Here is a 56301-nt window from a genome sequence, read left to right as displayed (position 1 = left end):
AGCCTGGACCCGGAGCACGGCGCGCTGCCGTCGCTGCTCACCATGATCAATCCCGGCGCGGTGCACCTGGCCGCCGCCGGCATGCTCGCCTACGGCGTGCTGCACATCGTCGAAGCCTGGGGCCTGTGGCGCGCCAAGGCCTGGGCATCGATGCTCGGCTGCGTTTCTGCCGCGATCTATCTGCCGTTCGACATCTACGCGATCGTGCGCCATCCCGGCTGGGCGTCCTGGGCGGTCCTGGCGATCAATCTGGCCGTGGTCGGCATCCTGGCCCGCGACCTGGTCCGGCGCCGGCGGCGTCCTGCCCTCTGAGCGTCTGCGCGCAGGCGCCCGCACCGGTTTGCCAATCCGCATAGCGCTGCGTAGCCTCCTGGGGAACGACTCCCGGGGACTGTGCCGATGCGTCTGCTGCCCGCCCTGTTGCTGTGCGGCGCCCTCGCCGGCTGCCGACACGCCGCCCTGCCCGAGACCGCACTGTCCGACACCACCGCGACCTCGCCTGCGCCGGCCACGTTCGCCCATGCCGAAGCCGACATCGCCACGCTGCAGGCGCAGATGGCGCGCGGCACGCTCGACAGCGCCGGCCTGACCGCGGCCTACCTGCAGCGGATCGACGCGCTGGACCGGCGAGGACCGGCGCTACACGCGCTCATCGAGCGCAATCCGCAGGCGCTGGACGAAGCGCGGCAACTGGACGCCGAACGCCGCGCCGGGCATCTGCGCGGCCCGCTGCACGGCATCCCGCTGGTGCTCAAGGACAACATCGATGCGCGGCCGATGGCCAACTCGGCCGGCTCGCTGGCGCTGGCCGAGTTCCATCCGCCGCACGACGCCTTCCTGGTGCAGCGCCTGCGCCAGGCCGGCGCGGTGATCCTGGGCAAGAGCAACCTCAGCGAGTGGGCCAACTTCCGCTCCAGCAAATCCAGTTCGGGTTGGAGCGCGCGCGGCGGGCAGACGCGCAATCCGTACGTGCTGGACCGCAATCCCTGCGGCTCCAGCGCCGGCACCGGCGTGGCGGTGTCGGCGAACCTGGCCGCGGCCGGCATCGGCACCGAGACCGACGGCAGCATCGTCTGCCCGGCCGCGGTGAACGGCCTGGTCGGACTGAAACCGACCGTCGGCCTGGTCAGCCGCGACGGCATCATCCCGATCTCCGCCAGCCAGGACACGGCCGGACCGATGACCCGCAGCGTCGCCGACGCCGCGACGCTGCTGAGCGTGCTGGCCGCGCCCGACACGGCCGATCCGGCCACCGCCGCGGCACCGCGCCCCTCCGGCTACGACTACCGCATGCACCTGCGCGGCGACGCGCTGCGCGGTGCGCGCATCGGCCTGCTGCCCTCGCCGCTGACGCAGAGCGCGGATATCGCCGCGGCGCAGGCGCGCGCGGTCGCCACGCTGCGCGCGGCCGGCGCCACCGTGGTCGCTGCGCGGATCCCTGGCGCCGGGCAATGGGACGCCGCCGAACTGCGCGTGTTGCTGACCGAATTCAAGGCCGGGCTGGAGCGCTATCTCGCCACGCGCGCAGCGCCGCTGCGCACCCTGGCGCAGCTGATCGCGTTCAACCGCGCGCATGCCGACACCGAGCTGGCGCACTTCGATCAGGCCTTGTTCGAACAGGCGCAGGCCACCCGCGGCCTCGACGACCCGGCCTACCTGGCGGCGCGTGCGCAAGCCAAACGCCTCGCTGGCCCCGATGGCATCGACGCCGCCCTGCGCGCGCAGCGGCTGGATGCGCTGATCGCCCCGAGCACCGGCCGCGCCTGGAAGACCGACCCGCTCCATGGCGACGATTTTCCCGGCGCCAGCTATGGCGCAGCGGCGGTCGCCGGCTATCCCAGCCTGACCGTGCCGATGGGCGCCAGCGACGGCCTGCCGCTGGGATTGGTGTTCCTCGGCAGTGCCTGGAGCGAACCGCGGCTGATCGAACTCGGCTACGCCTACGAACAGCGCAGCCGTGCGCGCACGCCGCCGATGTTCTTGCCGACGCTGCCGCAGGCTAAGCAACATCCGTAAAGCGGGTAGCACCGCAACGGGCGCCAACAACAGAAGGCCTGTAGGAGCGGCTTCAGCCGCGACCGGAACTTTCCGAAGGTGCCTGTCGCGGCTGAAGCCGCTCCTACAACGGCCTGCGGATAGCCGGGTGGGTGCACTGCGGGAGCGGCTGCAGCCACGACAACTTCCGAAGCCGGAAGGCCCGCCGCTACGCTCGTCGCGACTGAAGTCGCTCCCACAAGGGCATCCGCAGCCCAGTCGCGCCACGAGCTCTTTTGTGGGAGGGACTTCAGTCCCGACTGCATGACCGTTCGGGCAATGCACCACTTCGCCGGTCGCGGCTGACAATGGCTCCTGCAGGTTGCGTTGCCTGGTGCATTGCCTGCGAGCGATGCGCCCGCAGCAACGCACGGGCGCGGCAGGCGCCTGCCGCAGCACGACGATACGGCACAAACGCAGCGCTATGCCGTATCCGGCCGCGGCGCGTCCGGATCCTGCACCCCTGTCACCGCCGGTGCGCCATCCTCGGCGCCGGGCGAGCGCATCGCCGCCGAGTCGCTGGTGGTCGATGGCGGCCGCGGTGCCGCGCGCGCGGTGTCCGAAGCGATCTCCGCACGCATCCTCGGCAAGGCATACGGATGTTCGCGGGTCAGGAAATCGATCATCCGCTCGCGCACGATGCAGCGCAGGTCGAACGCATCGCCGGAGTTGCGCGCACTGACCAGCAGGCGCACCTGGATCGTGCTCTCGCTGGTCTCGGTCACCTGGGTCACGCAGACGCGGCCATCCCACAGCGGCTCGCTCTTGCAGATCCGCTCCAGCTCGGCGCGCAGCTGCGGCATCGGCGTGCGGTAGTCCAGCCACAGGAACGCGGTGCCGAGCAGGTCGGCGCTGCTGCGCGTCCAGTTCTGGAACGGGTTCTCGATGAACCAGGTCAACGGCACCACCATGCGCCGCTCGTCCCAGATCCGCACCACCACGTAGGAACTGCCGATCTCCTCGATACGGCCCCACTCGCCTTCGACGATGACCACGTCGTCGAGCCGGATCGGCTGGGTCAAGGCGATCTGCAGGCCGGCGATCAGGTTGCCGAACACCGGCTTGGCGGCGATGCCGGCGACCAGGCCGATGATGCCGGCCGAGGCCAGCAGCGTGGTGCCGATCTGCCGCACTGCCGGGAAGGTCAGCAGCACCACCGAGGTGCCGAGCAGGATGATCGTGCCCATCGCCACGCGCGCCAGCACCCGGGTCTGGGTCTGGATGCGGCGCGCGGCCAGATTGTCGGCCACTTCGATCGGATAACTGCGCAGGATCGCCGCTTCCAGCGCGGCGGCGCCGCGTACCAGCAGCCAGGTCACGCAGCCGATCATGCCGATGTGCAGCAGGTGCTGCAGGTCGGTCAGCGCGCGCGGCTCCAGCGGCGTGGATTCCAGCGCGAAACTGAGCATCAGCATCGGCAGCAGGAACGCCATCGGCACGCTGAGCACGCGCACGATGCGCGCGCGCCGGTAGTCGCGACCGCGCATGCGCTGCGCGATGCGCAGCAACAGCCACCAGGCGAGGAAGCCGAGCACCACCGCGGCGCCGATCGGCAGCGTGTAATTGCGCCACAGGATCCATTGGAGATCCAGGTTCAAGATGCGCTCCTTGAAGGGGGGAGGAGGCGCGACAGTGTGGCAAAGCGGGTATGAGCGCGATGTCGAGCGGCGCGATGCGCGCGCCAGCCGCGCGCCCGGCGCAGGCAACGCGTGGGTTGCGTGCGCCGGGCGTCGGCGCGGCCTCAGTCCGTCGTCAGCGGCACGATACGCCCGTTCTGCTTGCGCACGATCGCCAGCGCGATCTCCAGCGACTGCTCGTAGTTCAGGCGCGGATCCACGCTGGAGCGGTAGGCCCGCTCCAGGTCGCGCTCGGTCAGTTCGCGCGCGCCGCCGGTGCATTCGGTGACGTCTTCGCCAGTCAGTTCCAGGTGCACGCCGCCCAGCCGCGTGCCGGCTGCGGCATGGATGTCGAACGACTGCTCCACCTCGCCCAGCACGTTGGCGTAGCGCCGCGTCTTGTAGCCGTTGCTGGTGCTCTCGGTATTGCCGTGCATCGCATCGCATACCCACAGCACGCGGCGGCCGTCGCGCTTCACCGCGTCCAGCAGCGGCGGTAGCTTCTGCGCGATCTGCGCCGCGCCCATGCGGTGGATGAAGGTCAGCCGGCCCGGTTCGTCCTCGGGATTGAGCACGTCGATCAGGCGCAGCAACTGGTCCGGCTGCGCCGACGGCCCGACCTTGATCGCGATCGGGTTGCGGATGCCGCGGAAATATTGCACGTGCGCGCCGTCCAGCGCCGCGGTGCGCATGCCGATCCACGGATAGTGCGTGCTGAGGTTGAACCAGCCCCACTGCCGCGGCACCTCGCGGGTCAGCGCTTCCTCGTACGGCAGCAGCAGCGCTTCGTGCGAGGTGTAGAAATCGACCCGGTTGAGGTTGTACAGCTGCGCGCCGGACAGCGTCTCCATGAAGCGCACCGCATCGCCGATCGAGGACACCATCTTCTGGTAGTCCTCGGCCAGCGGCGAATAGCCGACCCAGCTCAGGTTCCAGTACTCGGGATGGTGCAGGTCGGCGAAGCCGCCATCGATCAGCGCACGCACGAAGTTCATCGTCATCGCCGAACGCGAGTGCGCGGTGATCATCCGCCGCGGATCGGGCACGCGCGCCTGCGCGGTGAACTCCGGGCCGTTGACCACGTCGCCGCGGTAGCTGGGCAGGGTCACCCCATCGCGCGTTTCGGTATCGGCCGAGCGCGGCTTGGCGTACTGGCCGGCGTAACGCCCCACCCGCACCACCGGCAGGCGCAGGCCGTGCACCAGCACCAGGCTCATCTGCAGCAGCACCTTGAGCCGGTTGGAGATCGTGCCGGACTCGCAATCGCTGAAGTTCTCCGCGCAATCGCCGCCCTGCAGCAGGAAACGCTTGCCTTCCTGCGCCTCGGCCAGCTGCTTCTTCAGCGCGAAGATCTCCCATGAAGTGACCAGCGGCGGCAGGCGGCGCAATTCGCCCAGCGTCGCCTCCAGCGCCTGCGCGTCCGGATACACCGGCATCTGCAGCGCGGGTTTGCCGCGCCAACTGGCAGGCGCCCAGGACGGCTGGGTGGATTCGGGCGCGGCGGCGGGGACGGACAGATTCATGAAAGGACTCCTTGGCAACCTGCGATGTTCGCAGAGCCTGGCCGCGACGCAAAGCACTACGTGACGCGCGCGCAGCCGTGGCCGCAACCGACGCCGGGACATGAACGCCAGGCAAAGCACGCAAGCCAGCCATGACTTCCGACCTACGCCAGCGCCGCCGCGAAAGTAGAATGTTATTACATTACAGATTTGCATCCCTTCCATTCCAGGTCTCGCCTACGCCATGACGCCCCGCCCCCTTTCCGCCGCCATCGCCCTCGTCCTGCTGGCCGCCCCCGGCTTCGCACTCGCCGCCGATGCCGCCAGCGCCGATGCCGGCGCCCAGCGCACCACCGACCTGGATGCGGTCACCGTCACCGCCAAGCTGGAGGCGGCACGCAACGCGCTGTCGCCGGACATCGGCAGCAGCCAGTACGCGATCACCGCCGAGGACATCGAGCGCTTGCCGCTGGGCGCCTCCACCCCGCTCAACCAGGTACTGCTGCAGGCCCCGGGCGTGGTCCAGGATTCCTACGGCGGCATCCACGTGCGCGGCGACCACGCCAATTTGCAGTACCGCATCAACGGCGTGCTGATCCCCGAATCCATTTCCGGTTTCGGCCAGAGCCTGGACCCGCGCACGATCAAGAGCATCAAGCTGCTCGACGGCGCGCTGCCGGCGCAGTTCGGCGAGCGCACCGCGGCGGTGGTGGACATCACCACCAAGAGCGGCGTGGAACTGGGCAACGGCGGCAGCGTCGGCATCACCGCTGGCTCCTACGGCACGCTCAATCCGAACGCCTCCTGGTGGGGCAGCAGCGGCCGCTGGAGCTGGTTCGTCACCGGCGACTACGAGCAGAACAAGCTCGGTCTGGAGAATCCGGTCGACAGCCGCAATCCCGAGCACGACAAGACCCACCAGGGCAAAGGCTTCGCAGACCTCAGCTACCTGATCGACGAGAACACCCGGCTCAGCCTGCTGGTCGGCTACGCCAACAACCGCTTCCAGATCCCGAACAATCCCGGGCAAACGCCGGCGTTCGATTACCTGGGCACGACCGACTTCGACTCGTCCAGGCTCGACGAGAACCAGCGCGAGAACACCCGCTTCGGCACCCTGGTGCTGCAGGGTTCGCTCGGCGCCACCAGCTATCAGCTGTCGGCCGGGCAGCGCTACAGCAGCGTCGCGTTCTCGCCCGACATCGCCGGCGACCTGATCTTCAACGGCGTTGCCTCGCAGGTGGACCGCAGCAACCGCGCCAACACCGTGCAGGCCGACTTCTCCACCCCGCTCGGCGACGCGCACACCTTGCGCTACGGCGTGTACGGCAACTTCGAGCATGCCGTCGCCAGCAACAACTCCTACGTGTTCCCGGCCGATGCCGACGGCAACCAGAGCGGCAACGCGCCGATCTTCATCCCCGACGCCAGCCGCTTCCACGCCAGCACCTACGCGCTGTACCTGCAGGACGAATGGAAGATCGGCGACGACTGGACCGTGAACTACGGCGTGCGCGGCGACCGCTACAAGGCGTTCGGCACCACCGAAGGCCAGCTCAGCCCGCGCCTGGGCGTGGTCTGGCAGGCCAGCGCCGACACCATCGTGCACGCCGGCTATGCGCGCTACTTCACCCCGCCGGCCAGCGAACTGATCTCCACCAGCGACATCGCCCTGTACGACGGCACCACCAACCAGCAGTCCACCGCCGGCGGCGCGACCACGCCGCTGAGCGAGCGAAGCGACTACTACGACATGGGCATTTCGCAGGTGGTCAACGAGCACCTGACCCTGGGCCTGGACACCTACTACCGCAAGGCCGACCGCCTGCAGGACGAAGGCCAGTTCGGCGCCGCCTACATCTATTCCACGTTCAATTACCGCTACGGCCGCATCCGCGGCGCCGAGTTCAGCGCCGACTACGACAACGGCCCGGTCACCGCCTACTTCAACGTCGCCTACAGCAAGGCGATGGGCAAGCGGGTCATGACCAGCCTGTACAACTTCGATCCGGACGCGCTGGCCTACGCCTACGACAACTGGATCCACCTGGACCACGACCAGAAGTTCACCTCGTCCGGCGGCATCAGCTACGCGATCGACGACGCCAGCCGGATCGGCGCCAACTACCTGTTCGGCAGCGGTCTGCGCACCGATACCGACACCGTGCCCAATGGCGGCGAGCTGCCGTCGTACTTCCAGTTGAACCTCAGCGCCGGCCACGACTTCGCGCTCGGCGCGCATCCGCTGCACGCGCAGGTGGCGGTGCTCAATGTGCTCGATCGCGCCTACCAGCTGCGCGACGGCGGCGGCATCGGCGTGTTCGCCCCGCAATGGGCGCCGCGCCGCGGCGTCTACCTGAGCCTGCAGCAGGATTTCTGAGGCCGCTACGCAGCCAGGCCGCGCCCGCGACGGGCCGGCCTGGATGCATGGATGGGGTGCACAGCGCAGCGATCGTTCACAGCGGCTGCACCACCGCTGCCCGCGGATTCACGCCATCCGTTTACCGCCTACAGCAACCATGTAGGAGCGGCTTCAGCCGCGACAGGGTCTTACCGATGGCGCCTGTCGCGACTGAAGTCGCTCCTACAAGGGCGGCTCGCTCCCGGCCGACGGCAAGGCGCGTAGCGCCCGAATCTCAGTGCAGCGAACGCCGCCGTGCCTTGAACCCGGCATACAGCGCGTACAGCGCCAGCGCCACGAAGCAGATCAGACACCACATCGGCATCGACAGGCCGAGAAAGCGCCAGTCGATGTTGCCGCAGTCGCCGGTCCCGGTCAGCACCCGGCGCAGCACCTCGAACGGCCCCAGCGTCTCGCGCAGGAAGCTCAGCGGCGGACCGCAGGAGGCCATCGGATCGGGAAACAGCTGCACCGACACGTGCTTGGTGGAGATGCCGGCGCCGATGGCCGCGGCCAGAAACGTCAGCACGCCATACACCTTGCGCCCACCGCTGCGTGCCGGCCCGTGCAAGGCGCCGAGCAGGAACAGCAGGCCCAGCGCGGCGAACGCGATGCGCTGGAAGATGCACAGCGGACAGGGCTCGATCCCGAGCTGCAGCTGCACGTAGATCGCATAGCCCAACAGCCCGGCACAGATCAGAAAGCCGAACAGGAACTGCGCGCGGAAACTCCAGCGTAACGGGTTCATCGGGTCGGGCTCACATGAACGGTCCACGCATTATCCGCCATCGCCCGCCTCGCCACCATGTGCCGTGCGTCCTTGGGTGCAGCGAACGCGGCGGCCGGTGCGCGGCGCAAACCGCCGCCCCCAGACGCAAAAAAGCCCGGACATGCCGGGCTTCTTGCTGACGCGGTGCGGACCGGAGTTACTCGGCTACTTCTTCGGCGATCGCGGTCGGGCGATCGACCAGCTCCACGTACGCCATCGGCGCGTTGTCGCCGGCGCGGAAGCCGCACTTCAGGATGCGCAGGTAGCCACCCGGACGCGACTGGTAACGCGGACCCAGCTCGACGAACAGCTTGCCCACCGCTTCCTTGTCGCGCAGGCGAGAGAAGGCCAGACGGCGGTTGGCAACCCCATCGATCTTGGCGATGGTGATCAGCGGCTCGGCGACGCGACGCAGTTCCTTGGCCTTCGGCAAGGTGGTCTTGATCAGCTCGTGCTTGAACAGCGAGGCCGCCATATTGGAAAACATCGCCTTGCGATGGGCGCTGGTGCGGTTGAACTTGCGGCCGGATTTCTGGTGACGCATGGTCTTGATTCCTATGGAAAGTTGAAACTGCTGGAGATCGCTGTCGCCGTCCTGGCGTTGAACAATGGACTGCGGATGGTCCGAGCCGGCCGTCCTTGACCGGACAACGCCGCGGGCTTAGCGACCCGTCGACGTAATGGTGCGTTTGATGCTGCGCGAGTCGCCGCAAGGGCGCCCGTGCGTGCGCGGACAGGCAGCGTCCGTGGCCGATGCCAGTGCGGCATCGGCCAGGTACGCGTGCTTAGCCGAGCATGCCGTGCTGGGCGACGCCGGCCGGCGGCCAGTTCTCCAGCTTCATGCCGAGCGACAGGCCACGCTGGGCCAGCACTTCCTTGATCTCGGTCAGCGACTTCTTGCCGAGGTTCGGGGTCTTGAGCAGTTCCACTTCGGTCTTCTGGATCAGATCGCCGATGTAGTAGATGCTCTCGGCCTTCAGGCAGTTGGCCGAACGCACGGTCAGTTCCAGATCGTCGATCGGACGCAGCAGCACCGGATCCACGCCGTTGCTGGCCGGCTTGGCCGCGCCACGGTCGCGATGGGTGAAGTCGCCGAACACCGACAGCTGATCGCTGAGGATGTCGGCGGCGGTGCGCACGGCTTCCTCGGCATCGATCGTGCCGTTGGTCTCGATGTCCAGGACCAGCTTGTCCAGGTCGGTGCGCTGCTCGACGCGCGCCGATTCGACCGCGTAGGCGACGCGACGCACCGGCGAGAACGACGCATCCAGGATCAGGCGACCGATGGTGCGGGTTTCCTCGTCCGGACGGCGACGCGCGGCGGCCGGCTGGTAGCCGAAGCCACGCTCGATCTTCAGACGCATGTTGATCGCCATATCCTTGGTCAGGTGGCAGATCACGTGGTCGTTGTTGAGGATCTCGACGTTGTGGTCGGTCTTGATGTCGGCGGCAGTGACCGTGCCCGGACCCTGCTTGGACAGCGACAGCGTGGCGCTGTCACCCGTATGTATGCGGATGGCCACGTCCTTGAGGTTGAGCAGGACATCCAGCACGTCCTCCTGCAGCCCTTCGACCGTGGTGTACTCGTGCAGCACGCCGTCGATCTCGACTTCGGTGATCGCGAAGCCGGGGATCGAGGACAACAGCACGCGACGCAGGGCATTGCCCAGCGTATGCCCATACCCGCGCTCCAAGGGCTCGATTACGACCTTGGCGCGGTTGTCGGTAAGGCGTTCGATCTGCGGCCCACGGGGGCGCAGAACCTGGTTGGCGGTAACCGTCATGTTGCGGGTTCTCCTGACGAGCCTCCGTTGCCGGAGGCTCTCCAATGTGATTACTTCGAATACAACTCGACGATCAGCGCTTCGTTGATGTCAGCAGGCAGGTCCGCACGATCCGGCACGGCCTTGAAGATGCCGCTGAACTTCTTCGAATCGACCTCGACCCAGGACGGGTTCAGGTCGTGCGTTTCGGCAACGGTCAGCGCTTCCTGCACGCGAAGCTGCTTCTGCGCCTTCTCCGACAGGGTGATCGCGTCGCCGGCCTTGACCTGGTACGAGGCCAGGTTCACCGACTTGCCGTTGACCATCACGCCACGGTGCGACACCAGCTGGCGCGCGGCCGGACGGGTGACGGCGAAGCCCATGCGATAGACGACGTTGTCCAGGCGGGTTTCCAGCAGCTGCAGGAGGTTCTCGCCGGTGTTGCCCTTCTTGGTCGAGGCCTTCTTGTAGTAGTTGCGGAACTGACGCTCCAGCAGACCGTAGATACGCTTGACCTTCTGCTTTTCGCGCAGCTGGGTGGCGTAGTCGGACAGCTTGCCCTTGCGGGCGGTCGCGCCGTGCTGGCCGGGCTTTTGCTCCAGCTTGCACTTGGAGTCCAGCGCACGCGCCGGGCTCTTGAGGGAAAGATCGGCGCCTTCACGGCGCGCGAGCTTACAGGTAGGACCGATATAACGAGCCATTTCTTATCGCTCCTTTAGACGCGACGCTTCTTCGGCGGACGGCACCCGTTGTGCGGGATAGGCGTCACGTCGATGATGTTGGTGATCTTGTATCCGACGTTGTTCAACGAACGGACGGCGGACTCGCGACCCGGACCCGGGCCCTTGATGCGCACTTCCAGCGACTTCACGCCGTAGTCGAGCGCAGCGCGCCCGGCCTTCTCGGCGGCAACCTGCGCCGCGAACGGCGTGGACTTGCGCGAACCGCGGAAACCGGCGCCACCGGAGGTCGCCCAGGACAATGCATTGCCCTGACGGTCGGTGATGGTCACGATGGTGTTGTTGAACGAAGCGTGGACGTGGGCGACGCCGTCGGTGACGACGCGCTTGATCTTCTTCTTGGTCTTTGTTGCTGCGGGCTTAGCCATGTCTGTCCCTTACTTCCTGATCGCCTTGCGCGGGCCCTTGCGGGTGCGGGCGTTGGTGCGGGTGCGCTGACCACGCAGCGGCAGGCCACGACGATGACGCAGGCCGCGGTAGCAGCCCAGGTCCATCAGTCGCTTGATGGCGATGCCCACTTCGCGACGCAGGTCGCCTTCGACGATGTACTTGCCGACTTCGAGGCGCAGGCGCTCGATTTCCGGTTCGGACAGGTCACGGATCTTGGTGCTCGAGGTCACGCCTGCGGCTTCGCAGACCTTCTTCGAACGGGTACGGCCGATGCCGAAAATGCTTTGCAACCCGACCCAGACGTGCTTCTGGGCTGGCAGGTTGACGCCTGCAATACGCGCCATGACGCGGTTCTCCAACTGAGTGATGGCCCGACGGCGCACTACAGCGCCATCCGGCAGGATGGATCAAAAAGTGAACTTGTAAGTCTAGCAAGGTCTCGGGTTACATGGAAGCCCGTGGAACCTTTCGGTTCCGCAAGCCCGGCATGGGGAGTGTGCCCATGCTCCGGCGCCGGACGTCGTTGGCCGAGGTGAGGATCCACCTCGGCCGCCCGCGCTACTCCAGCGCAGGACCACCACGTCGCACCCACGCACGAGACCGCTGCATGGGCCGCCCTTCAAGTCGGAAGACTGCGCCCGGGAACCGAGGCGTCTTCGCGGAAGGAAGTCAAATTATAGCAATCAACCGCGGGCGAAACCGCCGCCGCGCGAGCCACCCTTGAGGTTGGCCTTCTTCAACAGGCTTTCGTACTGGTGCGACATCAGGTGCGCCTGGATCTGCGCGATGAAGTCCATCACCACCACGACCGCGATCAGCAGCGAGGTGCCGCCGAAATGGAACGAGGTGCCGAGCTGCGTGCGCATGATTTCCGGCAGCAGGCACACGATCACCAGGTACAGCGAGCCAGCGGCGGTCAGCCGGGTCAGCACGCCGTCGACGTAATCGGCCGTGGCCTTGCCCGGACGGATGCCCGGAATCAGCGCGCCGGACTTCTTCAGGTTATCCGCGGTTTCCTGCGAATTGAACACCAGAGCGGTATAGAAGAACGCGAAACCGATAATCAACGCGGCGAACACGATCATGTGCACCGGCTCGCCCGGCCCGAGGGCATTGGCGATGCGCTGCAGCACGCTGCCGAAGGTGCTGTTGGACGCGGCCTGCCCCGACCACATCGACAGCGTCGCCGGGAAGGCGAGGATGCTCGAGGCGAAGATCGGCGGAATCACGCCCGCCATGTTCAGCTTCAGCGGCAGGAACGAGGTCTGGTTCATGTACGCGTTGCGGCCGCCCTGGCGCCGCGCGTAGTTCACCGTGATGCGCCGCTGCCCGCGCTCGACGAACACCACGAACAGGGTGAAGGCGAGAATGGTCAACACGATCAGCAACAGCGAGATGAAACTCATGTTGCCGTCGCGGTAGGCTTCCACGGTTTGGATCGACGCCGCCGGCAGGCCGGCGACGATGCCGGCAAAGATGATCAGCGACACGCCGTTGCCGATGCCGCGCTCGGTGACCTGCTCGCCGACCCACATCAGGAAGATGGTGCCGGCGGTCAGCGCGATCACCGCGGTGAGCACGAAGCCCATGCCCGGCGCATACACGACCGGCGCACCGCCCGGTGCCGTCTGGTTCTGCAGCGCCAGCGCGATACTGCCGCCCTGCACCACCGCCAGCAACACCGCGCCGATGCGCGAATATTGGGTGATCTTGCGCCGGCCGGACTCGCCCTCCTTCTGCATCGCCTTCAGCGACGGGAAGATGTGCGTGGCCAGCTGGATCACGATCGATGCCGAGATGTACGGCATCACGTTCAGCGCGAAGATGCTGAAACGGTGCAGGGCGCCGCCCGAGAACATGTTGAACATGTCCACGATGCCGCCGCCCTGCGCCTGCATCAGCGCAAGCATGGCTTCGGGATTGACGCCCGGCACCGGCACGTAGCAGCCGATGCGGTAGACGATCAACGCGCCGAGAACGAACAACAGGCGCTGGCGAAGTTCCGTGAACTTGCCAAGCCCGCCGCCGAGGTTACCCATGCCAGCCTGCGCCATCTGCGTGTTACTCCTGCACGCTGCCGCCGGCAGCTTCGATTGCCGCCTTGGCACCAGCGGTCGCGGCGATTCCCTTGAGCACGAACTTCTTGCTCAGCTCGCCCTTGAGGACGACCTTGGCCTTCTTCGCGGTGCTCGGGACCAGCTTGGCAGCGCGCAGCGCGGCGAAATCGATCTCGCCTTCCGGCAGGTTGTCGAGCTGGTAGGACAGCACTTCGGCAGTGTCCTTGGCCATCTTGGAACGGAAGCCTATCTTCGGCAGACGGCGCTGCATGGGGGTCTGGCCGCCTTCGAAGCCGGCCTTGATCTTGCCGCCGCCCTTGCGCGCGAACGAACCCTTGTGGCCGCGCCCGCAGGTCTTGCCCAGGCCCGAACCGATGCCGCGACCGACGCGGGTACGCTCGGTACGCGCGCCTTCGGCGGGCTTCAGATCATTCAGATGCAAAGTCATGGTCGCTTACTCCTCAACCTGGACGAGGTAGTGAACCTTGTTGATCAGGCCCCGCACCTGCGGGCTGTCCTTCAGTTCACGCACATCGTTGAGCTTGTTCAGGCCCAGCGCGCGCACCGACAGGCGGTGACGCGACTGGGTACCACGAAGGCCGCGCACCAGGCGCACCTTCACCGTCTTGTTGGACGCATTAGCCATGAGTGAGTTCCTCCACCTTCTTGCCGCGCTTGGCCGCGATGCGCGACGGCGACTGCATGTCTTCCAGGCCGCGCAGCGTGGCGCGCACCAGATTGATCGGGTTGCGCGAACCGACGGCCTTGGCCAGCACGTTCTTGACCCCGACCGCTTCCAGCACGGCGCGCATCGCGCCGCCGGCGATGACGCCGGTACCTTCCGACGCCGGCATCATGAACACGCGCGCCGCGCCGTGGCCGGACTTCACCGCGTGCCACAGGGTGCCGTTGTTCAGATCGATGTTGAGCATGCCCTTGCGCGCATATTCCATCGACTTCTGGATCGCGACCGGCACTTCGCGCGCCTTGCCGTAACCGAAGCCGATCTTGCCGTTGCCGTCGCCGACCACGGTCAGCGCGGTGAAGGTGAACTGGCGACCGCCCTTGACCGTCTTGCTGACGCGGTTGACCGCGACCAGCTTTTCGATCATGCCGTCGTCGACTTTCTCTTCGCGGTTGCGGTCGCGATCACGACCCCGCGGTGCACGCTGTTCTTCAGCCATTGTGTATTCCTTGGTAGTTGAAAGATTTACGGCTTGCATGCCGCTTGTAGTTGTTGACTGGAACCGTGTTCCCCGGACGCGCGCACAAGGCGCGCCAAGGTCCGATGCGGCCCGCATCGGCAGGTCGGGCGCGGCGTGGACGCCGCACCCGCAAGGATCAGAACTGCAGGCCGCCTTCGCGCGCGGCGTCGGCCAGCGCCTTGATGCGGCCGTGGTAGCGGTAGCCCGAGCGGTCGAAGGCGACCTTCTCGATGCCCGCAGCCTTGGCGCGCTCGGCGATCAGCTTGCCGACCTTGACGGCCGCCTCGCTGTTCTTGCCGCTCTTCAGGCCGTCCTTGACGTCGGCCTGCAGGGTGTTCGCCGCAGCGATCACCTTGGAGCCGTCGGCAGTGAAGACCTGCGCGTACAGGTGCTGGCCGGTGCGCAGCACCGACAGGCGCGCGACGCCGAGTTCGCGGATGTGCGCACGGGTCGACTTGGCGCGGCGCAGGCGGGCGATGTTCTTGTTGATGGTCATGTCTATGTCCTACGGAAGCTGAAGGAAAACAGGCTTTTGCGTTGAAGACTCCGGCCATGGATGGCAGGGCTCGTCGCAGAAGAGCCTGCGTTATGCCTTCTTGGCTTCCTTGCGAATGATGGCTTCACCGGCGTACTTCACACCCTTGCCCTTGTAGGGCTCCGGCGGACGGAAACCGCGGATCTTGGCGGCGACTTCGCCGACGCGCTGCTTGTCGGCGCCCTGCACCACGATCTCGGTCTGAGTCGGGGTGGCCAGGGTGATGCCTTCCGGCGCCGTGAACAGGACGGGGTGCGAGAAACCGAGCGCCAGGCTCAGGTCCTTGCCCTGCATCGTGGCACGGTAACCGACACCGACCAGCTCGAGCTTGCGCTCGAAGCCTTCGGACACGCCGTGCACCATGTTCGCCAGGATCGCGCGGACGGTGCCGGTGATGGCGATCTGCGACGGGTCGTTGGCCGACAGCGTGGCGACACCGTCTTCCTGCTTGATTTCGACGCCAGCGGGCTTGATCAACGACAGGGTGCCCTTCGGGCCCTTGACGCTCACCAGCTCGGGCTGGACATTCAGTTCGACGCCCTTCGGGAGGGAAATCGGCTTCTTGGCTACGCGGGACATTTACTTACTCCTTCCCTTAGGCCACGAAGCACAGGACTTCGCCACCGACGCCGGCCTGACGGGCCTGCGCATCGGTCATGATGCCCTTGGACGTGGAAATGATGGCAACGCCCAGGCCGCCGAGAACCTTCGGCAGTTCGGCCTTACCGCGATACTGACGCAGACCCGAACGGGACACGCGCTTGAGCGTATCGATGACCGGACGGCCCTCGAAATACTTCAGCACGATTTCCAGTTCGGACTTGTTGTTCTCGATCGGGTTGACGCGCAGGTCGCCGATGTAGCCTTCGGCCTTCAGCACTTCTGCGATCGCAACCTTGATCTTGGAGGACGGCATTTTCACCGTCGGCTTGCCAACCGCGGCCGCATTCTTGATGCGGACCAGCAGGTCGGCGATGGGATCAGTCATGCTCATGGTGTCTACCTTTGAGTGCACCGATATCCGCTTTCGCGAAAATCTTGTGATGTGTAACTGTGGAATGACGCGGTGATGTGAAGCGTGGGGCGTCCTGGAGAAGGCCAGGGCCTGTTTGCCGCAACCCAACCTGCCAGGCGCAGGCAAGGAGCGGGATTATACGACAAAAAGTCCGACTTGCGTCGGACTCGTTGACTGAACAGCACGCGGGCGGGCGACCGCCCTGCCCCGGGCTCCGCGAACGGAGCCGGGACAGCCGGCTGTTACCAGCTGGCCTTGCGCAGGCCCGGCACGTCGCCGTTCATCGTCGCCTTGCGCAGCATGTTGCGGCCGAGGCCGAACTTGCGGTACACGGCGCGCGGACGACCGGACAGCTCGCAACGGGTGCGATGACGGCACGGCGAGGAATCGCGCGGCAGCTTCTGCAGCTTGACCACCGCCTCGGCCTTCTCGTCGTACGACGAGCTGTCGGCGGAGATGATCTTCTTCAGCGCGTCGCGCTTGTCGGCGAACTTCTTCGCCAGCTTCTTCCGCTTGATGTCGCGGTTGACCATGGAGGTCTTTGCCATTTCGATGCCTTTTCGAATTAGAAAGTCCGGCCATGGATGGCCGGGCTCTTGATCAGGAACGATCGTTAATTGCGGAACGGGAACTTGAACGCTTCGAGCAGCGCCTTCGCTTCGGCGTCGGTCTTGGCGGTGGTGGTGATGGCGATATCCATACCGCGGATCGCATCGACGGCGTCGAAGTCGATTTCCGGGAAGATGATCTGTTCCTTCACGCCCATGTTGAAGTTGCCGCGACCGTCGAACGAACGACCGGACACACCACGGAAGTCGCGCACGCGCGGCAGCGAGATGTTGATCAGGCGGTCCAGGAACTCGTACATCTTGGAGCGACGCAGCGTGGTCTTGCAGCCGATCGGCCAACCATCGCGGATCTTGAACGACGCCACCGAGATACGCGACTTGGTGACCACCGGCTTCTGGCCGGAAACCTTGGCCATGTCGGCCACGGCGTTTTCCAGGATCTTCTTGTTCGTCGCCGCCTCGCCCACGCCCATGTTCAGGGTGACCTTGACCAGCTTCGGCACTTGCATCGGATTGGTGTAACCGAACTTCTTCATCAGAGCCGGTACCACTTCTTCCTTGTAGATCTTTTCGAGACGGGAATTCATTGTGTCATTCCTCAGGCGTCGAGCGCCTCACCGCTGGAGCGGAACACACGCAGTTTGCGTCCATCCTCCAGCACCTTGAAGCCAACGCGCTCGCCCTTGCCCGTTGCCGGGTTGACGATCGCCACGTTGGAGATATGGATCGACGCTTCACGCTCGACCACGCCGCCGGCAACGCCTGCCTGCGGGTTCGGCTTGGTGTGGCGCTTGACGATGTTCGCGTTGGAGACGATCACGCGATCGCCGTCGACGCGGACGATTTCGCCCTGCTTGCCCTTGTCCTTGCCGGTAGTGACGACGACCTGGTCGCCCTTCTTGATACGGTTAGCCATGTGTATGTCCTCCGCTCACAGCACTTCAGGAGCGAGCGAGACGATCTTCATGAACTTCTCGGAACGCAGCTCGCGGGTAACAGGCCCGAAAATGCGTGTGCCGATCGGCTCCTGCTTGTTGTTGAGCAATACCGCAGCGTTGCCGTCGAAGCGGATCAGCGAACCGTCGGGACGACGCACACCCTTGCGGGTACGCACCACGACGGCGTCGTAGACCTCGCCCTTCTTGACCTTGCCGCGCGGGATCGCGTCCTTGACGGTGACCTTGATGATGTCGCCAATGCGCGCGTAGCGGCGCTTGGAGCCGCCGAGCACTTTGATGCACATCACTTCCTTGGCACCGGAGTTATCGGCGACATCGAGGTAGCTCTGCATCTGGATCATGATTCAGATCTCCCTTAGTCGGCCGAACGGGTGACGATTTCAACCACCCGCCAGTTCTTGGTCTTGGACAGCGGCGCAATCTCGGTCACGCGCACGACATCGCCTTCGTTGCAGGCATTGTCGGCGTCGTGGGCGTGGAGCTTGGACGAGCGCTTGATGTACTTGCCGTACAGCGGGTGCTTGACCTGGCGTTCCACCAGCACGGTGACCGTCTTGTCCATCTTGTTGCTGACGACGCGGCCTTCGACCGTGCGCAGCGTCTTGCTTTCGTTAGTGTCGCTCATGGCGGCCATCCTTACTTCGTGCTGCCGATCAGGTGCTTCACGCGAGCAATCTCGCGGCGCACCCGGCGGGTTTCGTGGGTCTTCGGCAGCTGCCCGGTGACCTGCTGCATGCGCAGGGCGAACTGCTCCTTGCGCAGATCGGTCAGATGGGCCTTCAAATCGTCAGCCGACTTCTCGCGGAGTTGTTTGATGTCCATCAGCGTACCGTCCGGGTCACGAAGGTGGTGGTCACCGAAAGCTTGGCAGCGGCCAGGCGGAACGCCTCGCGCGCGATATCTTCGCCGACGCCTTCGATTTCATAGATCATGCGACCGGGCTGGATCTGGGCGACCCAGTACTCGACGTTGCCCTTACCGGAGCCCATTCGCACTTCGATCGGCTTCTTGGTGATCGGCTTGTCCGGGAACACGCGGATCCACATCTTGCCGCAGCGCTTGACGTAGCGGCTGATCGAGCGGCGCGCCGCTTCGATCTGGCGCGCGGTCAGCTGACCGTGCGCGGTGGCCTTCAGACCGTACTCGCCGAAGCTGACGGCGTTGCCGCTCCATGCCAGGCCGTCGTTACGGCCCTTGTGCATCTTGCGGTATTTGGTTCGCTTGGGTTGCAACATTGCCGTTACCTCGCTTCACGAGCCGGACGCGACGGACGGTCACCGCGGTCGCCGCGATCGTTACGATCGTTGCGCGGGGAATCGTCCTGCTTTTCCTGGCCAACCTGGGAGAAATCGAAGATCTCGCCCTTGTAGATCCACACCTTGATGCCGATGATGCCGTAGGTGGTCTTGGCTTCAGCGAAGCCATAGTCGATGTCGGCACGCAGCGTATGCAGCGGCACGCGGCCCTCGCGGTACCACTCGGAACGGGCGATTTCCGCACCGTTCAAGCGGCCGGCGACGTTGACCTTGATGCCCAGGGCACCCAGGCGCATCGCGTTGCCGACCGAGCGCTTCATCGCGCGGCGGAACATGATGCGACGCTCCAGCTGCTGCGCGATCGACTCGGCGACCAGCTGCGCATCCAGCTCCGGCTTGCGCACTTCGGTGACGTTGATGTGGGCGGGGACGCCCATCATCTCGCTCACTTCCTTGCGCAGCTTCTCGATGTCCTCACCGCGCTTGCCGATCACCACGCCCGGACGGGCGGTGTGGATCGTCACGCGTGCGGTCTTGGCCGGACGCTCGATCAGGATCTTGCTGATGCCCGCCTGCGCCAACTTCTTGCGCAGCATTTCACGGACCTTGAGGTCGGCTGCCAGGTAACCGGCGAACTCGCCCTTGTTGGCGTACCACTTGGAATTCCAGTCCTTGGAGACACCCAGGCGGATTCCAATCGGATGAACTTTATGACCCATCGTCTTTTCCTTTCCGCTTACTTGGCGGCGCCCACAACCACAGTGATGTGGCTGGTGCGCTTGAGGATGCGGGTACCGCGGCCTTTCGCCCGCGCCATGAAACGCTTCAGGGTCGGACCTTCATCAACCATGATGGTCTTGACCTTCAGCTCGTCGACATCCGCGCCCTGGTTGTTCTCGGCATTGGCGATCGCCGACTCCACCACCTTCTTGATCAGGTGGGCAGCCTTCTTATCCGAGAACTTCAGCAGGTTGACCGCCCGCTCGGCGGAAAGACCGCGCACCTGGTCGGCGACCAGGCGGGCCTTCTGCGGGGAGATGCGCGCAGTGCGCAGGATTGCTTTCGCTTCCATCGTCATCTCTCCTTACCGGCTCGACTTCTTGTCGCCACCGTGACCCTTGAAGGTCCGGGTGACGGCAAATTCGCCGAGCTTGTGGCCGACCATGTTCTCGTTGACCAGCACCGGAACGTGGTTCTTGCCGTTGTGCACGGCGATGGTGAAACCCACCATCTCCGGCAGGATCATCGAGCGACGCGACCAGGTCTTGATCGGACGCTTGCTGCCGGCCGCGGCCTCCACCTTCTTGACGAGGTGGTGATCGACGAACGGGCCTTTCTTGAGTGAACGTGCCATGGTCGATTAGCCCCTACGATCGCGGACGATGAATTGTTCGGTGCGCTTGTTATGGCGCGTCTTGTAACCCTTGGTCGGCACACCCCACGGGGTGACCGGATGCGGATTACCCTGACCGGCCTTCGCCTCGCCACCACCGTGCGGGTGATCGACGGGGTTCATGGCCGCACCGCGAACGGTCGGACGCACGCCGCGCCAGCGCTTGGCGCCTGCCTTGCCCAGCTTCTCGAGGTTGTGCTCGTCGTTGCCGACTTCACCGATGGTGGCGCGGCACTCGACCGGCACCTTGCGCATTTCGCCGGAGCGAAGACGCAGGGTGGCGTAGATGCCTTCACGCGCGACCAGCTGCACCGCGGCGCCGGCAGCGCGCGCGATCTGCGCGCCCTTGCCAGGCTTCAGCTCGATGCCGTGCACCGTCGTACCGACCGGGATGTTGCGCAGCGGCAGCGTGTTGCCGGTCTTGATCGGCGCGTCCGAACCGGCGATCACCTGGTCGCCGGCTTTCAGGCCCTTCGGCGCGATGATGTAGCGGCGCTCGCCGTCGGCATAGCACAGCAGGGCGATATGGGCGGTGCGGTTCGGATCGTATTCGATCCGCTCCACGCGCGCCGGAATGCCTTCCTTGTTGCGCTTGAAGTCGATGATGCGGTAATGCTGCTTGTGGCCACCGCCGACGTGACGGGTGGTGATGCGGCCGTGGTGGTTACGCCCACCGGAATTGCTCTGAGGCTCCAGCAAGGGGGCGTGCGGGGCGCCCTTGTGCAGATCAGGCGTGACCACGCGCACGGCCGAACGACGGCCGGGAGAAGTGGGTTTGAATTTCATCAATGGCATGGGATGGACCTCAGGCCTTGGCCGTTACGTCGATGGACTGGCCTTCGGCCAGACGCACGTACGCCTTGCGCCAATCGCCGCGACGACCGCTGCGCGAACGGAAGGACTTGTTCTTGCCCTTGACGTTCAACACGTTGACCGACTCGACCTTGACGTCGAACAACTGCTCGACCGCGGCCTTGACATCGGCCTTGGTGGCTTCGCTCGAGATCTCGAAGACGTACTGATTGGAGAGTTCCTGCAGGCGCGCGGTCTTTTCGGAGACACGCGGGGCACGCAGCACGCTGAAGATTTTTTCGTTGCTGCTCATGCCAGCCACTCCTCGACCTTCTTGACCGCATCGGCGGTGATCACGACCGTATCGGCCCCGACCAGCGACACCGGATCCAGGCCCTGCACGTCGCGCACTTCCACGTAGGGAAGGTTGCGGGCGGACAGGTACAGATGCTCGGATGCCTCTTCGGTCACGATCAGCGGGCGCTTGCCCACGTCCAGACCCTTCAGCTTCTCGATCAGATCCTTGGTCTTGCTGGCCTGGACGTCGAACGCCTCGACGACCATCAGGCGACCCTGGCGGTTGAGCTCCGAAAGAATCGCGCAGATCGCGGCGCGATACATCTTGCGGTTCACCTTCTGCTCGAAGCTGCGCGGCTTGGCCGCGAAGGTCACGCCGCCGCCGACGAAGATCGGAGCGGTCAGCGCGCCGTGGCGTGCGCCACCGCCCTTCTGCTTCTTCGACTTCTTGGTGGTGCCGCTGACTTCCGAACGCGTCTTCTGCGCCTTGGTGCCGGCGCGGCCGGCGTTGCGATAGGCGACGACGACCTGGTGGACCAGATCCTCGCTGAAATCGCGACCGAACACGGCGTCGGAGACCGAGACCTTGTTATTGCTACCCGTGATAACGAGCTCCATCGTCATCTCTCCTTATGCCTTGCTAGCCGGACGCACGATCACGTCGCCACCGGCAGCGCCAGGCACAGCGCCGCGAATGGCGATGAGGCCACGCTCGACGTCGACCTTGATCACTTCCAGATTCTGCGTGCTCTGCTGCACCGCGCCCATGTGGCCGGACATCTTCTTGCCCGGGAAAACGCGACCCGGGGTCTGGCGCTGACCCAGCGAACCCGGCGCGCGATGCGACAGCGAGTTACCGTGGGTAGCATCGCCCATGCGGAAGTTGTACCGCTTGATCGTGCCCTGGAAACCCTTGCCCTTGGTGACGCCCTGGACGTCGACCTTCTGGCCGACCTCGAAGATGTCCGCCTTGATCTCGCCGCCGATGGCGTAATCGCCCAGCTGCGCATCTGCAACGCGGAACTCCCACAGGCCGCGGCCGGCTTCGACCTTCGCCTTGGCGTAGTGGCCGGAGGCAGGCTTGTTGACCAGCGCGGCGCGACGGGCGCCCACGGTGATCTGCACGGCGCTGTAGCCGTCGCTTTCGACGGTCTTGAGCTGGGTGATGCGATTCGGGGTCGCTTCGATCAGGGTCACCGGAATGGAGCGGCCGTCTTCGGTGAAGACGCGACTCATGCCGGCCTTGCGGCCCACGAAGCCCAACGAATATTTCTTCGTCATGGTCGTAGTCCTCAGGTCAACTTGATCTGGACATCGACGCCCGCCGCGAGCTCGAGCTTCATCAGCGCGTCCACGGTCTTGTCGTTAGGGCCGATGATGTCGAGCACGCGCTTGTGCGTGCGGGTCTCGTACTGGTCGCGCGCGTCCTTGTCGACGTGCGGAGAAACGAGAATGGTGTAGCGTTCGATCTTGGTCGGCAGCGGGATCGGGCCGCGCACTTGCGCGCCGGTCCGCTTAGCCGTCTCAACGATCTCGCTGGCCGAACGGTCGATCAGACGATGATCGAACGCCTTCAGCCGAATCCGGATCTTCTGATCCGCTTTCTGACCGGTCTTTTGCTCCGCCATGGCGGTGGGTTCCTTCGTTAAAAGAGCGACGGGCAAGGCCTCTGGGATACCTGCCCCGATTATTTCCTGACGTCGTATACCGCCGAGCATCCAGCTGGCGAGGGCCATTCCTCCGCCCAAAAACTGAGGCAGACCAGTTACCCGGCCTGCCCAGACGGAAAAGTATAATGCGCAGATAAAACAAAATCAACAGCGCAAGGCCGTTGAATGTTTCATGCAGCGCGACCTTCCCGGTCTGGCGAACACGAGGGGCGTCCTGCCTCTCTTTTCGCGGTGTATCCGGCACCCTACCCAGGAATGCCGAGCCGCGCATTATAGCGACTGTTTCACTCGCCCGCAACATCGCACGGCAACAATTTTACCGATCGCGGCCCCGCCCTTGCCCGCAACGAAAAAGGGCCGGCTTGCGCCGACCCTCTTCGAACCGCGGCGACCGACGTCGCCGCAGCGGGCATTACTTGATGATCTTGGCCACCACGCCGGCGCCGACGGTCCGGCCGCCTTCGCGGATCGCGAAACGCAGGCCTTCGTCCATCGCCACCGGGTTGATCAGCGTGACCACCATCTTCACGTTGTCGCCCGGCATCACCATCTCCACCCCTTCCGGCAGCTGGCAAGCGCCGGTGATGTCGGTGGTGCGGAAGTAGAACTGCGGACGGTAGCCATTGAAGTACGGCGTGTGACGGCCGCCCTCGTCCTTCGACAGCACGTAGACTTCGGCTTCGAACTCGGTGTGCGGCTTGATCGAACCCGGCTTGCACAGCACCTGGCCGCGCTCCACGTCGTCACGCTTGGTGCCGCGCAGCAGCAGACCGGCGTTGTCGCCCGCCTGACCCTGGTCCAGCAGCTTGCGGAACATTTCCACGCCGGTGACCGTGGTCTTCTGCGTGGCGCGGATGCCGACGATTTCGATTTCGTCGCCCACCTTGATCACGCCGCGCTCGATACGACCGGTCACCACGGTGCCGCGGCCGGAGATCGAGAACACGTCTTCCACCGGCATCAGGAACGGCTTGTCCACGTCGCGCTGCGGCTCCGGGATGAACGTATCCAGCGCTTCCACCAGCTTCAGGATCGACGGCACGCCGATCTCGCTCTGGTCGCCTTCCAGCGCCAGACGCGCCGAACCGTGGATGATCGGGGTGTCGTCGCCCGGGAAGTCGTACTTGCTCAGCAGCTCGCGCACTTCCATCTCGACCAGCTCGAGCAGCTCGGCGTCGTCGACCATGTCGGCCTTGTTCAGGAACACCACGATGTGCGGCACGCCGACCTGGCGCGACAGCAGGATGTGCTCGCGGGTCTGCGGCATCGGGCCGTCCGCCGCCGAACACACCAGGATCGCGCCGTCCATCTGCGCCGCACCGGTGATCATGTTCTTCACGTAGTCGGCGTGGCCCGGGCAATCGACGTGCGCGTAGTGGCGGTTCGGCGATTCGTATTCCACGTGCGCGGTCGAGATCGTGATGCCGCGCGCCTTCTCTTCCGGCGCCGCGTCGATCGCGTCATAGGCCTTGAATTCGCCGCCAAAGCGCTCTGCGCCGATCTTGGTCAGCGCTGCGGTCAGCGTGGTCTTGCCGTGGTCGACGTGACCGATGGTGCCGACGTTGACGTGCGGCTTGGTGCGCTCGAACTTACCCTTGGCCATGTGTAGTTACCTTGTAATTCGTAATTGGGGACAAGGGAGGCGGGATGCGGGACTGGCTATGCCCGCATCCCGAATCCCGTCTCGCTAATGTCAGCTTTTCTTGATGACCGACTCGGCGATGTTGGTCGGCGCTTCGGCGTAATGGTCGAACTCCATCGAGAACGTGGCGCGACCCTGCGACATCGAGCGCAGCGTGGTGGCGTAGCCGAACATTTCGCCCAGCGGCACCATCGCGTTGATCACCTTGCCGGACGGACTGTCGTCCTGGCCCTGCAGGATGCCACGACGACGGCTGACGTCGCCCATCACGTCGCCCAGGTAATCTTCCGGGGTCACCACCTCGACCTTCATGATCGGCTCCAGCAGCACCGGGCTGGCCTTGTTGAAGCCTTCCTTGAAGCCCATCGAGCCGGCGATCTTGAACGCCATTTCCGAGGAGTCGACGTCGTGGTATGAACCGTCGATCAGGCGGACCTTGATGTCCACGATCGGGTAGCCGGCCATCACGCCGTTGGCCACCGCTTCCTGGATGCCCTTGTCCACCGCCGGGATGTATTCCTTCGGCACCACACCGCCGACGATCGCATTCTCGAAGGTGTAGCCCAGGCCACGCTCCTGCGGCTCGATCTCGAGCACGACATGGCCGTACTGGCCCTTGCCGCCGGACTGGCGCACGAACTTGCCTTCCTGCTTGACCGCCTTGCGGATGGTCTCGCGGTAGGCCACCTGCGGCTTGCCGACGTTGGCTTCGACGTTGAACTCGCGCTTCATGCGGTCGACCATGATTTCCAGGTGCAACTCGCCCATGCCACGGATGATGGTCTGGCCGGATTCTTCGTCGGTGTTGACGCGGAACGAGGGATCTTCCTGAGCCAGACGGCTCAGCGCGACGCCCATCTTTTCCTGGTCCGACTTGGTCTTCGGCTCCACCGCCATCGAGATCACCGGCTCCGGGAACACCATGCGCTCCAGGATGATGATGTGGTCCTGCGCGCACAGCGTGTCGCCGGTGGTGACGTCCTTCAGGCCCACCGCCGCGGCGATGTCGCCCGCGCGCACTTCCTTGATCTCTTCGCGATTGTTGGAGTGCATCTGCAGGATGCGACCCACACGCTCCTTGCGCGACTTGACCGGGTTGTACACCTGGTCGCCGGAGTTCAGCGTGCCGGAGTAGACACGGAAGAAGGTCAGCGAGCCCACGAACGGGTCGGTCATGATCTTGAACGCCAGCGCCGAGAACGGCGCGGTGTCGGTGGCCGGACGGCTGTCTTCCTTGTCGTCCTCGTCGATGCCCTTGACCGGCGGACGGTCGCTGGGCGACGGCAGCAGCTGGATCACGCCGTCGAGCATCGCCTGCACGCCCTTGTTCTTGAACGCGGTGCCGCAGTACACCGGCACCACTTCCACCTTCAGGGTGCGCTCGCGCAGGCCGCTGACGATTTCCTCTTCGGACAGCTCGCCCTCGTTGAGGTACTTGTCCATCAGCTCTTCGTTGGCTTCGGCCGCGGCCTCGACCATGAACGCGCGCGCCTCGACGGCCTTGTCGGCCAGGCTGGCGGGGATCTCGCGGTATTCGAACACGGTGCCCTGCGAGGCGGTATCCCAATGGACCGCCTTCATCTTGAGCAGGTCGACCACGCCCTCGAAGCCGTCTTCGGCACCGATCGGCACCTGCATCGGCACCGGGTAGGCACCCAGGCGCGACTTCAGCTGCTCGACCACCTTGTCGAAGTTGGCACCGGTACGGTCCATCTTGTTGACGAAGGCAAGACGCGGCACCGCGTACTTATTGGCCTGGCGCCACACGGTCTCGGACTGCGGCTGCACGCCGCCGACCGCGCACAGCACGAACACCGCGCCGTCGAGCACGCGCAGCGAACGCTCGACTTCGATGGTGAAGTCGACGTGCCCGGGGGTGTCGATGATGTTGAAGCGGTGCTGCGGCAGCGACTTGTCCATGCCGCTCCAGAACGCAGTGGTCGCGGCGGAGGTGATGGTGATGCCACGCTCCTGCTCCTGCTCCATCCAGTCCATCGTCGCGGCACCGTCATGCACCTCGCCGATCTTGTGGCTGACGCCGGTGTAGAACAGGATGCGTTCGGAGGTGGTGGTCTTGCCGGCATCGATGTGGGCCATGATGCCGAAGTTGCGGTAACGCTCGATGGGAGTGTTGCGGGCCACAGGAGCCTCTCAGAATTCTTGGATTGCGGATGGCCGAACGCCGCCTTGCGGCGGCCTTCGGATTTGTGCAGCGCTCGACGACGCCGCTAGCAGCACATGCAGATTGTGCTGACGGGCCCTGTTTCCAAGGCCCGGAAGGTCACCAGCGGTAATGCGCGAACGCCTTGTTCGCTTCCGCCATGCGGTGGGTTTCTTCACGCTTCTTGATGGCGCCACCCCGGTTTTCCGAGGCGTCGACCAGCTCGGCCGCGAGCTTGCGCGGCATCGAGTTCTCGCCGCGCTTGCGCGCCGAGTCGATCAGCCAGCGCATGGCCAGCGCCATGCGGCGGGAGGAACGCACCTCGACCGGCACCTGGTACGTGGCACCGCCCACACGACGTGACTTGACTTCGACCGCCGGAGCGACGTTGTCCAGCGCCTTCTGCACCAGCTCGACCGCATTCGGGTTTTTCTCGCCGATGACGTCCATTGCGCCATAGACGATCTTTTCGGCGACCGACTTCTTGCCGCTCAGCATCACCATGTTGATGAAACGGGCGATGGTTTCGCTGCCGTGCTTGGGATCCGGCAGGACGGTGCGCTGCGGAGTAGAACCTTTACGAGACATTTGTGTGCTTTCCCTTAGCTCTTCGGACGCTTGGCGCCGTACTTGGAACGACCCTGGCGACGCTTGGCGACGCCGGCGGCATCGAGCGAACCGCGCACGGTGTGGTAGCGCACGCCCGGCAGATCCTTGACGCGACCGCCGCGGACCAGGACCACGGAGTGCTCCTGCAGGTTGTGGCCTTCGCCGCCGATGTAGCTGATGATCTCTTCCTGGTTCGTCAGGCGCACCTTGGCGACCTTACGCAGGGCCGAGTTCGGCTTCTTCGGGGTGGTGGTGTACACGCGCGTGCAGACGCCACGGCGCTGCGGGCACTTGTCCAGCGCCGGAGAGGCGCTCTTGTAGGTGGGCGCCTGCCGCGGCTTGCGGACCAGCTGGTTGATCGTCGCCATCAGTGGATTCTTCTGATTGAGGCCGGGGGCCTGGATACGTGAAAACGAAGGCAGGCCGAAGGACGGCCTGCCGAGACAGGAAAGTATAGCGGGCAAGTAAAAGCGCCGTCAACTCAACGAAAACTTAACTTGCTGCCCATCCCGGGCCGGAACACGGGGCGCATCCGTTGCGCCCCATTTCGCTTGCAACGACCGGCCCCGCGCACGCGGCCGATCTGGCTCACTCTTCGCTGCTGGCCGCCGCCGCTGGGGCTTCGACCGCCGGCTCGGCGTTGCCGCCGGACAGGGTCTGCATTTCCGACTCGGTCAGGCCGCTGGAGTTGCGACGGCGCAGGCTGTGGTAGGCCAGGCCGGTACCGGCCGGGATCAGGCGGCCGACGATCACGTTTTCCTTCAGGCCGCGCAGCGTGTCGCTGGTGCCGCGGACCGCCGCCTCGGTGAGCACGCGGGTGGTCTCCTGGAACGAGGCCGCCGAGATGAACGACTCGGTGGCCAGCGAGGCCTTGGTGATGCCCAGCAGCACCGGGTCGTACTTGGCCGGCAGCTCGTTGCGGGCGCCCAGGCGGGCGTTTTCCTCGATGACGCGCTGGCGCTCGGCCTGCTCGCCGTTGAGGAACTTGCTGTTGCCCTGGTCGGTGATCTCGACCTTGCGCAGCATCTGCCGGGTGATGACCTCGATGTGCTTGTCGTTGATCTTCACGCCCTGCAGGCGGTACACGTCCTGGATTTCCTTGACCAGGTACGCGGCCAGCGGCTCCACGCCTAGCAGGCGCAGGATGTCCTGCGGGCTCGGCTCGCCGTCCACCACGGTCTCGCCCTTGGCCACGTGCTCGCCTTCGAACACGATGATCTGGCGGTACTTCGGGATCAACTCTTCGTGTTCCGAACCATCGGTGTCCTTGATGATCAGGCGCTGCTTGCCCTTGGTGTCCTTGCCGAAGCTGATGATGCCCGAACGCTCGGCCAGGATCGCCGGATCCTTCGGCTTGCGCGCTTCGAACAGATCGGCCACGCGCGGCAGACCACCGGTGATGTCGCGGGTCTTGGACGCTTCCTGCGGGATCTTGGCGACCACGTCGCCCACGCCCACCGCCGCACCGTCCTGCAGGTTGACGATCGAGCGCGGCGGCAGCAGGTACTGCGCCGGCAGATCGGTGCCCGGGATGGTCAGGTCGTTGCCCTTGCCGTCGACGATGCGCACGATCGGGCGCAGGTCCTTGGCCTGGGCGCCGCGGCGCTTCGGATCGGTGATCTCGCGCGAGGCCAGGCCGGTCAGGTCGTCGGTCTTCTCGATGACGGTGACGCCGTCGATGAAGTCGATGAAGCGGATGAAACCGGCCACTTCCGACACGATCGGGTGGTTATGCGGATCCCAGTTGGCCACCGACTGGCCGGCCTTGACCGCGTCGCCGTCCTTCGCGGTGATCGTGGCGCCGTAGGCCAGCTTGTAGCGCTCGCGCTCGCGGCCGTGGCCATCGAGCACCGACAGTTCGCCCGAACGCGACACCGCCACCAGCGAACCGCTGGCGTGCTCGACCGACTTGAGGTTGTTGAACTTGATCGAACCGGTGGTCTTGACCGTGATGTTGTCCACCGCCGCCGCACGCGATGCCGCGCCGCCGATGTGGAAGGTCCGCATGGTCAGCTGGGTACCCGGCTCGCCGATCGACTGCGCGGCGATAACGCCGACCGCTTCGCCGATGTTGACCAGGTGACCGCGCGCCAGGTCGCGGCCGTAGCAGCGGGCGCACACGCCGAACGAGGAGGCGCAGGTGATCGTGGAGCGCACCTTCAGCGTCTGCACGCCGGCCTCTTCCAGCTTGGCCACCCACTGCTCGTCGAGCAGGGTGTTGCGGGTGACGATCGGATCCTCGTCGTTGCCCGGCAGGAACACGTCCTCGGCCACCACGCGGCCGAGCACGCGGTCGCGCAATGGCTCGACCACGTCGCCGCCTTCCACGATCGGGGTCATGGTCAACCCTTCGGTGGTGCCGCAATCGGGCTCGGTGATCACCACGTCCTGCGCCACGTCGACCAGGCGACGGGTCAGGTAACCGGAGTTGGCGGTCTTCAGCGCGGTATCGGCCAGACCCTTACGCGCGCCGTGGGTGGAGTTGAAGTACTCCTGCACGTTCAGGCCTTCGCGGAAGTTGGCCTTGATCGGGGTCTCGATGATCGAGCCATCCGGACGCGCCATCAGGCCGCGCATGCCGGCCAGCTGACGGATCTGCGCCTGGCTACCACGCGCACCGGAGTCGGCCATGATGTACAGCGAGTTCATCGACTTCTGATCGATGATCTCGCCCTTGGCATTGGTGACCTTCTCGGTACCGATGGTGTCCATCATCGCCTTGGCGATGCGCTCGTTGGTGCGCGACCAGATGTCCACGACCTTGTTGTAGCGCTCGCCGGCGGTGACCAGGCCGGACTGGTACTGCTCCTGGATTTCCAGCACTTCGGCTTCGGCTTCGGTCAGGATGCCCTTCTTCTCGTCCGGGATCAGCATGTCGTCGATGCCGATCGACACGCCGGCGCGGGTCGCGTAGGCGAAGCCGGTGTACATCAGCTTGTCGGCGAACACGACGCTGTCCTTCAGGCCCAGCTGGCGGTAGCTGGAGTTGATCAGGCGGCTGATGTTCTTCTTGGTCAGCTCGGTGTTGGCCAGCGCGAACGGCAGGCCTTCCGGCAGGATTTCGGCCAGCAGCGCACGCCCGATCGTGGTGTCCACGATCGAGGTCTTCTTGCTGCGGCTGCCATCCTCGTCGATCACCGTCTCGGTGATGCGGACCTTGACCTTGGCGTGCAGTTCGACCGCACGGTTGTCGTAGGCGCGCTTCACTTCGGCGATGTTGGCGAACACCATGCCCTCGCCCTTCTTGTTCTCCAGGGCGCGGCTCATGTAATACAGGCCCAGCACCACGTCCTGCGACGGCACGATGATCGGCTCGCCGTTGGCCGGCGACAGGATGTTGTTGGTGGACATCATCAGCGCGCGCGCTTCCAGCTGCGCTTCCAGCGACAGCGGTACGTGCACCGCCATCTGGTCGCCGTCGAAGTCGGCGTTGAACGCAGTACACACCAGCGGATGCAGCTGGATCGCCTTGCCTTCGATCAGCACCGGCTCGAACGCCTGGATGCCCAGGCGGTGCAGGGTCGGCGCACGGTTCAGCAGCACCGGATGCTCGCGGATGACCTCTTCCAGGATGTCCCACACTTCGGCTTCTTCGCGCTCGACCAGCTTCTTGGCGGCCTTGATGGTGGTGGCCAGGCCGCGACGCTGCAGCTTGGCGAACACGAACGGCTTGAACAGCTCCAGCGCCATCTTCTTCGGCAGGCCGCACTCGTGCAGACGCAGGGTCGGGCCGACCACGATGACCGAACGACCGGAGTAGTCCACGCGCTTGCCGAGCAGGTTCTGGCGGAACCGGCCCTGCTTGCCCTTGATCATGTCGGCCAGCGACTTCAGCGGGCGCTTGTTGGTGCCGGTGATGGCACGGCCGCGGCGGCCGTTGTCCAGCAGCGCATCCACCGATTCCTGCAGCATGCGCTTTTCGTTGCGCACGATGATGTCCGGCGCATTGAGCTCGAGCAGGCGACGCAGGCGGTTGTTACGGTTGATGACGCGGCGGTACAGGTCGTTCAGATCGGAGGTCGCGAAGCGGCCGCCGTCCAGCGGCACCAGCGGACGCAGGTCCGGCGGCAGCACCGGCAGCACGGTCATCACCATCCACTCCGGACGGTTGCCCGACTCGAGGAAGGCTTCGACCAGCTTGATGCGCTTGGTCAGACGCTTGAGCTTGGTTTCCGAGCCGGTGCCGGCGATTTCCTCGCGCAGGCGGGTCATTTCCGACTGCAGGTCGATCGTGCGCAGCAGTTCGTACACCGCCTCGGCGCCCATCGCGGCGTCGAAGTCGTCGCCGTGCTCCTGGCGCGCGGTCAGGAACTGCTCTTCGGTCAGCAGCTGGCGGCGCTCCAGGGCGGTCAGGCCCGGCTCGGTCACCACGTAGGCTTCGAAGTACAGCACGCGCTCGATGTCGCGCAGGGTCATGTCCAGCATCAGGCCGATGCGCGAGGGCAGCGACTTCAGGAACCAGATATGCGCGACCGGCGAGGCCAGGTCGATGTGGCCCATGCGCTCGCGGCGCACCTTGGCCAGGGTCACTTCGGTGCCGCACTTCTCGCAGACCACGCCACGGTGCTTCATGCGCTTGTACTTGCCGCACAGGCACTCGTAGTCCTTGATCGGGCCGAAGATGGCGGCGCAGAACAGGCCGTCGCGCTCGGGCTTGAAGGTCCGGTAATTGATCGTTTCCGGCTTCTTCACTTCGCCGAAGGACCACGAACGGATCAGGTCCGGCGAGGCCAACGCGATCTTGATCGCGTCGAAGTCCAGCGTCTGGCGCTGCTGGTTGAAGAGGTTGAGCAGGTCTTTCATTGGGTATCTCCGGGTCGGAGGAATTTCGTATCGAGGACGGGGCTAGAGGCTGTTTGCGGGACGCGGGACGCGGGACGCGGGACGCGGAAAGCAAGAGCGGTGGCGCTTCTCGCTTTTCCGAGTCCCGAGTCCCGGTACCCGAGTCCCGACACGATCAGTCTTCCAATTCCATGTTGATGGCCAGCGAGCGGATTTCCTTCACCAGCACGTTGAAGGATTCCGGCATGCCCGCGACCATCTCGTGCTCGCCGTCGACGATGTTCTTGTACATCTGGTTGCGGCCCTGCACGTCGTCGGACTTCACCGTCAGCATTTCCTGCAGGGTGTAGGCCGCGCCGTAGGCTTCCAGCGCCCAGACTTCCATTTCGCCGAAGCGCTGGCCGCCGAACTGCGCCTTGCCGCCGAGCGGCTGCTGGGTGACGAGCGAGTACGGGCCGGTGGAGCGCGCGTGCATCTTGTCGTCGACCAGGTGGTTCAGCTTCAGCATGTGCATGTAGCCGACCGTGGTGTGGCGATCGAACGCCTCGCCGGTGCGGCCGTCGTACAGCTGGGTCTGGCCGCTGATCGGCAGGTCGGCGAGTTCGAGCATGTGCTTGATCTCCGCTTCGGTGGCGCCGTCGAACACCGGGGTGGCCATCGGCACGCCGTCGGTCAGGTTCTTCGACAGGGCCAGCAGCTCTGCGTCGCTGAACTGATCCAGGTCCACACGGTCCTCGCCCAGCTTCTGGTCGTGGTTGTAGATCTGGGTCAGGAACTTGCGCAGGTCGGCGACCTTGGTCTGCGCCTCGAGCATGTTCTGGATCTTGCGACCCAGGCCCTTGGCGGCCCAGCCCAGATGCACTTCCAGCACCTGGCCGATGTTCATGCGCGACGGCACGCCGAGCGGGTTCAGCACGATGTCCACGGTCTCACCGTTGGCCATGTACGGCATGTCCTCGATCGGCTGGATCATCGACACGACACCCTTGTTGCCGTGGCGACCGGCCATCTTGTCGCCGGGCTGGATGCGGCGCTTCACCGCCAGGAACACCTTGACCATCTTCAGCACGCCCGGGGCGAGGTCATCGCCGGCGGTGATCTTGCCGCGCTTGTCGGCGAAGCGACGCTCGAATTCCTTCTCATGCGCCTGGATCTGCTTCTGCGCGCGCTCGATCGCGTCGGACGGTTCCTCGTCCTTCATCCGCAGCGCGAACCAGTCGGACTTCTTCAGCCCGTCCAGATACGCGTCGGTGATGGTATCGCCCTTCTTCAGGTTCGGACCGCCGTTGGCGACCTTGCCGATCAGCTGGGCGCGCAGACGCGCATAGATCGCGCTTTCCAGGATGCGGAACTGGTCGTCGAAGTCCTTCTTGACCCGCTTGATCTCGTTTTCCTCGATCTGGCGGGCGCGCTTGTCCTTCTCGATGCCGTCGCGGGTGAACACCTGCACGTCGATGACGGTGCCGTCCATGCCCGGCGGCACGCGCAGCGAGCTGTCCTTCACGTCCGAGGCCTTTTCGCCGAAGATCGCGCGCAGGAGCTTCTCTTCCGGGGTCAGCTGGCTCTCGCCCTTCGGCGTGACCTTGCCGACCATGATGTCGCCGGCGCGCACTTCGGCGCCGATGTACACCACGCCCGACTCGTCCAGGCGGTTCAGCGCCTGCTCGGACACGTTCGGGATGTCGGCGGAGATTTCCTCCGGCCCCAGCTTGGTGTCGCGCGCCACGCAGGTCAGCTCTTCGATGTGGATCGTGGTGTAGCGATCCTCTTCCACCACGCGCTCGGAGAGCAGGATGGAGTCTTCGAAGTTGTAGCCGTTCCACGGCATGAACGCGATCAGCATGTTCTGGCCCAGGGCCAGCTCGCCGATGTCGGTCGAGGGGCCGTCGGCCAGCACGTCGCCGCGCGCGATCACGTCGCCCACATTGACCAGCGGACGCTGGTTGATGCAGGTGTTCTGGTTGGAGCGCGTGTACTTGATCAGGTTGTAGATGTCCACGCCGGCATCGGTGCCGCCGCCGATCTCTTCCTCGTTGACCTTGACCACGATGCGCGCCGCGTCGATCTGCTCGATCACACCGCCACGCTTGGCGTTCACGGTCACGCCCGAGTCGCGCGCCACCGCCCGCTCGATGCCGGTACCGACCAGCGGCTTCTGCGCACGCAGCGTCGGCACGGCCTGGCGCTGCATGTTGGCGCCCATCAGTGCGCGGTTGGCGTCATCGTGCTCCAGGAACGGTACCAGCGCCGCCGCGATGGACACGGTCTGCATCGGCGACACGTCCATGAAGTGCACTTCGGCCGGCGGCTTCAGCAGCGACTCGCCCTGGTAGCGGCACGGCACGAACTGCTCGGTCAGGCGGCTCTTGGAATCGTGCAGCGCGTTGGCCTGCGCGATCACGTACTCGTTCTCTTCGATCGCCGACAGGTATTCGACATCGTCGGTGATCTGGCCGTCCACGACCTTCCGGTACGGCGTCTCCAGGAAGCCGTACTGGTTGGTGCGGGCATACACCGCCAGCGAATTGATCAGGCCGATGTTCGGTCCTTCCGGCGTCTCGATGGTGCAGACGCGGCCGTAGTGGGTCGGATGGACGTCGCGCACTTCGAAGCCGGCGCGCTCGCGGGTCAGACCGCCCGGACCCAGCGCGGAGACGCGACGCTTGTGCGTCACTTCCGACAGCGGGTTGTTCTGATCCATGAACTGCGACAGCTGCGAGGAGCCGAAGAACTCCTTGATCGCGGCGGCCACCGGCTTGGCATTGATCAGTTCCTGCGGGGTCAGGCCTTCGGACTCGGCCATCGACAGGCGCTCCTTGACCGCGCGCTCGACGCGGACCAGACCCACGCGGAACACGTTCTCGGCCATTTCGCCGACCGACCGCACGCGACGGTTGCCGAGGTGGTCGATGTCGTCGACCACGCCGCGGCCGTTGCGGATCTCGGTCAGGACCTTGATCACTTCCAGGATGTCGGAGCTGTCGGCATGCTCGGCGACCAGGCGCTTGGACTCTTCGTCGTTGCGCTCGCCGAAGTACTTCCTGTCGTACAGCACCGACTCGCCGGTGACTTCCTTGCGGCCGACACGGCGGTTGAACTTCATCCGGCCGACCGTGGACAGGTCGTAGCGCTCGAAGGTGAAGAACAGGTTGTGGAACAGGTTCTGCGCGGCGTCCTTGGTCGGCGGTTCGCCGGGACGCATCATGCGGTAGATCTCGACCAGCGCTTCCAGCTGGGTCTTGGTCGGATCGATGCGCAGGGTGTTGGACAGGTACGGACCACGGTCCAGGTCGTTGACCCACAGCGTGCCCACGGCATCGACGCCGGCCTTGCGGAACGCGTTCAGCTGGTCTTCGCTGATCTCGTCGTTGGCGCTGGCCAGCAGTTCGCCGGTCGAGGAATCGACCACGTCGTGCGACAGGATGCGGCCGACCAGATACTCGTCGGGCACGGCCAGCGCGGCGACGCCGGCGGCTTCGAGCTGCTTGACGTGGCGCGCGGTGATGCGCTTGCCGGCCTCGACGATGACCTTGTCGCCATCGGCCAGGTCGAAGTTCAGCGTCTCGCCGCGCAGGCGCTCGGGCACCAGCTCCAGCTGCACGCCTTCCTTGGGATCGATGTGGAAGGTGTTGATCTCGAAGAACTCGGCCAGCATCTCTTCGTTCGAGTAGCCGAGCGCGCGCAGCAGGATCGACACCGGCAGCTTGCGGCGGCGGTCGATACGGGTGAACAGCGCGTCCTTCGGGTCGAACTCGAAGTCCAGCCAGGAACCGCGGTACGGGATGATGCGGGCGCTGTACAGCAGCTTGCCCGAGCTATGCGTCTTGCCGCGGTCGTGGTCGAAGAACACGCCAGGCGAACGGTGCAGCTGCGAGACGATGACGCGCTCGGTGCCGTTGACGATGAAGGTGCCGTTGTCGGTCATCAGCGGGATTTCGCCGAGGTAGACCTCCTGCTCCTTCACGTACTTGATGGCCTTGGTCGAGGACTCGCGGTCGTAGATCACCAGGCGCACGGTCACGCGCAGCGGGGCGCCGTAGCTCATGCCGCGCTGGCGGCATTCGCGCTCGTCGAACACCGGGTCGCCAAGCTTGTAGCCGACGTACTCCAGCGCCGCGTTGCCGCTGTAGCTGGAGATCGGGAACACCGATTTCAGGGCCGCATGCAGGCCGTGGTCCGAACGCTTGTTCGGGTCGGTGTTCTCCTGCAGGAACTCGCGGTAGGAATCCACCTGGATCGCCAGCAGGAACGGCACTTCGAGGATCGAGCGCTGCTTGCCGAAATCCTTGCGGATACGCTTCTTTTCGGTGAACGAATAGGACGTCATGAGGTATCACCTTGGCTGTGCGGGCCGCGCGTCCGCGGCCCTGAGTGAACATAAATTGTCAGTTGGAAGTCGCTGGTATTGCCGGCACCAGCACGCCTTCTCTTGCTACTTCCAACTACCAACTCGGTGAGGCCGAGATTGGGCACGACGGGATTCGGGCTGGGCCAGACGGGCGCCATCGAATCCCTGATGCCGAATCTCCAATCCCGGCCTTGCAACAACGGCCAAAGGCCGGGGACTTGCGTCCCCAGCCTTCGATGCATCACCTGACACGCTGGCGATGCAAGATGCCGATTACTTGATTTCGACGGTCGCGCCGGCGGCCTCGAGATCCTTCTTGAACTTCTCGGAATCTTCCTTCGACGCGGCTTCCTTGACGGTCTGCGGAGCACCTTCGACCAGGTCCTTCGCTTCCTTCAGGCCCAGGCCGGTGATGGCGCGGACGGCCTTGATGACTTCGACCTTCTTTTCGCCGACAGCCTTCAGGATGACGTTGAACTCGGTCTGCTCTTCGACCGGGGCGGCAGCAGCGGCCGGGCCGGCAGCGGCGACCGGGGCGGCGGCGGAGACGCCAAACTTCTCTTCGATGGCCTTGACCAGCTCCATCACTTCCATGAGGGTCTTTTCGGCGATTGCGTCGACGATCTGCTCGTTAGACAGGGACATTGTGATTACCTTTGGAATTTTTTTCTGGATGAGGTTCTAGTGAACCGTTTCAGGTGTCGCGAACTTAAGCCGTTTCGGCCGGGGCGTCTTCCGCTGCGGCGGGGGCTTCTTCGCCACCACCGAGCTTGTCGCCCACTGCCTTCACCGCGCGGGCGAACATGCTCGCCGGCTCGGCGAGGACACGTGCCAGCATGGCCAGCGCCTGCTCGCGGGTCGGCAGCGATGCCAACACCTCGAGGTGAGCGGCCGGATACAGCTGGCCCCCCATCGACACGACCTTGGTCTGCAGCTTGTCGTTACCCTTGGCGAATTCCTTGATCAGACGACCGGCAGCGCCGGGTTCTTCCGTCGAGAACGCATACAGCAGCGGACCGACCAGCGCGTCCTGGACGCACTCGTATTCGGTACCGGCAACGGCACGCGCGGCCAGGGTGTTCTTGACAACACGCAAGTACACACCGGTTTCGCGCGCCTTCTTGCGCATCGCGGTCAGCTGGGCGACCGTGATGCCGGCGTACTCGGCAGCAACCAAGGAGTGAGCCTTCGCGGCAACGTCTGCCAGTTCGGCGACGACTTCTTGCTTCTGGGACAGATTGAGAGCCATTGCACTCCTCCGTTAAAGCCGGGCTCCAGGCCGATGGTGCGGGAGCCGCAGGAGCCCTGATGCGCTCTTGCCGATCCCCGATCCTCAATCCCGAATCCCTGCTTCAAACAAACTCCGCTTGCGGCTCCTGCCGCGTGCGGTCCTGGGCGGCCTCCATCCTGGATGCCGGGGACGCCGAATGGCATCCCAGTTGGTGGCCGTTCCAGACCTGGAGTGAGCGCGCTCGGGAAGCCCCGAACTGGCCTGAACCAGAAAAACTCCAGAAAGGCGGCACCATCTACGCCGGCGCGTCCCCGAGGGGACTGGATTAAGCGATCCCGCTGTACCGACGGCGACTCCTTGCCATATCGAGCTTCCGTGCCCGTCGTCGGTATGCGCCGACCGCGCCTGCGGTCTTTGACGGCTTCGCTCCGGGTTGCCCCTCGGCGACGCCTTCAAAAGGGTGGAACCGGCGCCGCCCCTCGCGGAGCGGCGCCGTCTCGCGATTACTTCAGGGACAGCGACGCCTGATCGACGGTGACGCCCGGACCCATGGTCGAGCTCACCGAGATCTTCTGCAGGTAGGTGCCCTTCGAGGTCGCCGGCTTGGCCTTGACCAGGTCCAGCAGCAGCGCCTGCAGATTGTTCTTCAGCGCCTCGTCTTCGAAGCTGGCCTTGCCGATGGTGCAGTGGATGATGCCGCCCTTGTCGGTGCGGTAGCGCACCTGACCCGACTTGGCGTTCTTCACCGCTTCGGCCGGATTGGCCGACACGGTGCCGACCTTCGGGTTCGGCATCAGGCCGCGCGGGCCCAGCAGCGTGCCCAACTTGCCGACGACGCGCATCGCGTCCGGAGTGGCGATGACCACGTCGTAGTTCAGGTCGCCGGCCTGCATCTTCTCGGCCAGGTCGTCCATGCCGACGGCCTCGGCGCCAGCGGCCAGGGCCTCGTCAGCCTTGGCGCCGGCCGGGGCGAACACCGCCACGCGCACGCTCTTGCCGGTACCGGCCGGCAGCACGGTGGAGCCGCGCACCTGCTGGTCGGACTTCTTGGCATCCACGCCCAGGCGCACGGCCACGTCGACGGCTTCGACGAACTTGGCCTTGCTGGTGGACTTGATGATCTTCAGCGCTTCGTCGATCGAATACGCCTTGCCCGGCTGCACGGCAGCATGGATTGCTTTCTGTCGCTTGGTCTGTGCCATCGCTTAACCCTCCACCGTCAGGCCCATGCTGCGGGCGGAACCCGCAATCGTACGCACCGCCGCTTCCAGCTCGGCTGCAGTCAGGTCGGCTTCCTTCGCCTTGGCGATCTCTTCGAGCTGCTTGCGGGTGACCTTGCCGACCTTTTCGCTGTTCGGGCGCTTGGAACCGGAGGTGACGCCTGCGGCCTTCTTCAACAGCACGCTCGCAGGGGTGCTCTTGGTGATGAAGGTGAAGGTACGGTCCGAATAGGCCGTGATGATGACCGGAGTGGGCAGGCCCGGCTCCAGCTTCTGCGTGGAGGCATTGAACGCCTTGCAGAATTCCATGATGTTCAGGCCGCGCTGACCCAGCGCAGGACCGACCGGCGGCGAGGGATTGGCCTGACCGGCCTTCACCTGCAGCTTGATGTAACCGACTACTTTCTTTGCCATTTCAGTGGTCTCCGGGTGCTAGCGCCCAACTTGCAGGCTCCCCATCGCGACGGGAAAATCACGTGTCCCGCCATCACGTTTGACGTGCGCAGAAAGCCGCCTTGCGGCGGCTTCCGGCCCTGCCAGGGCGGCGAGCCTGGACAGCCAGCCGCGCAGTATAGCAGAGATTCTGGCGACCGGCGCAGCTGCGCCGGCGCAGGCTCAGGCCTTTTCGACCTGACCGAATTCCAGTTCCACCGGGGTGGAGCGGCCGAAGATCAGCACCGCGACGCGCAGGCGACTCTTCTCGTAGTTGACTTCCTCGACCACGCCGTTGAAGTCGTTGAACGGACCGTCGGTGACGCGGACCATCTGGCCCGGCTCGAACAGCACCTTCGGACGCGGCTTCTCCACGCCATCCTGAACGCGCCGCAGGATCGCATCGGCCTCTTCGTCGCGGATCGGCAGCGGACGGTCGGCGGTGCCGCCGATGAAGCCCATCACCTTCGAGGTTTCCTTGACCAGATGCCAGCTTTCGTTGTCGATGCGCGGGATGCCGGCTTCTTCGTGGGTCTCGATCTGCACCAACACGTAACCCGGAAAGAACTTGCGCTCGGAACGGCGCTTCTGGCCGGCGCGCATCTCGATCACTTCCTCGGTCGGCACCAGCACGTCACCGAAGCGCTCCTGCATCTCGTCACGCACAATGCGGTCGCGCAGCGCTTGGGCCACGGACTTCTCGAAGCCTGAATAGGCGTGAACGACATACCAACGCTTCACTGCTGCACTCTCCTCAACGACTCACGAACCACTGCATCAGCTTCTGGATCAGGAAATCGAACCCGCCCAGCAGCAGACTCAGAATGATCACCACCACGATCACGACCCAGGTGGTGCGGATCGCTTCCTGACGGGTCGGCCAGACCACCTTGCGCAGCTCGAACCGGGACTCGGACACGAACTCACGGGCTTCGCGCCCCTTGGCGGTCAGCAGGAACACCGCGGCGCCCGCAACCAGGCCGACGATGACCGCCAGGCCACGCAGCGGCCCGGACCAGCTACCCAACTGCGTCGCACGGCTCGGCTCGCCGAACCAGAACCAGACAAACAAGCCCGCAACCACCAGCAACGCAGCGATGACGTACTTGACGATATCGCCACCGGAGGAAGCAGTGGTGCCTTTGGAATGCTCGATCTTGCTGTTCATCCGACTCTTGCGGCTATGCGACCAAGGTCACTGGATAGGGTGCGGCAGATTGGCACGCCAGGAGGGACTCGAACCCCCAACCTGCGGTTTTGGAGACCGCTGCTCTGCCAATTGAGCTACTGGCGTGTAGTTACGAACGCTGCATTTCCCTTAGACGGCGAAGGCGGACCGAAGGTTCCGGCCCGCCCTTCGCTGAACCCGACGGCCGAAGCCGCCTGCACATCGTCAAACCGCGGCGACCGACGTCGCCGCAGCGGGCATTACTTGATGATCTTGGCCACCACGCCGGCGCCGACGGTCCGGCCGCCTTCGCGGATCGCGAAACGCAGGCCTTCGTCCATCGCCACCGGGTTGATCAGCGTGACCACCATCTTCACGTTGTCGCCCGGCATCACCATCTCCACCCCTTCCGGCAGCTGGCAAGCGCCGGTGATGTCGGTGGTGCGGAAGTAGAACTGCGGACGGTAGCCATTGAAGTACGGCGTGTGACGGCCGCCCTCGTCCTTCGACAGCACGTAGACTTCGGCTTCGAACTCGGTGTGCGGCTTGATCGAACCCGGCTTGCACAGCACCTGGCCGCGCTCCACGTCGTCACGCTTGGTGCCGCGCAGCAGCAGACCGGCGTTGTCGCCCGCCTGACCCTGGTCCAGCAGCTTGCGGAACATTTCCACGCCGGTGACCGTGGTCTTCTGCGTGGCGCGGATGCCGACGATTTCGATTTCGTCGCCCACCTTGATCACGCCGCGCTCGATACGACCGGTCACCACGGTGCCGCGGCCGGAGATCGAGAACACGTCTTCCACCGGCATCAGGAACGGCTTGTCCACGTCGCGCTGCGGCTCCGGGATGAACGTATCCAGCGCTTCCACCAGCTTCAGGATCGACGGCACGCCGATCTCGCTCTGGTCGCCTTCCAGCGCCAGACGCGCCGAACCGTGGATGATCGGGGTGTCGTCGCCCGGGAAGTCGTACTTGCTCAGCAGCTCGCGCACTTCCATCTCGACCAGCTCGAGCAGCTCGGCGTCGTCGACCATGTCGGCCTTGTTCAGGAACACCACGATGTGCGGCACGCCGACCTGGCGCGACAGCAGGATGTGCTCGCGGGTCTGCGGCATCGGGCCGTCCGCCGCCGAACACACCAGGATCGCGCCGTCCATCTGCGCCGCACCGGTGATCATGTTCTTCACGTAGTCGGCGTGGCCCGGGCAATCGACGTGCGCGTAGTGGCGGTTCGGCGATTCGTATTCCACGTGCGCGGTCGAGATCGTGATGCCGCGCGCCTTCTCTTCCGGCGCCGCGTCGATCGCGTCATAGGCCTTGAATTCGCCGCCAAAGCGCTCTGCGCCGATCTTGGTCAGCGCTGCGGTCAGCGTGGTCTTGCCGTGGTCGACGTGACCGATGGTGCCGACGTTGACGTGCGGCTTGGTGCGCTCGAACTTACCCTTGGCCATGGCTGCTTGTTCTCGGTGATCGTAGAAAGATTTGGAGACTGAATATGGTGCTCACGAAAGGAATCGAACCTTCGACCTCCTCCTTACCAAGGAGGTGCTCTACCGACTGAGCTACGTGAGCGTAGTTCTATTGTGACACAAGCGCGTTCAATGGAGCGGGAGACGGGAATCGAACCCGCACCATCAGCTTGGAAGGCTGAGGTTCTACCGTTGAACTACTCCCGCTACGGGATGCCGCACTGCCACAACAAAAAAACTGGTGGAGGGAGGTGGATTCGAACCACCGAAGGCGTAAGCCAGCAGATTTACAGTCTGCCCCCGTTGGCCGCTTGGGTATCCCTCCAACTACCCGTCCCGACTAGGCCGCAAGGCCGAAATCAGCACGGGGTGAAACAGCCCGCTATTCTTCCCTGACATCCCTGCCTTGTCAACAGTCTTTTGACGCGATGTCGCAGGAAACGCGCCACGCCTACGGCACGGCGCGAACGCGCGCATGCGGCTCAGACGTTGAAGCGGAAATGCAGCACGTCGCCTTCCTGCACGCGGTATTCCTTGCCCTCCAGGCGCAGCCGCCCGGCCTCGCGCGCGCCGGCTTCGCCTTTGTACTTGATGAAGTCGGCGTAGGCGATGGTTTCGGCGCGGATGAAGCCCTTCTCGAAATCGGTGTGGATCACCGCGGCGGCCTGCGGCGCGGTCGAGCCGGCCTTGACCGTCCACGCGCGCACTTCCTTGACCCCGGCGGTGAAATAGGTCTGCAACCCGAGCAGCGCATACGCCGCGCGGATCACCCGGTTCAAGCCCGGCTCGGCCAGGCCCAGATCGGCCAGGAAGGTGTCGCGGTCGGCGTCGTCCAGCTGCGACAGCTCTTCCTCGATCGCCGCCGATACCGGCACCACTTCGGCGCCCTCGGTGGCGGCGCGCGCGCGCACCGCATCCAGGTGCGGGTTGTTCTCGAACCCGTCCTCGAGCACGTTGGCGATGTACATCACCGGCTTGAGCGTGAGCAGGAACAGATCGCGCACCAGCGCCTTCTCCTCCTCGTCCAGGCCCGCGCTGCGCCCGGCCTTGCCGTCGGCCAGCGCGGCCTGCAGCTTGGCCAGCACCGGCTTGCGCGCGGCCGCGTCCTTGTCGCCGCCCTTGGCGCTGCGCTCGGCGCGGTTCAACGCCTTCTCGACGCTGTCCAGATCGGCCAGGGCCAGCTCGGTGTCGATGGTGTCGATGTCCGAGATCGGATCGACCTTGTTGTTGACGTGGATGACGTCGGCGTTCTCGAAGCAGCGCACCACGTGGGTGATCGCATCGACCTCGCGGATGTGCGCCAGGAACTTGTTGCCCAGGCCCTCGCCGCTGGCCGCACCGGCAACCAGCCCGGCGATGTCGACGAACTCGACCGCGGTCGGCACCACTTTTTGCGGATTGATGATCCTGGCCAGCTCACCGAGCCGCGGATCCGGCACCGGCACCACGCCGACGTTCGGCTCGATGGTGCAGAACGGGAAGTTGGCCGCAGCGATGCCCGCCTTGGTCAGCGCATTGAACAGCGTCGACTTGCCGACGTTGGGCAGGCCGACGATGCCGCACTTAATGCCCATTGGTGGCTCCGGGACTCGGGACTCGGGACTCGGGACTCGGCGCAGAGCCGACACGCGGTTGTTTGTACATTTGCAGCAATCCTATGTTCGTGGGGTGAGACAGGGACATGTTTCCAGGGAGTTCAGGCATTTCGAGTCCCGAGTCCCGAGTCCCGGGTCCCGACCGTATGCAGCCGCTTCATCGCCTCGTTGAAGTCGCCCTGCACCGCCAGCGGCAGCACCGCGATGGCGGCGTCGATGGCGCGGTCGATCAGGATCTGCTCGTCCTTGCTGGCACGCCCCAATACCCAGGGGACGACCTTGTCCCTGTGGCCAGGATGGCCGATGCCGATGCGCAGCCGGTGGAAGCCGGCATGCCCGAGCAGGCGGATGGTGTCGCGCAAGCCGTTCTGCCCGCCATGGCCGCCGTCGAACTTGAGCCGCGCCGTGCCCGGCGCCAGATCCAGTTCGTCGTGCGCCAGCAGCGCCTGCGCCGGCTCGATCTTCCAGTAGCGCAATGCAGCAGTCACCGACTTGCCGCTGAGATTCATGAAGGTGGCCGGCTTCAGCAGCCACAGCGCCTGCCCGGCCACATCGACCTTGGCGGTTTCGCCGAACAGCTTGGCGTCCACGCTCCAGCGTGCGCCGGCCCGCTCGGCCAGATGTTCGACAAAACGAAACCCGGCGTTATGCCGGGTGTTCGCGTGTTCGGCGCCGGGATTGCCCAGACCGACGATCAGACGCAGACCAGTCATGCCGCAGCATCGCCGCAGCGCCCGGACCAACCGGCCCGGGCGCTGCGCAGGCGATTACTTGCCGTCCTTCTTCGCCGGCTCGACCGCAGCCGGGGCTTCGGTCGCTTCCGGCTCGGCCTCGATCTGGCCGTGCTTGGCGATGACCACCGCCACGTCGTGCTCCTTGCCCAGCTTCAGCTCGGGCAGCTCGACGCCGGCCGGCAGCTTCAGATCGGACAGATGGATCACGTCGCCGACGGACAGCGCGGACAGGTCGACTTCGACGAACTCCGGCAGGTCCTTCGGCAGGCACACCACCTGGATCTCGTTCAGTTCGTGGGTGACGACCACTTCGACCGACTTGCCGGCCGGCGAGCTGTCCTCGTTGAGGAAGTGCAGCGGCACCGAGGCATGCAGCACCTCGTTGTCGTTCACGCGCTGGAAGTCGATGTGCAGGATCAGCTGCTTGAACGGATGGCGCTGCATATCGCGCAGCAGCACCTTCTGGATGTCGCCGTTCAGGCTCAGGCTCAGGATCGACGAATAGAACCAGTCGTTCTGGCTGGCGAGCCAGACTTCGTTGTGGTTGAGCTGGATGTTGACCGGCTTCAGTTCGCCACCGTAGACGATGGCGGGGATCAGGCCGTCGCGACGGAGGCGGCGGCTCGCACCCTTACCCTCGACCTCGCGGCGCTGAACCTTGATTTCATGTGTGGTTGCCATTTGCGTTTACTACCTTGGTTGAATGAACCGCCTCGCGGCAGTTTTGAGGACTCTTCCGCGACCAGAAGAGTCTGTGAAGCCGGGAGCGGGGAATCGGGAATGGAGAATCGGGCAAGGCGCGACACTGCGCCGTTGCGATTCCCTATTCCCGATCCCCCACTTTCAGCCTTAATCGACGTACAACGAACTCACCGACTCGCCGAAGGCGATGCGGCGGATGGTTTCGGCCAGCAGCTCGGCGACGCTGAGCTGGCGGATCTTGCTGCAGCCGCGCGCGGCGTCCGACAGCGGAATGGTGTCGGTGACGACCAGCTCGTCGAGCTGCGAATTGGTGATGTTGCTGACCGCCGGGCCAGACAGCACCGGATGGGTGCAGTACGCGGCGACCTTCAGCGCGCCCTGCGCCTTCAGCGCGGCGGCGGCGGCGCACAGGGTGCCGGCGGTATCGACGATGTCGTCGACCAGCACGCAGGTCTTGCCTTCGACGTCGCCGATGATGTTCATCACCGTGGACACGTTGGCGCGCGGACGGCGCTTGTCGATGATCGCCAGGTCGGCGTCGTCCAGGCGCTTGGCCACGGCGCGGGCGCGGACCACGCCGCCCACGTCCGGCGACACCACGATCAGGTTGTCGGTGCCGTATGCGCGCCAGATGTCGGCCAGCAGCAGCGGCGAGGCGTAGACGTTGTCGACCGGGATATCGAAGAAGCCCTGGATCTGGTCGGCGTGCAGGTCCACGGTCAGCACGCGGTCGGCGTTGACCGCGGTGAACATCTTCGCCGCGACCTTGGCGGTGATCGGCACGCGCGAGGAGCGCATGCGCCGGTCCTGCCGCGAGTAGCCGAAGTACGGCACCACCGCGGTGACGCTGGCGGCGCTGGCGCGCTTGAGCGCGTCGATCAGCACCAGCAGCTCCATCAGGTTCTCCGCGCTGGGCGCGCAGGTCGGCTGGATCACGAACACTTCCTGCCGACGCACGTTCTCCTCGATCTCCACCTGCACTTCGCCATCGGAGAAGCGCGACACCATCGCCTTGCCCGCACGCACGCCCAGCTCCTTGCAGATGCTCTTGGCAAGCGGCTTGTTGGCATTGCCGGAGAACACCAGCAGGTTACGTTGATCTTGCATGAGAGTGTCTCGGGCGGCGGCGACGAAGAATGTGCAACGAAGAAACAGCATGGAACCGGAAGAACCCAGGCAGAGCGACGCTCCTGCCTGTTGAATCCCCGCACAGTGATGTGCGGGCTTTTGCAGAGGGATCTGCATACACAAATGGCAGGGGCGGTAGGATTCGAACCTACGAATGCCAGGATCAAAACCTGGTGCCTTGGGCCTCTTGGCGACGCCCCTGCATGAAACTGTTGTTAGGCCTCCAGCGCGTCGAGCAGCGGCGAGCGGGTTACGCCGCCAGCCACCCAGGCGCGCAACCCGTCCGGCAAGGCCGCCAGCGCGCACACGGCGGCAGCGCGATCGGCGAACTCGACGAAACACCCGCTCCCCGACCCGGTAAGCCGCGGCGTGCCGATCTGCGCAAGCGCCTGGAACACAGCCTGGATGGCCGGTTCGCGGCAGAGCAGCACCGGCTCGAACGCATTGCCGAGCAGGAAACCTGAAACGAAGTCGGACATTTTCGCGGGCGCGGCATCCCGCGTCAAATCCTCGGCCTGGAACAAGGCCGCGGTGGGCACGTGAACCGCCGGATCGGCCAGCACATACCAGGCCGGCGGCAGGCGCAACGGGGTCAGCCGCTCGCCCACGCCCTCGGCCCAGGCATCGCGGCCGCGCACGAACACCGGCACGTCCGCGCCCAGCGCCAGGCCCAGGCCGGCCAGCGTGTCCTCGTCCAGTCCAGCGCCCCACAACGCATTCAGCGCGACCAGCGCGGTCGCCGCGTCGGACGATCCGCCACCGAAACCGCCACCCGCCGGAATGCGTTTTTCGACGCGGATATCCACACCTTGCGCGATCTTGGCTTCTTTTTGCAGAAGACGCGCGGCGCGCACCAACAGGTCGTCGGCCTCGGCGACGCCGGCCACGGAGGCGCCGCGCCGCGCCACCACGCCATCGGCGCGCACGCGCAGATGCACGGTATCGCCCCAGTCGAGCAGGCGGAACACGGTCTGCAGCTCGTGATAGCCGTCGGCGCGGCGGCCGGTGATCTGCAGGAACAGGTTCAGCTTGGCCGGCGCCGGCCAGGCCGACCAGCCGCCCTCCCCCAGCGCGCTCATGGCGCGGCGAAGTCCCACTGGTCCAGCAGCAGGCGCACCTTGGCGTCGCCGTTGCGCGCCTCGATGCGCCGCGGCAGGGCCGGACGGCCGTCGCCGGGCGGGTACCACTCCTGGAACTGGATCTCCCAGCCCATCTGCCGCAGCGTCTGCAACCGCCCGTCGGCGTCGTAGCCGACCTGCTCGGGCGCGCCGGCGTCCACCGCGACCTGGCCGCGCACCCAATCCGGCAGCAGATTGACCGGAATCTCCCAACCGGTGGCCTCGCGCAGCAGCTGCTGCGCGTCCTCGCCCGCACGCGGACCGCCGTCCAATCCCTCCAGACGGCCGCCGCCACGCTGGCTGTCGCCGCTCAGGCGCCAGCTCTGGCGGGTCACCGGCGCACTGAGTTCGACCTGGTACTGCCGCTGCCGCTGCGCCCAGTCGATGCGCCCACTGCCGCCATTGCGGCCCTTGGTGATCGCCACCCGGCCCTGGAACGACCAGTCCGGATGCGCAGCCAGCCAGGCGCTGCGGGCCGATTCGGCCTGGCGCGCGGCGTCGCTCAGCGGCGCGGTCGCGGCCGCGGCCGGCGGCGCCTGCCGCGGCGCCAGCGTGCTGCAGCCAGCCAGCGCCAGCAGCGCCGTCAGCGCCCAGGCAGCGCGCAGCACCGGCCTCACGGCGCGACCTTTTCCATCGCCCGCTGCAGCGCGCGATTCTTCGGATCGAGCTTGCGCGCCTCGTCGAAGTATTTGGTTGCCTCGTCGTGCTTGCCCTGCTCCCACAACACCTGGCCGATGTGCGCGGCGATCTCCGGATCCTTGATCAGGGTCCAGGCGCGGCGCAGCTGCACCAGCGCGTCCTGGGTCTTGCCCAGCCGGTACAGCACCCAGCCATAGCTGTCGATGATCGCGGCGTTGTCCGGATCGGCGGTACGCGCGCGGTCGATCAGCTGCAACGCCTCGCGGTAGCGATGGGTGCGATCGGCCAGGGTGTAGCCGAGCGCATTGAGCGCGGCCACGTTTTCCGGCTCGGTGACCAGGATCTTGCGCAGGTCGGCCTCGGCACGGTCGATGCGGTCGTGCCGCTCCCAGGCCAGGCCGCGCGCGTAGAGCAGCGCGGTGTCGTCCGGATAGGCGGCAAGGCCGCGCTCGAATACCTGCAGCTCGCCGGCGTCGTCGCCGCTGCGCTGGCGCAATTCCGCCTCCAGCACATAGGCGTCGCGGCGCGCGGCGTCGTCGGCCTCGGCATCGTCCTGCAGTGCGCGCGCCTCGGCGAAGGCGGCTTCCTTCTGTCCCAGTTCGTACAGCGCCCCGGCGGTGCGCAGCCGCGCCTCGTTGCGCAGCGGGCCGCCCGGCACGCCGCGGTACCAGGTCACCGCTTCCTGGTAACGCTTCAGGAATTCGGCGATCTTACCGAGCAGCAGGCGCCGCTCGGGATCGGGCCGGGCCGCGCCTTTACGCAATTCCTCGTACAGCGCGCTCAGCGCCGCGTTGTCCTGCAGCTTTGCCAGCATCGAGGCGCGCAGGCCGTAGTTCTGGGTGTCCTGCGCGCCCAGCGCCAGCACCCGCGCCGCCGCGGCGGTGTCGCCGATCGCGTCGTAGGCGTAGGCCAGCGCGCCGCGCAGTTCGGGGTCGCGCGGCGCTTTCGGCTCCACGCCCTGCAGCAGCGCACGCGCCTGCTCGGTCTTGCCGGCCTGTTGCAGCTGGGTGGCGTGCAGCAGGGCCACCCGCGGCTCTTCCGGGAAGCGCTTGACCAACTGGTCGACGATGCGCTCGGCCAGCTTCGGCTGCTCCAGGCGCAGCGCCAGGCGCCCGAATTCCTGCCAGGCCTCGAGCTGGTCGGGGATGGCGTTGGCGTCGAGCAACTGGTCCAGCACCTTGGCCGCCACCTCCGGATCGCGGTTGCCGCTGACCAGCGCCACCAGCGCGTAGCGCCAGCCGCGCGGGTCCTTGTCGCGCAGCAGCGCCACCAGCAGGCCGCGCGCCTGGCGCAGGTTGCCGATGCGCAGCGCCAGCGCGGCCTCGGCGCTGCGCATCGGCAGCGATTCCGGCGCACGCTGGCGCCACAGCGCCAGGGCCTGGGTCGCCGCGGCGTTGTCGTTGGCCAGCATCGCGATCCGGGTCGCGCGCTCGGCCAGACCGGCATCGCCGGGAGCGTCGTTCGCCGCCTGCAGGTACCAATGCGAAGCATCGGCCAGCTGCCCGGCCTGCAGCGCGAACTCGCCGGCCAGCACCGGCGTCAGCGAGGAGGACGAAGCGGCGCTCGGCGCACGCTTGGCGGTGGCCGCCGGCATGGCCGCCGCGACCCCGGTGGCGGGCAGTGCGGCGAGCGCGGACAGCAATAGAACGGTACGGATGCGAATCAATGCGGGCATCGGGGGCAACCGGGCCGTAAAATGGGGCCCTGAATGGCCAGCAGCTTATCGCAAGCAACTGAACAGATGACGTTGTGGGTGCTCGGATTGAACCACCAGACCGCGCCGGTCGACGTGCGCGAACGGGTGGCGTTCGCCGGCGATGCGCTGCCGCGCGCGTTGCAGTCGCTGCGCGCCTTGCCCAACGTCGCCGAGGCCGCCTTGCTGTCCACCTGCAACCGCACCGAGCTGTACGCGATCGCCGACGACGCGCAGAGCCTGGCCGACTGGCTGGATTCGCACGCGGCCGGCCTGCACGGCTACCTGTACCAGCACCAGGACGCCGACGCGGTGCGGCATCTGTTCCGCGTCGCCACCGGACTGGATTCGATGGTGCTCGGCGAGCCGCAGATCCTCGGCCAGGTGAAAGACGCCTGGGCGCTGGCGCGCGCGCACGGGGCACTGGGCAACCGCCTGGACCGACTGTTCCAGCAGACCTTCTCGGTGGCCAAGCGCGCGCGCACCGATACCCGGGTCGGCGCCAATCCGGTGTCGGTGGCCTCGACCGCGGTGCGCCTGGCGCAGAATTCCTTCGCCCGGCTCAGCGAATCGACGGTGCTGCTGATCGGCGCCGGCGAGACCATCGAACTGGCCGCCAGGCACCTCAGCGAAGGCCGCGTGCGGCGCCTGCTGATCGCCAACCGCACCCTCGCCCACGCCCAGGAACTGGCCAGCCGCCATGGCGGCGTGGCGCTGCCGCTGAGCGAGCTGGAGCGGCACCTGCAGGAGGCCGACGTGGTGTTCTCGGCCACCGCCGCGCGCGAGCCGGTGGTGACCCGCGTGCAGGTGGAGCAGGCGCTGCGCGCGCGCAAGCACAAGCCGATGCTGCTGTTCGACCTGGCCGTGCCGCGCGATATCGAGGCCGGCGTGGCCGAGCTGGCCGATGCCTATCTGTACACCGTGGACGACCTGGAACGCGCGGTCGAGGACAATCGCCGCGGCCGCCGCGAAGCAGCCGAGGCGGCCGAGGCGATCATCGAGCTGCAGGTGCTGCGCTACATCGAGACGCTGCAGGCCAGCACCCGCCAGGCGCCGCTCAAGCGCCTGCGCGCGCACGGCGACAGCACCCGCGACGACGTGCTGGCCAAGGCGCGGCAGCAACTGGCCAACGGCAAGCCGGCCGACGAGGTGCTGGAATTCCTCGCCAACACCTTGACCAACCGCCTGCTGCATCCGCCCACCGCTGCGCTGCGCGAGGCGGCGCTGCGCGGCGATGCCGAGCTGGCCCGCGCCGCCGAGCGCCTGTTCCCGGAACAACCGGGCTATTTCCATCCCATTCTGAAGACCGATGACACCGACCCTGCGCCGTAAGCTGGAGGCGCTGGCCGAGCGTCGCGAAGAACTCGAACGCCTGCTGTCCGATCCCGAGGTGGTGAGCGACAACGCGCGCTTCCGCGATTACTCGCGCGAATTCGCGCAGCTGGAGCCGGTCGCCGCCGCGCTGGCCGACGAGGCCGCGGCCAAGGCCGACCTGGCCGCGGCCGAGGCGATGCGCGACGATCCGGAACTGCGCGAACTGGCCGAGGAGGAAATCGCCGCCGCCCACGCGCGCCTGCTCGCGCTGGACGAACAGCTGGCGCTGCTGCTGGTGCCGCGCGATCCGCGCGACGACGGCAACCTGTTCCTGGAAGTGCGCGCCGGCACCGGCGGCGACGAGGCGGCGATCTTCGCCGGCGACCTGTTCCGGATGTACGCGCGCTACGCCGAACGCCAGGGCTGGAAGGTGGAAGTGGAGTCGGACAGCCCCGGCGAGCACGGCGGCTACAAGGAGATCGTGGCGCGCATCGTCGGCCGCGGCGCCTACTCCAAGCTCAAGTTCGAATCCGGCACGCACCGCGTGCAGCGGGTGCCGGCGACCGAGTCGCAGGGCCGCATCCACACCTCGGCGGCGACGGTGGCGATCATCCCCGAGGCCGACGACGTGGAAGAGATCGCGATCAATCCGGCCGACCTGAAGGTGGACACGTTCCGCTCCTCCGGCGCCGGCGGCCAGCACGTCAACAAGACCGAATCGGCGATCCGCATCACCCATGTGCCGAGCGGGGTGGTGGTCGAATGCCAGACCGAGCGCAGCCAGCACGCCAACCGCGACAAGGCGATGAAGCGGCTGAAGGCGCAACTGCTCGACGCCGAGCGCAGCAAGCAGGCGGCGGCCGAAGCGCAGGACCGCAAGCTGCAGGTCGGCAGCGGCGACCGCAGCCAGCGCATCCGCACCTACAGTTTCCCGCAGGGCCGCATTACCGACCACCGGGTCGAAGGCCTGACCCTGTACGACCTGCCGAACGTGATCGAAGGCGATCTCGACGCGCTGATCCAGCGCCTGAGCCATGAGCACCAGGTGGACGAACTGGCGCGGCTGAGCGACAGCCCATGAGCCGGCGCATGCGCCGCGTCGCTGCGCACGCGCCGGCCGCCGCGCGCACGTGAGCGGCAGCGCGCTGGACGAGCTGCGCCAGCTGCAGGACGCGGTGCGCCGCGACCCGCAGGACTTCATCGCCTGGGTGATGCTGGCCGACGCCGAGCTCGGCGCCGGCGCGATCGCCGCCGGCGAACAGGCCGCGGTGCGCGCATTGCAGCTGCGCCCGGCGCACCCGGAAGCCCTGGCGCGGCTGGGCCGCGTGCGCTGGAGCCAGGGCCGCCACGCCGAAGCCAGCGCCGCATTGCGCCAGGCGCTGCAGCACGCGCCGCAGCATCCGGGCATCGCCCTGTGGCTGGGCCATGCGCTGGAGGACAACGGCGAGGCCGAAGCCGCCGCGCAGGCCTATGCGCACGCGCATGCGCTGCTGCCGCAGGAACCGTCGATCGCCGCGCACCTGCTGAACTGGCGACGCAAACTGTGCGATTGGCGCGCGCTGGACGCGCTGTCGCAGCAGGTCCGCGGCGCGGTGCGCCACGGCCATCCGGCGATCGAACCGTTCGCCTTCCTCAACGAGGACGCCACTGCCGCCGAACAGTTGCACTGCGCGCGCAATCGTGCGCTTGCCCTGGCGCAGACGCTGACGCCGTTGCCGGCCGCGACGCTGCGCCGCGCCGGCCCCTTACAGATCGGTTTCCTGTCCAACGGCTTCGGCGCGCATCCCACCGGACTGCTGACCGTGGCCTTGTTCGAACGGCTGCGCGCGCATGCCGACCTGCAGGTGCAGCTGTTCGCATTGAACCGCGACGACGGCAGCGCGATCGGCGCGCGCCTGCGGGCCGCGGCGCATGCCTGGCACGACGTGGCCGGACAGCCGCACCGGGCGATCGCGCAAGGCATTCGCGATGCCGGCATCGACCTGCTGTTCGACCTGCGCGGCTGGGGCGGCGGCGGCGCGCCGGAAGTGCTGGCACTGCGTCCGGCACCGCTGCAGATCAACTGGCTGGCCTACCCCGGCACGTCCGGCGCGCCCTGGATCGACTACGTCATCGGCGATGCGTTCGCGTTGCCCGATGCGCTGGCCGCGCATTACAGCGAGCGCGTGCTGCGCCTGCCGCGCGCGTTCCAGCCGTCGGACGACAGCCGCCGCGTCGGCACGCCGCCATCGCGCCGCGACTGCGGCCTGCCCGAGCACGGCACGGTGTTCTGCTGCTTCAACAACAGCTACAAGCTGACCCCGCGCAGCATGACGCGGATGCTGGCGGTACTGCGCCAGGTCCCGGACAGCGTGCTGTGGCTGCTGTCCGGGCCCGGCCAGGCCGATGCGCGGCTGCGCGATACCGCGCGCCGCGCCGAAGTGGATCCGGCGCGGCTGCGCTTCATGCCCAAGCTGGCGCACGCCGACTACCTGGCCCGCTACCGGCATGCCGACCTGTTCCTGGACACGCATCCGTACAACGCGCACACCACCGCCTCCGACGCGCTGTGGGCCGGCTGCCCGCTACTGACCTGCCCCGGCACGACCTTCGCCGCACGCGTGGCCGGCAGCCTCAACCATCACCTGGGCATGGACGGGATGAACGTCGCCGACGACGATGCCTTCATTGCCAAGGCGGTGCAGCTGGGCCGCGATCCGGCAGCGCGGCGCGCACTGCGCGACACGCTGCAGCAGCGCCGCGCCAGCGCCGGGCTGTTCGACATGCAAGGCTTCGCTGCAGACTTCGCCGCGCTGCTGCGTGGACTGGCACATGAACGCGGATAGCAGAACGCAGGCTGACCTTGGCCGCCCCGGAGATTCCGGGAACGCAAACATCCGCCGGCATTGGGCCAATGCGCTTCCAAGACGCGCAATGCGAGCGCCTGTTGCACGATCCACGCAGCGCCGGCGCGACCGCGGGGCGGCGCAATCCACCCGCCCGGCACATGCCGGCGCGCCCCCGGCGCATCGCAGGCTTGCAGCAGGTCCACGATGGTCAAGCACGCGTCCATGGCGAACGAAAAAGCCGCCGATTACCGATGTGCAACGTCATCGGCGCGATTCGCCATTGGCACAACGTCTCTGCCACAACCATGACAGGGCTTTCGCTGGCGCATTGACGCGCCGGCCAGACACTCGACGCCCCCACTCCCGGGCTTCATCGACGCCTTTGCGAAAAATGTGCGCCGTATCGCTTCGTTTTGGTGTCCTGCTCAGGGATTGCATAGCGCAATGCTCAGCACTTCAATCACTTGTATGCGGACCTGATGCATTTCTTGAAGCCGTGCACGGTTCGCAGGCATCGAGGTTGATTTGATGGCAAAAACCTCAAGGACCTCCTGCATACAAACCCGCCTCATCTCCGCGTCCGCCGCATCAACATCCACATCCATCGCAGCATCGCGATGGGCGATGTCGGCCCGCTACGGGCGCGCAAACATTTTATTCGCAAGAAAATTCTAATTCGATTTTTCCAATGGCGCCTCGACAGCAGACGCCAGTTCGAAACCGATTCCCTATCGACCTCCCAGCAGCCTGCCGGCCGCTGCGGCCTTCTCATGCCATTCCATTGCCAACAGTCCAGCCGAGGTGATGCAAGACCAGCGAGCAGATCGACATGCGCAACCCACCGACCGAATCGATTACATGAAATCCATAAACTACAGAGATAAATAGAAATGAACATAGAGTCCTTCGAAAAAGGCATCCGCATCCCGTTCAGGCGCACGATGATCGCGTCCCTGTTGGGCGCAGGCCTGCTTACCGCGGCGGCCGCCCAGGCTAAAGAACGCGCAGGAAATCCATTTGTCGGGGCGAGTTCCTACCTTAATCCCGACTACACGAAAGACGTAAATTTCTCGATCTCGAAAGTGTCCGACGCCGCACTCAAAAAAAAGATGAAGATCGTGGCGGGCTACCCCACCTTCGTCTGGCTCGATTCGATCAACGCAATCTACGGCGGCGCGCGCAATGCGGGCCTGCTCGGCTTGACCGCTCATCTGAACAACGCGTTGGCGCAGCAAAAACCGAACACGCCGATCACGGTGGGGCTGGTCATTTACGACATTCCCGGGCGCGACTGCCACGCGCTGGCCTCCAACGGCGAACTGCCGCTCAGCCAAGCCGGCCTCACCCGCTACAAGCAGCAATACATCGATGTGATCGCCGGCATTCTCGCAGATCCAAAATACAAGAACATCCGCATCGTCAACGTCATCGAACCGGACAGCCTACCGAACCTGGTGACCAACTTGAGCACCCCGCGTTGCGCGCAGGCGCAAAGCACGGGCATCTATGAGGAGGGCATCAAGTACGCGGTCGACAAGCTGCATGCGATTCCGAACACCTACAATTACCTCGATATCGCCCATTCCGGCTGGCTGGGCTGGAACAACAACATGACGGCGGCGATTTCCCTGTACACGCAAGTCTTTCAAAGCACCGCTGCAGGCCTTGCCAGTGTCGATGGGTTCGTCACCAATACCGCGAACGTGACACCGCTAACCGAACCGAATCTGCCCAACCCGGACCTGACGGTAGGCGGGCAACCCATCAAGTCGTCCAGGTTCTACCAGTGGAATCCCAACTTTGACGAATCCCATTACGCGGAAGCCTTGTACAACGGCTTCGTCGCCGCAGGCTGGCGCAGTAGCATCGGATTCATCATCGATACCAGCCGCAACGGCTGGGGCGGGCACAATCGCCCAACTTCCGCCAGCGGCAACGACATCGATACCTATGTGAATTCGGGACGTATCGATCTTCGCGATCATCGGGGCAACTGGTGCAACCAGCGTGCGACAGGCATCGGCATGCCCCCGACTGCGGCGCCGGGCGGGCATCTGCATGCTTATGCATTCGTCAAACAGCCAGGCGTATCGGATGGCTCCAGCAAATTCATCAAGAACAACCAGGGCAAGGGCTTTGACCGTATGTGCGACCCTAGCTATACGACACCGGATGGCGTGTTGTCGGACGCACTGCCCAACGCGCCGATCTCTGGCGCCTGGTTCCACGATCAATTCGTCATGCTGGTCAACAATGCCTATCCCGCGATCGGCAGCGCCGCCAGCATCAGCGAGAGCGAGCAAGCGCAAAAGTGACGCAACGTCATCCTGCCGGTCCGCTGGCGGCAGGCGCCCGGGTTGGTCGCAAGAGCGCGGCGGCGGCCGTAGCGGCATGGCTCGGCATGGCGTAGGCGGATCGCACCGGGCCGATAGTGCCACCGACGCGATCCCTTGATTTTTCATTGTCGTAAGTTGCGGCACTGGCGATGGCGGCGGTTCGGCCGCCATCGCCGATTGCACGCGCAT

General features: G+C 65.7%; 56 protein-coding genes, 5 tRNA genes and 1 pseudogene (1 of these 62 running past the window's edge). 7 read left to right on the top strand and 55 right to left on the bottom strand.

Going from position 1 to position 56301, the window contains the following annotated elements; all coding sequences use genetic code 11:
* Both KHF85_RS04260 and KHF85_RS04255 read left to right on the top strand, forming a co-directional pair.
* Window positions 1-312: the 3' portion of a DUF2127 domain-containing protein gene (locus tag KHF85_RS04260; RefSeq protein ID WP_003479613.1), read on the top strand. Its footprint begins 171 nt before the window's first position; 312 of the gene's 483 nt are visible here — the last part of the coding sequence; its start codon lies beyond the left edge, outside the window; the stop codon is at window positions 310-312.
* Window positions 313-399: 87 nt separating this feature from the next.
* Window positions 400-2016: an amidase gene (locus KHF85_RS04255; RefSeq protein ID WP_284568629.1), complete on the top strand. Its 1617-nt coding sequence runs from the start codon at window positions 400-402 to the stop codon at window positions 2014-2016.
* Between the two features lie 440 nt (window positions 2017-2456).
* Here KHF85_RS04255 and KHF85_RS04250 read toward each other — a convergent pair whose 3' ends face one another.
* Window positions 2457-3626: a mechanosensitive ion channel family protein gene (locus KHF85_RS04250; RefSeq protein ID WP_284569472.1), complete on the bottom strand. Its 1170-nt coding sequence runs from the start codon at window positions 3624-3626 to the stop codon at window positions 2457-2459.
* Window positions 3627-3775: 149 nt separating this feature from the next.
* Complete coding sequence (locus KHF85_RS04245; RefSeq protein WP_284568628.1) at window positions 3776-5173, bottom strand: class II 3-deoxy-7-phosphoheptulonate synthase; 1398 nt, start codon at window positions 5171-5173, stop codon at window positions 3776-3778.
* Window positions 5174-5396: 223 nt separating this feature from the next.
* On the opposite strand from KHF85_RS04245, the gene KHF85_RS04240 reads away from it, so the two are divergent.
* The gene (locus tag KHF85_RS04240) at window positions 5397-7532 is read left to right on the top strand and encodes a TonB-dependent receptor (RefSeq protein WP_284568627.1); all 2136 of its coding nucleotides are present in this window, start codon (window positions 5397-5399) and stop codon (window positions 7530-7532) included.
* 256 nt (window positions 7533-7788) lie between these two features.
* Here KHF85_RS04240 and KHF85_RS04235 read toward each other — a convergent pair whose 3' ends face one another.
* From KHF85_RS04235 to KHF85_RS03975, 53 genes are all read right to left on the bottom strand, one after another.
* The gene (locus tag KHF85_RS04235) at window positions 7789-8301 is read right to left on the bottom strand and encodes a disulfide bond formation protein B (RefSeq protein ID WP_064538338.1); all 513 of its coding nucleotides are present in this window, start codon (window positions 8299-8301) and stop codon (window positions 7789-7791) included.
* A gap of 178 nt (window positions 8302-8479) precedes the next feature.
* Entirely contained in the window at window positions 8480-8866 is a 387-nt protein-coding gene (gene rplQ, locus KHF85_RS04230) for a 50S ribosomal protein L17 (protein ID WP_064538339.1), read from the bottom strand.
* Window positions 8867-9107: 241 nt separating this feature from the next.
* Complete coding sequence (locus KHF85_RS04225) at window positions 9108-10106, bottom strand: DNA-directed RNA polymerase subunit alpha (RefSeq protein WP_003470629.1); 999 nt, start codon at window positions 10104-10106, stop codon at window positions 9108-9110.
* 50 nt (window positions 10107-10156) lie between these two features.
* Window positions 10157-10786, bottom strand: a complete 630-nt coding sequence (gene rpsD, locus KHF85_RS04220) for a 30S ribosomal protein S4 (protein WP_064538340.1) — start codon at window positions 10784-10786, stop codon at window positions 10157-10159.
* A 14-nt stretch (window positions 10787-10800) separates the two neighbouring features.
* Window positions 10801-11193, bottom strand: a complete 393-nt coding sequence (gene rpsK / locus KHF85_RS04215) for a 30S ribosomal protein S11 (protein WP_284568626.1) — start codon at window positions 11191-11193, stop codon at window positions 10801-10803.
* A 9-nt stretch (window positions 11194-11202) separates the two neighbouring features.
* On the bottom strand, window positions 11203-11559 hold the full coding sequence (gene rpsM / locus KHF85_RS04210) for a 30S ribosomal protein S13 (RefSeq protein ID WP_003470634.1): 357 nt from the start codon (window positions 11557-11559) through the stop codon (window positions 11203-11205).
* A gap of 339 nt (window positions 11560-11898) precedes the next feature.
* Window positions 11899-13269 carry a preprotein translocase subunit SecY gene (secY, locus tag KHF85_RS04205; protein ID WP_003470636.1) on the bottom strand — a complete coding sequence of 457 codons (1371 nt, stop codon included), beginning with the start codon at window positions 13267-13269 and terminating at the stop codon, window positions 11899-11901.
* Window positions 13270-13276: 7 nt separating this feature from the next.
* A complete protein-coding gene (rplO, locus tag KHF85_RS04200) occupies window positions 13277-13720 on the bottom strand; it encodes a 50S ribosomal protein L15 (RefSeq protein ID WP_003470637.1) in 444 nt (147 codons plus the stop codon).
* Between the two features lie 6 nt (window positions 13721-13726).
* Entirely contained in the window at window positions 13727-13918 is a 192-nt protein-coding gene (rpmD, locus tag KHF85_RS04195; RefSeq protein WP_003470639.1) for a 50S ribosomal protein L30, read from the bottom strand.
* On the bottom strand, window positions 13911-14456 hold the full coding sequence (gene rpsE / locus KHF85_RS04190) for a 30S ribosomal protein S5 (RefSeq protein WP_064538341.1): 546 nt from the start codon (window positions 14454-14456) through the stop codon (window positions 13911-13913). The genes rpmD and rpsE overlap by 8 nt, the downstream gene beginning before the upstream one ends.
* Window positions 14457-14613: 157 nt before the next feature.
* Window positions 14614-14973, bottom strand: a complete 360-nt coding sequence (gene rplR / locus KHF85_RS04185) for a 50S ribosomal protein L18 (RefSeq protein WP_003470642.1) — start codon at window positions 14971-14973, stop codon at window positions 14614-14616.
* A gap of 90 nt (window positions 14974-15063) precedes the next feature.
* The gene (gene rplF, locus KHF85_RS04180; protein WP_053838146.1) at window positions 15064-15591 is read right to left on the bottom strand and encodes a 50S ribosomal protein L6; all 528 of its coding nucleotides are present in this window, start codon (window positions 15589-15591) and stop codon (window positions 15064-15066) included.
* 16 nt (window positions 15592-15607) lie between these two features.
* Window positions 15608-16006: a 30S ribosomal protein S8 gene (gene rpsH / locus KHF85_RS04175; RefSeq protein ID WP_003470646.1), complete on the bottom strand. Its 399-nt coding sequence runs from the start codon at window positions 16004-16006 to the stop codon at window positions 15608-15610.
* A gap of 263 nt (window positions 16007-16269) precedes the next feature.
* Entirely contained in the window at window positions 16270-16575 is a 306-nt protein-coding gene (gene rpsN / locus KHF85_RS04170) for a 30S ribosomal protein S14 (RefSeq protein ID WP_009607347.1), read from the bottom strand.
* Window positions 16576-16640: 65 nt separating this feature from the next.
* Complete coding sequence (rplE, locus tag KHF85_RS04165) at window positions 16641-17183, bottom strand: 50S ribosomal protein L5 (RefSeq protein WP_039007512.1); 543 nt, start codon at window positions 17181-17183, stop codon at window positions 16641-16643.
* 11 nt (window positions 17184-17194) lie between these two features.
* On the bottom strand, window positions 17195-17512 hold the full coding sequence (rplX, locus tag KHF85_RS04160) for a 50S ribosomal protein L24 (RefSeq protein ID WP_009607346.1): 318 nt from the start codon (window positions 17510-17512) through the stop codon (window positions 17195-17197).
* 15 nt (window positions 17513-17527) lie between these two features.
* A complete protein-coding gene (gene rplN / locus KHF85_RS04155) occupies window positions 17528-17896 on the bottom strand; it encodes a 50S ribosomal protein L14 (protein ID WP_002811674.1) in 369 nt (122 codons plus the stop codon).
* Between the two features lie 14 nt (window positions 17897-17910).
* The gene (gene rpsQ / locus KHF85_RS04150) at window positions 17911-18180 is read right to left on the bottom strand and encodes a 30S ribosomal protein S17 (protein WP_064538348.1); all 270 of its coding nucleotides are present in this window, start codon (window positions 18178-18180) and stop codon (window positions 17911-17913) included.
* An 11-nt stretch (window positions 18181-18191) separates the two neighbouring features.
* Entirely contained in the window at window positions 18192-18377 is a 186-nt protein-coding gene (rpmC, locus tag KHF85_RS04145; RefSeq protein ID WP_003470655.1) for a 50S ribosomal protein L29, read from the bottom strand.
* The gene (gene rplP / locus KHF85_RS04140) at window positions 18377-18790 is read right to left on the bottom strand and encodes a 50S ribosomal protein L16 (RefSeq protein WP_284568625.1); all 414 of its coding nucleotides are present in this window, start codon (window positions 18788-18790) and stop codon (window positions 18377-18379) included. The genes rpmC and rplP overlap by 1 nt, the downstream gene beginning before the upstream one ends.
* A 5-nt stretch (window positions 18791-18795) precedes the next feature.
* Complete coding sequence (gene rpsC, locus KHF85_RS04135; protein ID WP_003470660.1) at window positions 18796-19530, bottom strand: 30S ribosomal protein S3; 735 nt, start codon at window positions 19528-19530, stop codon at window positions 18796-18798.
* Between the two features lie 17 nt (window positions 19531-19547).
* Window positions 19548-19883, bottom strand: coding sequence for a 50S ribosomal protein L22 (gene rplV, locus KHF85_RS04130; protein ID WP_003470663.1), 336 nt, complete (start codon window positions 19881-19883; stop codon window positions 19548-19550).
* Window positions 19884-19895: 12 nt separating this feature from the next.
* Window positions 19896-20165: a 30S ribosomal protein S19 gene (rpsS, locus tag KHF85_RS04125; RefSeq protein WP_003470666.1), complete on the bottom strand. Its 270-nt coding sequence runs from the start codon at window positions 20163-20165 to the stop codon at window positions 19896-19898.
* 6 nt (window positions 20166-20171) lie between these two features.
* Complete coding sequence (gene rplB / locus KHF85_RS04120; RefSeq protein WP_064538345.1) at window positions 20172-20999, bottom strand: 50S ribosomal protein L2; 828 nt, start codon at window positions 20997-20999, stop codon at window positions 20172-20174.
* A gap of 10 nt (window positions 21000-21009) precedes the next feature.
* The gene (rplW, locus tag KHF85_RS04115) at window positions 21010-21309 is read right to left on the bottom strand and encodes a 50S ribosomal protein L23 (protein ID WP_003470672.1); all 300 of its coding nucleotides are present in this window, start codon (window positions 21307-21309) and stop codon (window positions 21010-21012) included.
* Window positions 21306-21911, bottom strand: a complete 606-nt coding sequence (gene rplD, locus KHF85_RS04110) for a 50S ribosomal protein L4 (protein ID WP_003479578.1) — start codon at window positions 21909-21911, stop codon at window positions 21306-21308. Before rplD ends, rplW begins: the two co-directional genes overlap by 4 nt.
* A gap of 12 nt (window positions 21912-21923) precedes the next feature.
* A complete protein-coding gene (rplC, locus tag KHF85_RS04105; protein ID WP_053835250.1) occupies window positions 21924-22574 on the bottom strand; it encodes a 50S ribosomal protein L3 in 651 nt (216 codons plus the stop codon).
* A gap of 11 nt (window positions 22575-22585) precedes the next feature.
* Window positions 22586-22921, bottom strand: coding sequence for a 30S ribosomal protein S10 (gene rpsJ / locus KHF85_RS04100; RefSeq protein ID WP_003470680.1), 336 nt, complete (start codon window positions 22919-22921; stop codon window positions 22586-22588).
* A 454-nt stretch (window positions 22922-23375) separates the two neighbouring features.
* Window positions 23376-24566: an elongation factor Tu gene (tuf, locus tag KHF85_RS04095; RefSeq protein ID WP_068832715.1), complete on the bottom strand. Its 1191-nt coding sequence runs from the start codon at window positions 24564-24566 to the stop codon at window positions 23376-23378.
* 90 nt (window positions 24567-24656) lie between these two features.
* Window positions 24657-26747: an elongation factor G gene (gene fusA / locus KHF85_RS04090; protein ID WP_284568624.1), complete on the bottom strand. Its 2091-nt coding sequence runs from the start codon at window positions 26745-26747 to the stop codon at window positions 24657-24659.
* A 139-nt stretch (window positions 26748-26886) separates the two neighbouring features.
* Complete coding sequence (gene rpsG, locus KHF85_RS04085; protein WP_003469159.1) at window positions 26887-27354, bottom strand: 30S ribosomal protein S7; 468 nt, start codon at window positions 27352-27354, stop codon at window positions 26887-26889.
* Window positions 27355-27368: 14 nt separating this feature from the next.
* A complete protein-coding gene (gene rpsL, locus KHF85_RS04080; protein WP_064537962.1) occupies window positions 27369-27743 on the bottom strand; it encodes a 30S ribosomal protein S12 in 375 nt (124 codons plus the stop codon).
* A 220-nt stretch (window positions 27744-27963) separates the two neighbouring features.
* On the bottom strand, window positions 27964-32178 hold the full coding sequence (gene rpoC, locus KHF85_RS04075; protein WP_284568623.1) for a DNA-directed RNA polymerase subunit beta': 4215 nt from the start codon (window positions 32176-32178) through the stop codon (window positions 27964-27966).
* A gap of 154 nt (window positions 32179-32332) precedes the next feature.
* Window positions 32333-36484: a DNA-directed RNA polymerase subunit beta gene (gene rpoB / locus KHF85_RS04070; protein ID WP_284568622.1), complete on the bottom strand. Its 4152-nt coding sequence runs from the start codon at window positions 36482-36484 to the stop codon at window positions 32333-32335.
* Between the two features lie 294 nt (window positions 36485-36778).
* The gene (rplL, locus tag KHF85_RS04065) at window positions 36779-37150 is read right to left on the bottom strand and encodes a 50S ribosomal protein L7/L12 (RefSeq protein WP_064537965.1); all 372 of its coding nucleotides are present in this window, start codon (window positions 37148-37150) and stop codon (window positions 36779-36781) included.
* A gap of 64 nt (window positions 37151-37214) precedes the next feature.
* Window positions 37215-37754, bottom strand: a complete 540-nt coding sequence (gene rplJ / locus KHF85_RS04060) for a 50S ribosomal protein L10 (protein WP_284568621.1) — start codon at window positions 37752-37754, stop codon at window positions 37215-37217.
* Window positions 37755-38239: 485 nt separating this feature from the next.
* The gene (rplA, locus tag KHF85_RS04055; protein WP_284568620.1) at window positions 38240-38938 is read right to left on the bottom strand and encodes a 50S ribosomal protein L1; all 699 of its coding nucleotides are present in this window, start codon (window positions 38936-38938) and stop codon (window positions 38240-38242) included.
* A gap of 3 nt (window positions 38939-38941) precedes the next feature.
* The gene (rplK, locus tag KHF85_RS04050; RefSeq protein ID WP_064537968.1) at window positions 38942-39370 is read right to left on the bottom strand and encodes a 50S ribosomal protein L11; all 429 of its coding nucleotides are present in this window, start codon (window positions 39368-39370) and stop codon (window positions 38942-38944) included.
* A gap of 201 nt (window positions 39371-39571) precedes the next feature.
* Complete coding sequence (gene nusG / locus KHF85_RS04045; RefSeq protein ID WP_284568619.1) at window positions 39572-40129, bottom strand: transcription termination/antitermination protein NusG; 558 nt, start codon at window positions 40127-40129, stop codon at window positions 39572-39574.
* Window positions 40130-40142: 13 nt separating this feature from the next.
* Complete coding sequence (secE, locus tag KHF85_RS04040) at window positions 40143-40556, bottom strand: preprotein translocase subunit SecE (RefSeq protein WP_003469122.1); 414 nt, start codon at window positions 40554-40556, stop codon at window positions 40143-40145.
* A gap of 50 nt (window positions 40557-40606) precedes the next feature.
* Window positions 40607-40682: transfer RNA gene (locus KHF85_RS04035), tRNA-Trp, on the bottom strand.
* A gap of 134 nt (window positions 40683-40816) precedes the next feature.
* Window positions 40817-42007: an elongation factor Tu gene (gene tuf / locus KHF85_RS04030; protein WP_068832715.1), complete on the bottom strand. Its 1191-nt coding sequence runs from the start codon at window positions 42005-42007 to the stop codon at window positions 40817-40819.
* 45 nt (window positions 42008-42052) lie between these two features.
* Window positions 42053-42128 (bottom strand) — tRNA-Thr (locus KHF85_RS04025).
* 30 nt (window positions 42129-42158) lie between these two features.
* A tRNA-Gly gene (locus tag KHF85_RS04020) sits at window positions 42159-42232 on the bottom strand.
* Window positions 42233-42264: 32 nt separating this feature from the next.
* Window positions 42265-42350, bottom strand: a tRNA-Tyr gene (locus KHF85_RS04015).
* Window positions 42351-42507: 157 nt separating this feature from the next.
* Window positions 42508-43599, bottom strand: coding sequence for a redox-regulated ATPase YchF (gene ychF, locus KHF85_RS04010; RefSeq protein ID WP_284568618.1), 1092 nt, complete (start codon window positions 43597-43599; stop codon window positions 42508-42510).
* Window positions 43600-43721: 122 nt separating this feature from the next.
* Entirely contained in the window at window positions 43722-44333 is a 612-nt protein-coding gene (gene pth, locus KHF85_RS04005) for an aminoacyl-tRNA hydrolase (RefSeq protein ID WP_284568617.1), read from the bottom strand.
* A 54-nt stretch (window positions 44334-44387) separates the two neighbouring features.
* Complete coding sequence (locus KHF85_RS04000; RefSeq protein WP_053837630.1) at window positions 44388-45035, bottom strand: 50S ribosomal protein L25/general stress protein Ctc; 648 nt, start codon at window positions 45033-45035, stop codon at window positions 44388-44390.
* Between the two features lie 168 nt (window positions 45036-45203).
* Window positions 45204-46163 (bottom strand): ribose-phosphate diphosphokinase, encoded by a 960-nt coding sequence (locus KHF85_RS03995; RefSeq protein WP_284568616.1) that lies wholly within the window; start codon window positions 46161-46163, stop codon window positions 45204-45206.
* A 145-nt stretch (window positions 46164-46308) separates the two neighbouring features.
* Window positions 46309-46385 (bottom strand) — tRNA-Gln (locus KHF85_RS03990).
* Between the two features lie 14 nt (window positions 46386-46399).
* Complete coding sequence (gene ispE / locus KHF85_RS03985; protein ID WP_284568615.1) at window positions 46400-47263, bottom strand: 4-(cytidine 5'-diphospho)-2-C-methyl-D-erythritol kinase; 864 nt, start codon at window positions 47261-47263, stop codon at window positions 46400-46402.
* Window positions 47260-47919, bottom strand: a complete 660-nt coding sequence (gene lolB / locus KHF85_RS03980) for a lipoprotein insertase outer membrane protein LolB (protein WP_284568614.1) — start codon at window positions 47917-47919, stop codon at window positions 47260-47262. Before lolB ends, ispE begins: the two co-directional genes overlap by 4 nt.
* Window positions 47916-49616 (bottom strand): tetratricopeptide repeat protein, encoded by a 1701-nt coding sequence (locus KHF85_RS03975; RefSeq protein WP_284568613.1) that lies wholly within the window; start codon window positions 49614-49616, stop codon window positions 47916-47918. Before KHF85_RS03975 ends, lolB begins: the two co-directional genes overlap by 4 nt.
* A 66-nt stretch (window positions 49617-49682) precedes the next feature.
* On the opposite strand from KHF85_RS03975, the gene hemA reads away from it, so the two are divergent.
* The 4 genes and pseudogenes from hemA to KHF85_RS03955 all read left to right on the top strand — a co-directional run.
* Window positions 49683-50966 (top strand): glutamyl-tRNA reductase, encoded by a 1284-nt coding sequence (gene hemA / locus KHF85_RS03970; protein WP_284568612.1) that lies wholly within the window; start codon window positions 49683-49685, stop codon window positions 50964-50966.
* Complete coding sequence (gene prfA / locus KHF85_RS03965) at window positions 50944-52029, top strand: peptide chain release factor 1 (protein WP_284568611.1); 1086 nt, start codon at window positions 50944-50946, stop codon at window positions 52027-52029. The genes hemA and prfA overlap by 23 nt, the downstream gene beginning before the upstream one ends.
* Before the next feature lie 49 nt (window positions 52030-52078).
* On the top strand, window positions 52079-53773 hold the full coding sequence (locus KHF85_RS03960) for an O-linked N-acetylglucosamine transferase, SPINDLY family protein (protein ID WP_409976653.1): 1695 nt from the start codon (window positions 52079-52081) through the stop codon (window positions 53771-53773).
* 944 nt (window positions 53774-54717) lie between these two features.
* Window positions 54718-56055, top strand: a pseudogene (locus tag KHF85_RS03955) (glycoside hydrolase family 6 protein); the annotation flags it as partial.
* Between the last annotated feature and the right edge of the window lie 246 nt (window positions 56056-56301).

Origin of the sequence: Xanthomonas graminis pv. graminis, assembly GCF_030168915.1 — a bacterium.
GTDB classification, from domain to species: domain Bacteria; phylum Pseudomonadota; class Gammaproteobacteria; order Xanthomonadales; family Xanthomonadaceae; genus Xanthomonas_A; species Xanthomonas_A translucens.
Note: the sequence above shows the minus strand (reverse complement) of the source record. Positions and strands in the feature narration are given on the sequence as shown.

Excerpts from the sequence above, each read along its gene's own strand:
- rplX (WP_009607346.1), bottom strand. The coding sequence starts at position 17,512 with ATGGCTAACCGTATCAAGAAGGGCGACCAGGTCGTCGTCACTACCGGC.
- rpoC (WP_284568623.1), bottom strand. The coding sequence starts at position 32,178 with ATGAAAGACCTGCTCAACCTCTTCAACCAGCAGCGCCAGACGCTGGAC.
- KHF85_RS04245 (WP_284568628.1), bottom strand. The coding sequence starts at position 5,173 with ATGAATCTGTCCGTCCCCGCCGCCGCGCCCGAATCCACCCAGCCGTCC.
- secE (WP_003469122.1), bottom strand. The coding sequence starts at position 40,556 with ATGAACAGCAAGATCGAGCATTCCAAAGGCACCACTGCTTCCTCCGGT.
- rplC (WP_053835250.1), bottom strand. The coding sequence starts at position 22,574 with ATGACGAAGAAATATTCGTTGGGCTTCGTGGGCCGCAAGGCCGGCATG.
- prfA (WP_284568611.1), top strand. The coding sequence starts at position 50,944 with ATGACACCGACCCTGCGCCGTAAGCTGGAGGCGCTGGCCGAGCGTCGC.
- rplB (WP_064538345.1), bottom strand. The coding sequence starts at position 20,999 with ATGCCATTGATGAAATTCAAACCCACTTCTCCCGGCCGTCGTTCGGCC.
- rplW (WP_003470672.1), bottom strand. The coding sequence starts at position 21,309 with ATGAGCAGCAACGAAAAAATCTTCAGCGTGCTGCGTGCCCCGCGTGTC.
- tuf (WP_068832715.1), bottom strand. The coding sequence starts at position 42,007 with ATGGCCAAGGGTAAGTTCGAGCGCACCAAGCCGCACGTCAACGTCGGC.
- KHF85_RS04255 (WP_284568629.1), top strand. The coding sequence starts at position 400 with ATGCGTCTGCTGCCCGCCCTGTTGCTGTGCGGCGCCCTCGCCGGCTGC.
- rpsE (WP_064538341.1), bottom strand. The coding sequence starts at position 14,456 with ATGGCTGAAGAACAGCGTGCACCGCGGGGTCGTGATCGCGACCGCAAC.
- rplR (WP_003470642.1), bottom strand. The coding sequence starts at position 14,973 with ATGACCATCAACAAGAACATCGCCCGCCTGCGCCGCGCCAAGTCGACC.
- ychF (WP_284568618.1), bottom strand. The coding sequence starts at position 43,599 with ATGGGCATTAAGTGCGGCATCGTCGGCCTGCCCAACGTCGGCAAGTCG.
- rplP (WP_284568625.1), bottom strand. The coding sequence starts at position 18,790 with ATGTTGCAACCCAAGCGAACCAAATACCGCAAGATGCACAAGGGCCGT.
- rpsS (WP_003470666.1), bottom strand. The coding sequence starts at position 20,165 with ATGGCACGTTCACTCAAGAAAGGCCCGTTCGTCGATCACCACCTCGTC.
- hemA (WP_284568612.1), top strand. The coding sequence starts at position 49,683 with ATGACGTTGTGGGTGCTCGGATTGAACCACCAGACCGCGCCGGTCGAC.
- KHF85_RS04000 (WP_053837630.1), bottom strand. The coding sequence starts at position 45,035 with ATGGCAACCACACATGAAATCAAGGTTCAGCGCCGCGAGGTCGAGGGT.
- rplJ (WP_284568621.1), bottom strand. The coding sequence starts at position 37,754 with ATGGCTCTCAATCTGTCCCAGAAGCAAGAAGTCGTCGCCGAACTGGCA.
- KHF85_RS04235 (WP_064538338.1), bottom strand. The coding sequence starts at position 8,301 with ATGAACCCGTTACGCTGGAGTTTCCGCGCGCAGTTCCTGTTCGGCTTT.
- rpsC (WP_003470660.1), bottom strand. The coding sequence starts at position 19,530 with ATGGGTCATAAAGTTCATCCGATTGGAATCCGCCTGGGTGTCTCCAAG.
- ispE (WP_284568615.1), bottom strand. The coding sequence starts at position 47,263 with ATGAGCGCGCTGGGGGAGGGCGGCTGGTCGGCCTGGCCGGCGCCGGCC.
- rpsH (WP_003470646.1), bottom strand. The coding sequence starts at position 16,006 with ATGAGCATGACTGATCCCATCGCCGACCTGCTGGTCCGCATCAAGAAT.
- rplV (WP_003470663.1), bottom strand. The coding sequence starts at position 19,883 with ATGGAAGCGAAAGCAATCCTGCGCACTGCGCGCATCTCCCCGCAGAAG.
- rplD (WP_003479578.1), bottom strand. The coding sequence starts at position 21,911 with ATGGAGCTCGTTATCACGGGTAGCAATAACAAGGTCTCGGTCTCCGAC.
- rplQ (WP_064538339.1), bottom strand. The coding sequence starts at position 8,866 with ATGCGTCACCAGAAATCCGGCCGCAAGTTCAACCGCACCAGCGCCCAT.
- rplA (WP_284568620.1), bottom strand. The coding sequence starts at position 38,938 with ATGGCACAGACCAAGCGACAGAAAGCAATCCATGCTGCCGTGCAGCCG.
- KHF85_RS03995 (WP_284568616.1), bottom strand. The coding sequence starts at position 46,163 with ATGCAAGATCAACGTAACCTGCTGGTGTTCTCCGGCAATGCCAACAAG.
- rplO (WP_003470637.1), bottom strand. The coding sequence starts at position 13,720 with ATGACTTTGCATCTGAATGATCTGAAGCCCGCCGAAGGCGCGCGTACC.
- rpsL (WP_064537962.1), bottom strand. The coding sequence starts at position 27,743 with ATGGCGACGATCAACCAGCTGGTCCGCAAGCCGCGGCAGGCGCCCACC.
- rplK (WP_064537968.1), bottom strand. The coding sequence starts at position 39,370 with ATGGCAAAGAAAGTAGTCGGTTACATCAAGCTGCAGGTGAAGGCCGGT.
- rpsD (WP_064538340.1), bottom strand. The coding sequence starts at position 10,786 with ATGGCTCGTTATATCGGTCCTACCTGTAAGCTCGCGCGCCGTGAAGGC.
- rplL (WP_064537965.1), bottom strand. The coding sequence starts at position 37,150 with ATGTCCCTGTCTAACGAGCAGATCGTCGACGCAATCGCCGAAAAGACC.
- secY (WP_003470636.1), bottom strand. The coding sequence starts at position 13,269 with ATGGCGCAGGCTGGCATGGGTAACCTCGGCGGCGGGCTTGGCAAGTTC.
- rplF (WP_053838146.1), bottom strand. The coding sequence starts at position 15,591 with ATGTCCCGCGTAGCCAAGAAGCCGATTTCCCTCCCGAAGGGCGTCGAA.
- rpmD (WP_003470639.1), bottom strand. The coding sequence starts at position 13,918 with ATGGCTAATGCGTCCAACAAGACGGTGAAGGTGCGCCTGGTGCGCGGC.
- rplE (WP_039007512.1), bottom strand. The coding sequence starts at position 17,183 with ATGAATTCCCGTCTCGAAAAGATCTACAAGGAAGAAGTGGTACCGGCT.
- rpsK (WP_284568626.1), bottom strand. The coding sequence starts at position 11,193 with ATGGCTAAGCCCGCAGCAACAAAGACCAAGAAGAAGATCAAGCGCGTC.
- tuf (WP_068832715.1), bottom strand. The coding sequence starts at position 24,566 with ATGGCCAAGGGTAAGTTCGAGCGCACCAAGCCGCACGTCAACGTCGGC.
- rpsM (WP_003470634.1), bottom strand. The coding sequence starts at position 11,559 with ATGGCGCGTATTGCAGGCGTCAACCTGCCAGCCCAGAAGCACGTCTGG.
- rpmC (WP_003470655.1), bottom strand. The coding sequence starts at position 18,377 with ATGGACATCAAACAACTCCGCGAGAAGTCGGCTGACGATTTGAAGGCC.
- rpoB (WP_284568622.1), bottom strand. The coding sequence starts at position 36,484 with ATGACGTCCTATTCGTTCACCGAAAAGAAGCGTATCCGCAAGGATTTC.
- rpsG (WP_003469159.1), bottom strand. The coding sequence starts at position 27,354 with ATGTCTCGTAAAGGTTCTACTCCGCAGCGCACCGTCCTGCCGGATCCC.
- rpsN (WP_009607347.1), bottom strand. The coding sequence starts at position 16,575 with ATGGCAAAGACCTCCATGGTCAACCGCGACATCAAGCGGAAGAAGCTG.
- KHF85_RS04225 (WP_003470629.1), bottom strand. The coding sequence starts at position 10,106 with ATGACGGTTACCGCCAACCAGGTTCTGCGCCCCCGTGGGCCGCAGATC.
- KHF85_RS04240 (WP_284568627.1), top strand. The coding sequence starts at position 5,397 with ATGACGCCCCGCCCCCTTTCCGCCGCCATCGCCCTCGTCCTGCTGGCC.
- rplN (WP_002811674.1), bottom strand. The coding sequence starts at position 17,896 with ATGATCCAGATGCAGAGCTACCTCGATGTCGCCGATAACTCCGGTGCC.
- rpsQ (WP_064538348.1), bottom strand. The coding sequence starts at position 18,180 with ATGAGCGACACTAACGAAAGCAAGACGCTGCGCACGGTCGAAGGCCGC.
- rpsJ (WP_003470680.1), bottom strand. The coding sequence starts at position 22,921 with ATGGCGGAGCAAAAGACCGGTCAGAAAGCGGATCAGAAGATCCGGATT.
- KHF85_RS03975 (WP_284568613.1), bottom strand. The coding sequence starts at position 49,616 with ATGCCCGCATTGATTCGCATCCGTACCGTTCTATTGCTGTCCGCGCTC.
- pth (WP_284568617.1), bottom strand. The coding sequence starts at position 44,333 with ATGACTGGTCTGCGTCTGATCGTCGGTCTGGGCAATCCCGGCGCCGAA.